The 57,671-nt window shown below is 64.6% G+C and carries 44 protein-coding genes and 1 tRNA gene (2 of these 45 cut by a window edge); 17 read left to right on the top strand and 28 right to left on the bottom strand.

The features are described 5' to 3' along the window. The 6 genes from dnaG to RIA72_RS16000 form a co-directional block, all read left to right on the top strand. Positions 1 to 1,752 carry the 3' portion of a DNA primase gene (gene dnaG, locus RIA72_RS16025; protein WP_350033065.1) on the top strand. The gene continues 126 nt to the left of window position 1, outside the view, so only the last 1,752 of its 1,878 coding nucleotides appear in the window; its start codon lies off the left edge, out of view; it ends in the stop codon at positions 1,750 to 1,752. Between the two features lie 33 nt (positions 1,753 to 1,785). Next, the gene (gene rpoD, locus RIA72_RS16020; RefSeq protein ID WP_350033064.1) at positions 1,786 to 3,798 is read left to right on the top strand and encodes an RNA polymerase sigma factor RpoD; all 2,013 of its coding nucleotides are present in this window, start codon (positions 1,786 to 1,788) and stop codon (positions 3,796 to 3,798) included. Positions 3,799 to 4,121: 323 nt separating this feature from the next. Continuing rightward, positions 4,122 to 4,424: a PspC domain-containing protein gene (locus RIA72_RS16015; RefSeq protein ID WP_350033063.1), complete on the top strand. Its 303-nt coding sequence runs from the start codon at positions 4,122 to 4,124 to the stop codon at positions 4,422 to 4,424. 248 nt (positions 4,425 to 4,672) lie between these two features. After that, on the top strand, positions 4,673 to 5,365 hold the full coding sequence (locus RIA72_RS16010; RefSeq protein ID WP_502957974.1) for a DUF6975 family protein: 693 nt from the start codon (positions 4,673 to 4,675) through the stop codon (positions 5,363 to 5,365). Between the two features lie 100 nt (positions 5,366 to 5,465). Then, a complete protein-coding gene (locus RIA72_RS16005) occupies positions 5,466 to 6,311 on the top strand; it encodes an AAA family ATPase (RefSeq protein ID WP_350033062.1) in 846 nt (281 codons plus the stop codon). Beyond that, complete coding sequence (locus RIA72_RS16000) at positions 6,311 to 6,739, top strand: GFA family protein (RefSeq protein ID WP_350033061.1); 429 nt, start codon at positions 6,311 to 6,313, stop codon at positions 6,737 to 6,739. The genes RIA72_RS16005 and RIA72_RS16000 overlap by 1 nt, the downstream gene beginning before the upstream one ends. Here the strand turns inward: RIA72_RS16000 and RIA72_RS15995 are convergent. Continuing rightward, on the bottom strand, positions 6,727 to 8,124 hold the full coding sequence (locus RIA72_RS15995; RefSeq protein ID WP_350033060.1) for a methyl-accepting chemotaxis protein: 1,398 nt from the start codon (positions 8,122 to 8,124) through the stop codon (positions 6,727 to 6,729). The genes RIA72_RS16000 and RIA72_RS15995 overlap by 13 nt on opposite strands. 219 nt (positions 8,125 to 8,343) lie before the next feature. On the opposite strand from RIA72_RS15995, the gene RIA72_RS15990 reads away from it, so the two are divergent. From RIA72_RS15990 to RIA72_RS15980, 3 genes are all read left to right on the top strand, one after another. After that, entirely contained in the window at positions 8,344 to 9,522 is a 1,179-nt protein-coding gene (locus RIA72_RS15990) for a vWA domain-containing protein (protein WP_350033059.1), read from the top strand. Positions 9,523 to 9,646: 124 nt separating this feature from the next. Beyond that, the gene (locus RIA72_RS15985; RefSeq protein ID WP_350033058.1) at positions 9,647 to 10,453 is read left to right on the top strand and encodes a lipid II flippase Amj family protein; all 807 of its coding nucleotides are present in this window, start codon (positions 9,647 to 9,649) and stop codon (positions 10,451 to 10,453) included. Continuing rightward, on the top strand, positions 10,446 to 11,315 hold the full coding sequence (locus RIA72_RS15980; protein ID WP_350033057.1) for a DUF817 domain-containing protein: 870 nt from the start codon (positions 10,446 to 10,448) through the stop codon (positions 11,313 to 11,315). The genes RIA72_RS15985 and RIA72_RS15980 overlap by 8 nt, the downstream gene beginning before the upstream one ends. Before the next feature lie 68 nt (positions 11,316 to 11,383). Here the strand turns inward: RIA72_RS15980 and RIA72_RS15975 are convergent, their stop codons facing one another. The 3 genes from RIA72_RS15975 to RIA72_RS15965 are packed head-to-tail and all read right to left on the bottom strand — an operon-like array spanning position 11,384 to position 14,393. After that, a complete protein-coding gene (locus RIA72_RS15975; RefSeq protein ID WP_350033056.1) occupies positions 11,384 to 12,628 on the bottom strand; it encodes a M24 family metallopeptidase in 1,245 nt (414 codons plus the stop codon). A 14-nt stretch (positions 12,629 to 12,642) separates the two neighbouring features. Then, positions 12,643 to 13,842 carry an exo-beta-N-acetylmuramidase NamZ family protein gene (locus RIA72_RS15970; protein WP_350033210.1) on the bottom strand — a complete coding sequence of 400 codons (1,200 nt, stop codon included), beginning with the start codon at positions 13,840 to 13,842 and terminating at the stop codon, positions 12,643 to 12,645. A 2-nt stretch (positions 13,843 to 13,844) separates the two neighbouring features. Continuing rightward, entirely contained in the window at positions 13,845 to 14,393 is a 549-nt protein-coding gene (locus tag RIA72_RS15965; RefSeq protein WP_350033209.1) for a DOMON-like domain-containing protein, read from the bottom strand. 41 nt (positions 14,394 to 14,434) lie between these two features. Here RIA72_RS15965 and tyrS point away from each other — a divergent pair, with 41 nt between their 5' ends. Further along, on the top strand, positions 14,435 to 15,661 hold the full coding sequence (gene tyrS / locus RIA72_RS15960) for a tyrosine--tRNA ligase (RefSeq protein ID WP_350033055.1): 1,227 nt from the start codon (positions 14,435 to 14,437) through the stop codon (positions 15,659 to 15,661). 73 nt (positions 15,662 to 15,734) lie between these two features. Continuing rightward, positions 15,735 to 16,076 (top strand): PilZ domain-containing protein, encoded by a 342-nt coding sequence (locus RIA72_RS15955; protein WP_350033054.1) that lies wholly within the window; start codon positions 15,735 to 15,737, stop codon positions 16,074 to 16,076. A gap of 108 nt (positions 16,077 to 16,184) precedes the next feature. On the opposite strand, the gene recG is transcribed toward RIA72_RS15955, so the two are convergent. Continuing rightward, entirely contained in the window at positions 16,185 to 18,251 is a 2,067-nt protein-coding gene (gene recG, locus RIA72_RS15950) for an ATP-dependent DNA helicase RecG (RefSeq protein WP_350033053.1), read from the bottom strand. 173 nt (positions 18,252 to 18,424) lie between these two features. Between recG and RIA72_RS15945 the strand changes: the two genes are divergently transcribed. Both RIA72_RS15945 and mfd read left to right on the top strand, forming a co-directional pair. Continuing rightward, positions 18,425 to 18,685 (top strand): FAD assembly factor SdhE, encoded by a 261-nt coding sequence (locus RIA72_RS15945; protein ID WP_350033052.1) that lies wholly within the window; start codon positions 18,425 to 18,427, stop codon positions 18,683 to 18,685. Further along, positions 18,682 to 22,266 carry a transcription-repair coupling factor gene (mfd, locus tag RIA72_RS15940; protein ID WP_350033051.1) on the top strand — a complete coding sequence of 1,195 codons (3,585 nt, stop codon included), beginning with the start codon at positions 18,682 to 18,684 and terminating at the stop codon, positions 22,264 to 22,266. Before RIA72_RS15945 ends, mfd begins: the two co-directional genes overlap by 4 nt. A gap of 41 nt (positions 22,267 to 22,307) precedes the next feature. On the opposite strand, the gene RIA72_RS15935 is transcribed toward mfd, so the two are convergent. Continuing rightward, positions 22,308 to 23,504 carry a GGDEF domain-containing phosphodiesterase gene (locus RIA72_RS15935; RefSeq protein WP_350033050.1) on the bottom strand — a complete coding sequence of 399 codons (1,197 nt, stop codon included), beginning with the start codon at positions 23,502 to 23,504 and terminating at the stop codon, positions 22,308 to 22,310. A gap of 59 nt (positions 23,505 to 23,563) precedes the next feature. Between RIA72_RS15935 and moaA the strand changes: the two genes are divergently transcribed. The 3 genes from moaA to RIA72_RS15920 all read left to right on the top strand — a co-directional run bounded on the left by moaA (position 23,564) and on the right by RIA72_RS15920 (position 25,539). Beyond that, complete coding sequence (gene moaA / locus RIA72_RS15930) at positions 23,564 to 24,580, top strand: GTP 3',8-cyclase MoaA (protein ID WP_350033049.1); 1,017 nt, start codon at positions 23,564 to 23,566, stop codon at positions 24,578 to 24,580. Positions 24,581 to 24,611: 31 nt separating this feature from the next. After that, a complete protein-coding gene (locus tag RIA72_RS15925; protein ID WP_350033048.1) occupies positions 24,612 to 25,382 on the top strand; it encodes an NAD kinase in 771 nt (256 codons plus the stop codon). An 82-nt stretch (positions 25,383 to 25,464) separates the two neighbouring features. Continuing rightward, positions 25,465 to 25,539: transfer RNA gene (locus RIA72_RS15920), tRNA-Asn, on the top strand. A 134-nt stretch (positions 25,540 to 25,673) separates the two neighbouring features. Here RIA72_RS15920 and RIA72_RS15915 read toward each other — a convergent pair. From RIA72_RS15915 to RIA72_RS15895, 5 genes are all read right to left on the bottom strand, one after another. Next, positions 25,674 to 26,942 (bottom strand): NAD(P)/FAD-dependent oxidoreductase, encoded by a 1,269-nt coding sequence (locus RIA72_RS15915; protein WP_350033047.1) that lies wholly within the window; start codon positions 26,940 to 26,942, stop codon positions 25,674 to 25,676. Positions 26,943 to 26,949: 7 nt separating this feature from the next. Next, positions 26,950 to 27,384: an SRPBCC family protein gene (locus tag RIA72_RS15910; RefSeq protein WP_350033046.1), complete on the bottom strand. Its 435-nt coding sequence runs from the start codon at positions 27,382 to 27,384 to the stop codon at positions 26,950 to 26,952. 10 nt (positions 27,385 to 27,394) lie between these two features. After that, complete coding sequence (locus RIA72_RS15905) at positions 27,395 to 28,447, bottom strand: Rieske 2Fe-2S domain-containing protein (protein ID WP_350033045.1); 1,053 nt, start codon at positions 28,445 to 28,447, stop codon at positions 27,395 to 27,397. 10 nt (positions 28,448 to 28,457) lie between these two features. Continuing rightward, positions 28,458 to 30,536, bottom strand: coding sequence for a TonB-dependent receptor (locus RIA72_RS15900; protein ID WP_350033044.1), 2,079 nt, complete (start codon positions 30,534 to 30,536; stop codon positions 28,458 to 28,460). 110 nt (positions 30,537 to 30,646) lie between these two features. Continuing rightward, positions 30,647 to 33,307 (bottom strand): winged helix-turn-helix domain-containing protein, encoded by a 2,661-nt coding sequence (locus tag RIA72_RS15895; protein ID WP_350033043.1) that lies wholly within the window; start codon positions 33,305 to 33,307, stop codon positions 30,647 to 30,649. A 110-nt stretch (positions 33,308 to 33,417) separates the two neighbouring features. Between RIA72_RS15895 and RIA72_RS15890 the strand changes: the two genes are divergently transcribed. Beyond that, positions 33,418 to 34,113: a type 1 glutamine amidotransferase domain-containing protein gene (locus RIA72_RS15890; RefSeq protein ID WP_350033042.1), complete on the top strand. Its 696-nt coding sequence runs from the start codon at positions 33,418 to 33,420 to the stop codon at positions 34,111 to 34,113. A gap of 45 nt (positions 34,114 to 34,158) precedes the next feature. Here the strand turns inward: RIA72_RS15890 and cobA are convergent, their stop codons facing one another. The 17 genes from cobA to RIA72_RS15805 all read right to left on the bottom strand — a co-directional run. Then, positions 34,159 to 34,941 (bottom strand): uroporphyrinogen-III C-methyltransferase, encoded by a 783-nt coding sequence (cobA, locus tag RIA72_RS15885; RefSeq protein ID WP_350033041.1) that lies wholly within the window; start codon positions 34,939 to 34,941, stop codon positions 34,159 to 34,161. Continuing rightward, a complete protein-coding gene (locus RIA72_RS15880) occupies positions 34,931 to 37,522 on the bottom strand; it encodes a molybdopterin-dependent oxidoreductase (RefSeq protein WP_350033040.1) in 2,592 nt (863 codons plus the stop codon). Before RIA72_RS15880 ends, cobA begins: the two co-directional genes overlap by 11 nt. Before the next feature lie 115 nt (positions 37,523 to 37,637). Continuing rightward, positions 37,638 to 37,982: a nitrite reductase small subunit NirD gene (gene nirD / locus RIA72_RS15875; RefSeq protein ID WP_350033039.1), complete on the bottom strand. Its 345-nt coding sequence runs from the start codon at positions 37,980 to 37,982 to the stop codon at positions 37,638 to 37,640. Beyond that, positions 37,979 to 40,456 carry a nitrite reductase large subunit NirB gene (nirB, locus tag RIA72_RS15870; protein WP_350033038.1) on the bottom strand — a complete coding sequence of 826 codons (2,478 nt, stop codon included), beginning with the start codon at positions 40,454 to 40,456 and terminating at the stop codon, positions 37,979 to 37,981. The genes nirD and nirB overlap by 4 nt, the downstream gene beginning before the upstream one ends. After that, positions 40,456 to 41,658, bottom strand: coding sequence for a hypothetical protein (locus RIA72_RS15865; RefSeq protein ID WP_350033037.1), 1,203 nt, complete (start codon positions 41,656 to 41,658; stop codon positions 40,456 to 40,458). Before RIA72_RS15865 ends, nirB begins: the two co-directional genes overlap by 1 nt. Before the next feature lie 2 nt (positions 41,659 to 41,660). After that, positions 41,661 to 42,896 (bottom strand): nitrate/nitrite transporter, encoded by a 1,236-nt coding sequence (locus RIA72_RS15860; protein ID WP_350033036.1) that lies wholly within the window; start codon positions 42,894 to 42,896, stop codon positions 41,661 to 41,663. A gap of 261 nt (positions 42,897 to 43,157) precedes the next feature. After that, positions 43,158 to 44,369, bottom strand: coding sequence for a CmpA/NrtA family ABC transporter substrate-binding protein (locus tag RIA72_RS15855; RefSeq protein WP_350033035.1), 1,212 nt, complete (start codon positions 44,367 to 44,369; stop codon positions 43,158 to 43,160). Continuing rightward, complete coding sequence (locus RIA72_RS15850; protein WP_350033034.1) at positions 44,366 to 44,947, bottom strand: ANTAR domain-containing response regulator; 582 nt, start codon at positions 44,945 to 44,947, stop codon at positions 44,366 to 44,368. Before RIA72_RS15850 ends, RIA72_RS15855 begins: the two co-directional genes overlap by 4 nt. A gap of 101 nt (positions 44,948 to 45,048) precedes the next feature. Beyond that, positions 45,049 to 46,107, bottom strand: a complete 1,059-nt coding sequence (locus RIA72_RS15845; RefSeq protein ID WP_350033033.1) for a formylglycine-generating enzyme family protein — start codon at positions 46,105 to 46,107, stop codon at positions 45,049 to 45,051. A 31-nt stretch (positions 46,108 to 46,138) separates the two neighbouring features. Then, positions 46,139 to 47,044, bottom strand: coding sequence for a LysR family transcriptional regulator (locus RIA72_RS15840; protein WP_350033032.1), 906 nt, complete (start codon positions 47,042 to 47,044; stop codon positions 46,139 to 46,141). Positions 47,045 to 47,169: 125 nt separating this feature from the next. Next, the gene (locus tag RIA72_RS15835; RefSeq protein WP_350033031.1) at positions 47,170 to 48,393 is read right to left on the bottom strand and encodes an FAD-dependent oxidoreductase; all 1,224 of its coding nucleotides are present in this window, start codon (positions 48,391 to 48,393) and stop codon (positions 47,170 to 47,172) included. A 115-nt stretch (positions 48,394 to 48,508) separates the two neighbouring features. Continuing rightward, on the bottom strand, positions 48,509 to 49,807 hold the full coding sequence (locus RIA72_RS15830; RefSeq protein ID WP_350033030.1) for a dicarboxylate/amino acid:cation symporter: 1,299 nt from the start codon (positions 49,805 to 49,807) through the stop codon (positions 48,509 to 48,511). Further along, the gene (locus RIA72_RS15825; protein ID WP_350033029.1) at positions 49,804 to 51,405 is read right to left on the bottom strand and encodes an N-acyl-D-amino-acid deacylase family protein; all 1,602 of its coding nucleotides are present in this window, start codon (positions 51,403 to 51,405) and stop codon (positions 49,804 to 49,806) included. Before RIA72_RS15825 ends, RIA72_RS15830 begins: the two co-directional genes overlap by 4 nt. Beyond that, positions 51,402 to 52,784, bottom strand: a complete 1,383-nt coding sequence (locus RIA72_RS15820; RefSeq protein ID WP_350033028.1) for a serine hydrolase domain-containing protein — start codon at positions 52,782 to 52,784, stop codon at positions 51,402 to 51,404. The genes RIA72_RS15825 and RIA72_RS15820 overlap by 4 nt, the downstream gene beginning before the upstream one ends. A gap of 95 nt (positions 52,785 to 52,879) precedes the next feature. Further along, entirely contained in the window at positions 52,880 to 55,672 is a 2,793-nt protein-coding gene (locus tag RIA72_RS15815; protein ID WP_350033027.1) for a TonB-dependent receptor, read from the bottom strand. Positions 55,673 to 55,928: 256 nt separating this feature from the next. Beyond that, positions 55,929 to 56,609 carry a histidine utilization transcriptional repressor HutC gene (gene hutC / locus RIA72_RS15810; protein WP_350033026.1) on the bottom strand — a complete coding sequence of 227 codons (681 nt, stop codon included), beginning with the start codon at positions 56,607 to 56,609 and terminating at the stop codon, positions 55,929 to 55,931. Continuing rightward, positions 56,606 to 57,671: the 3' portion of a formimidoylglutamate deiminase gene (locus RIA72_RS15805; protein ID WP_350033025.1), read on the bottom strand. The gene runs 284 nt beyond the window's last position; the window shows 1,066 of its 1,350 coding nt (coding positions 285-1,350); its start codon lies off the right edge, out of view; it ends in the stop codon at positions 56,606 to 56,608. The genes hutC and RIA72_RS15805 overlap by 4 nt, the downstream gene beginning before the upstream one ends.

Raw genomic sequence — 57,671 nt, 5'->3', positions numbered from 1 at the left:
GAAAAGACGCCCAGCTTCACGATCAACGACGAAAAGGGCTTCTACCATTGCTTCGGCTGCGGCGCGCATGGCGACGCGATCCGCTGGATGACCGAGCAGCGCGGCCTCAGCTTTATGGATGCGGTGAAGGAACTCGCCGCCGAAGCCGGCATGGACGTCCCCGCCCCCGACCCGCGGGCCGCCAAAAAGGCCGAGGCGCAGGCGAGCCTTCGCGACGTGACGCAGGCCGCCGCCGACTGGTTCGCGCAGCAGCTCGAAAGCAGCAACGGTGCGCCCGCGCGCGACTATCTGGCACGGCGCGGCATTTCGGATGCGACGCGCAAGGCGTTCGGCTTCGGCCTGGCCCCCGACAGCCGCAGCGCGCTGAAGGACGCGCTCAAGAAATTCTCGACTGCAATGCTCGTCGAGGCGGGAATGCTCATCGCCGTCGACGACAAGGACCCGTACGATCGCTTCCGCGGCCGCCTGATGATCCCGATCCGCGACGCGCGCGGACGGGTTATCGCGTTCGGGGGACGCATTTTGGGCGACGGCGAGCCCAAATATCTGAACTCCCCCGACACGCCGCTCTTCGACAAGGGGCGCACGCTCTATAATCTCGACAAGGCGAGCCCCGCATCGCGGCGGACAAACAGGATCATAGTCGTCGAAGGTTATATGGACGTCATCGCGCTCGCCGAAGCAGGGATCGCCGACGCCGTCGCGCCGCTCGGCACCGCGCTCACCGAGAGTCAGCTCGAGATGATCTGGCGGATGGTTCCGGTGCCCCTACTCTGTTTCGATGGCGACAGCGCGGGGCAGAAAGCGGCGATGCGCGCCGCGGCGCGCGCGCTTCCGCTGCTCCGCCCCGGCTTCAGCCTGGCCTTTGCGACCCTGCCCCCCGGTCAGGACCCCGACGACCTTGTCCGGGCGCGCGGCGCCGAAGGGTTCGGCGCGATCCTCGAAGACGCGCAGCCGCTGGTCGAGCGCCTGTGGGCGCACGAGGTTGCCGCGGGTCCTCTCGCCACCCCCGAAGACCGCGCGGCATTGAAGACGCGGTTGCTCGCGCATGCCGACGCGATCCAGGATGCCGATGTCCGCCACCATTATCGCGAGGCGTTCCGCGAAAAACTCGACGCGCTGTTCACGAGGGCGCGCCCCGACCGCGGCCCGCGGGTGCCCTGGGCGCCGCAGCCGGCACGGGGCGGCGGCCGCTTCGCCCCCGATCCGCGGCTGCAGCCGCCCGGCGAGGAAACGCGCGCACTGGGGCAGGCGGGGATTGCCGGGCCGCTCGCCGCCGCGTTGCTGGGTGGGCTGCTCCGCTATCCGGAGGCGATCCGTCGCAATGAGGAGGCGCTGATCCGGCTCGCGATCCCCGATTCCGGCGACGCCGAGCTGCTCGGCGCGATGCTTGACATCGCAAATGCCCGCGAAGGGCTTGATTGCGAGGGGTTGCTTGCCATATTGGAGCCCATGAAAGTGTATAATAGGGCGATGAGATTGCTCAGAGCCGATGGAATGCACTTCTCGTTCAATCGACGGCTCGAAGGCGAAGAGGCCGATGCGGCGCGCGAAACCGCGCTGCGCGACCTTGACGAATATATCGGCGTGCTCGTGACGCAGCCCGAAATCCGTGCCCGGCTTGCCGAGGCGACCGCGGATTACATGCGCACGATGGACGACGAAGGCCATGCTCGGCAGCAAAAGCTGCGCGCGATGGACGAGGATTTGACCCGCCGCCTGGCCGCGCTGTCCGACAGCCGCAGCCAGTAGCGACCCAATTGCCCTTTCAGGCAGGAAGATGTGATGGCCACCAAGAACGAAGCCGATACCGACGCCCCGCTGATCGACCTTAACGAGGCCGACGTCAAAAAGCTGATCGCGCGCGGCAAAAAGCGCGGTTATCTGACCTATGACGAATTGAACGAAGCGCTGCCGCAGGACCAGATGTCGTCCGAGCAGATCGAGGACATCATGTCGGCGATTTCCGACATGGGCATCAATATCGTCGAAAGCGACGAGGATGTGCAGGAAGAAGCCGAACAGGAGGTCGACGACGAGGTCGACGTTTCCGCCGGCACGGGTTCGGTATCGAATCCCGCCATAGAAAAGAAGAAGGAAACGGTCGATCGCACCGACGATCCCGTTCGCATGTACCTGCGCGAAATGGGCGCGGTCGAACTTTTGAGCCGCGAAGGCGAAATCGCGATCGCGAAGCGCATCGAGGCGGGCCGCGACACGATGATCCTTGGCCTGTGCGAAAGTCCCCTGACCTTCAACGCGATCATCGAATGGTCGAACGCGCTCAACAATGGCGACATGCAGCTGCGCGAGATCGTCGACCTCGAAGCGATGCTGTCGAAAGATCCGGCGCCCGAAAACCTCGACGACGAGGGCGCCGAGGATGACGGCGAGATCAGCGAAAAGACCGCAGGCGTCTCGTTCAAGGACGAAGATGAGGTCGAGGAAGAACCCTCCGCCGACGGCGACGACGAAGATGGCGAAGGGTCGTCGGGCAAGCGCGAAAACTTTGAAGAGGATGACGAGGACAATACGCTGAGCCTCGCGGCGATGGAAGAGCTGCTGAAACCCGACGCGCTCGAAAAATTCGCCAATATCACCAAGAGCTTCAAGGCCTTTTCGAAGCTGCAGGAAGCGCGCCTCGAAGCGCTGTCGAGCGGCGAGGAATTTCCGGCGGCGTCGGAAAAGAAATATCACAAGCTGCGCGAGGAACTCACCGCGCAGGTCGAAAGTGTGCAGTTTCACGGCACCAAGATCGAATATCTGGTCGACCAGCTTTACAGCTATAACCGCCGCCTGACCGCGCTCGGCGGCCAGATGCTGCGCCTTGCCGAGCGCCACAAGGTGCCGCGCAAGTCGTTCCTCGACAATTATGTCGGGCGCGAGCTTGAGGAAAACTGGCTCGATCAGGTCGCCGGCATCGACAAGAAATGGGCGGCGTTTGCCGAGAATGAAGCCGCCGCGGTCGATCGGATTCGCATCGAAATTTCGGAAATCGCGCAAGCTGCGGGCATGAGCCTGACCGAATTCCGGCGTGTCGTGAACATGGTCCAGAAAGGCGAACGCGAAGCGCGCATCGCCAAGAAGGAAATGGTCGAGGCGAACCTGCGCCTCGTCATCTCGATCGCCAAGAAATATACGAACCGCGGATTGCAGTTCCTCGACCTTATCCAGGAAGGCAATATCGGTTTGATGAAGGCGGTCGACAAATTCGAATATCGCCGCGGTTACAAGTTCAGCACCTATGCGACCTGGTGGATCCGGCAGGCGATCACCCGCTCGATCGCCGACCAGGCGCGCACGATCCGCATCCCGGTCCATATGATCGAAACGATCAACAAGCTGGTGCGCTGCAGCCGCCAGTTCCTCCACGAAAGCGGCCGCGAGCCGACGCCGGAGGAAATGGCCGAACGGCTTTCGATGCCGCTCGAAAAGGTCCGCAAGGTGATGAAGATCGCCAAGGAACCGATCAGCCTTGAAACGCCGATCGGCGACGAGGAAGACAGCCACCTCGGCGATTTCATCGAGGACAAGAATGCCGTGATCCCGGTCGATGCCGCGGTGCAGTCGAACCTCAAGGAAACGGTGACGCGCGTGCTCGCATCGCTGACCCCGCGCGAGGAACGCGTGCTGCGTATGCGCTTCGGCATCGGCATGAACACCGACCATACGCTCGAAGAAGTCGGCCAGCAGTTCAGCGTGACGCGCGAACGCATCCGCCAGATCGAGGCGAAGGCGCTGCGCAAACTGAAGCACCCGTCGCGCTCGCGCAAGATGCGGTCCTTCCTCGATCAATAGGCGCCGTCTGTAACCCACTGACGACGTTCATCGAATTTTCACGGCGGCCGGTCTAACCGGCCGCCGTTTTTCGTACGCAGCTTGTAGAGCGATGCCTGCCGCCCATATCGGCGGCGCTCTCCCCGAGTTTACGCCATGAAAACAATGCAGGTCGATGGTGCCATTTCCCGATCGTTAGGATATTTTCCCGTGCAAAATGTGGCAGTCGCTGCGCCACCGGGACCGAAACGGTCGGAAATCCACGCATCCCAATAATTGGCACGCCCCTTGCGATGCCTGGGGCACGAGCACGGGACAGAGCCCGCAGCCAAAGGAAAGACAAAATGCGACACGAAACCACCAATCTCTTCCGCCGCCGCGACACCTTCTTCGGTATCTGCGAGGCCGTGGGCCAGGATTTCGGCTTCAATCCGCTGTATCTGCGCCTTGCATTCATCGCGCCGCTCTTTTTCTTCCCCGTCCAGAGCTTCGCCGCCTATTTCGGGCTCGGCCTTCTTGTTCTGGCCTCCCGCCTGCTTTTCCCCGCCAAGGTCGAGGCACGCGTCGCCCCGGCACTCCGCGCGACCGGCGGCGAAGCCGACAAGGCGCCCGAAACGAAGAACGCGGAGCTTGCTCTCGCAGCTTGATCCGAATCGGCCGGGTTCTCTCCCCTCTCCCCGAATCCGCCGCTTCGCTCCGATGACGCTTCGGACGTTATGAAAGGGACCGTCGAGCTTCCCCCGAGGCTCGCCGGTCCCTTTGCCGTTCGGCTTGCCCTGCACACTGTCCCTTGCTGAAACAGTCGCGTCATAAATCCATCTCGACTTATAAACCCGTCGTTTACGACGTTCGCCTATGACGGATCGCCAGCCATTCCATCGGCTTGGCCCAAGCCATGCCCAGAGAGGATCTCGCGTTGAGCCAGTCGCCGCAACCCCGGATACCGACACGCAGCGCCGCCGAGCTTCTCGACGATCTTGTCGCGCGCGAAGGCACCGGCGCGCATCCGCATATCCGGTCGGGCGCGCTGTCGAGCGGCCCCGATGCCATGCGCAACCTTGCCGATGCGGTCCATTTCCTATGCCTGCTCCACGGGCGCTACCCCGGCGTGATCGACAATGCGGCGCGCAAGGCGGTCGATCCCGCGGCGCGCGCCTGGATGGATCAGGCGGCCACCGCTTTCGCCGACGAGCGCGCCTTCCTTTCGAAAATCGCATCGGCGGCCGGCCCGGTGCCGAGCACCCAGGGTCAGGCGCAATGCGAGGCCGCGGTCGCCGCTCAGTGCAAGGCGCTCGACATGCTCGCCGAATCGGATCGTCACGGCTGCGCGCTCGGCGCAGCGATCGCACTCTCGCTCGACTGGCGCACGATTCGTGTACTGCTCGACATCAGTGCGCAACGCCTCGACCTCGCACCGCCGACCTGCTCGCTCCCCGATCTTCCGGGCACCGCACGCCTCGCTGCCAGCACGGCCGACACCCCCGCCGTCGAACGTGCAATGGCGTTCGGCGCGCAGCAGCTCATCGCCCAGCATAGCGGCCTGTGGGATCTTATGGCGGCACGCGCCGCGAGCCGCGCCTTCCCATAAGAACCTGTCCGCCTGCCCGGCGGTGCCTGCCGACTTGCACCCGCTTCCCACGCCCGCTATGCCCGCTTGACGTTCACGTTAAGGGAAAGGCCGCGAGCCGATGCGTTTCGAAGGTACCAGCGCCTATATCGCCACCGACGACCTGAAGGTCGCCGTCAACGCCGCGACGATGCTTCGCCGCCCGCTGCTGGTGAAGGGCGAACCCGGCACCGGCAAGACCGTGCTGGCCGAGGAAATCGCCAAGGCGTTCGATGCGCCGCTGATCACCTGGAACATCAAATCGACCACGAAGGCGCAGCAGGGCCTGTACGAATATGATGCGGTTGCACGCCTGCGCGATGGCCAGCTCGGCGAAGAGCGCGTCCACGACATTCGCAACTATATTAAGAAGGGCAAGCTGTGGGAGGCGTTCACCTCCCCAAAGCTCCCCGTCCTCTTGATCGACGAGATCGACAAGGCCGACATCGAATTTCCGAACGACCTGCTTCAGGAACTCGATCGCATGGCGTTTCACGTCTATGAAACCGACGAGACGATCAGCGCAAAGGAACGGCCGATCGTCGTCATCACCTCGAACAATGAAAAGGAACTGCCCGACGCATTCCTGCGCCGCTGTTTCTTCCACTATATCAAATTCCCCGATCGCGACACGATGGCCGAGATCGTCGAGGTTCACTTCCCTGGCATCCAGAAGACGCTGGTGAGCCGCGCTATGGACATTTTCTATGATGTGCGCGACGTACCCGGGCTCAAGAAAAAGCCCTCGACGAGCGAGCTGATCGACTGGCTCAAACTGCTGCTCGCTGAGGATATGCCATTGGAAGTGCTGCAGAACCGCGATGTCGGAAAAGCGATCCCGCCGCTCCATGGCGCATTGCTCAAAAATGAGCAGGATGTGATGCTGTTCGAAAAGCTCGCCTTCATGGCCCGGCGGCAAGGGGCCTGATGCCCTACGCCGGGCGCTGTTCGTGCGGCGCCATCGCCGTGCGCATTGACGGCGATCCGATCGCCGTGCGCCAGTGCTGGTGCCGCCGCTGCCAGAAGATCGCCGCGGGCGGGCCGACGCATAACGCCATTTTCCGCACGGGCGAGATCGCCGTCGAAGGCGCAATGGCGTCGGACAACTATGTCGCCGACAGCGGCAACGTGCTGACGCGGTGGCACTGTCCGCAATGCGCCACGCCGATGCTCGCAGGCTCATCGGCGCGGCCGGAGATGCGCGTCGTACGCCTCGGCATCCTCGACGCGCCGCATGGGTTGAAGCCGACCATGGCCATCTGGACAAGCGAAGCGCCCGACTGGGCGATCATCGATCCTGCAATGCAAGCGTTCCCGGCACAGCCGCCGGCGCCACCGGCTCCTCAGAGCTGGTAGGCGACCTCGACGTCGCCCCACCGGCGGCCGTTTATGATCGCTGGCATATAGACATTGCGGACGGTCAGATAATTGATGCCGTCGCCTTCCTGCCGATAGACCGTCATGAAAAAGGGCGCAGCGCTGCGTTTTGCCGCAGCGTCGGTCTCGTCGTAAAGGATGCGCCCGTTGCGGCAATGCGCGGTGTCATGTTCGAGGTCGCCGGTCGGCGCGCGCGAACAGTCGGTGATATGCGTGGGCAGAAAGCCGTTCATGTCGCCGGCGGACGACATCTTGATCTCGGGATGCTCGGCGACGATGCGGTCGAACAGCGGGCGCCAGTTGGCGTCGGCCCAGTCACACAGCGTCGTGCGGAACCGTTCGGGGTTCGAGTTCGGCACGCGCACATAATCGGTGTCGAAAAGCTGCTCCATCGTGAGCTCGCCGCGCGCGATCGCCCTTTCGGCAAGACCGACGAACTCGTCGCGCACCTTTGCCGCCAGCTCGACAATTGCCGAATCCTGAGGGCTGACTCCCGCGGAGATCACGGCGTTGAACATGCGGTTCGACACATGCTCCATCGTCAGGATCGATGCGCGCGTGCCCTCCAACGTCGCGCTATTGTCGCGCACAGAAGCGACAACGTGGTCGAGCGCTTCGCGCACCCTCGCGCCATTGGCATGCACCATCGCACTCGACTGCGCGATCCGGTCGCTCTGGTCGTCGAGCAAGGCGACAAGATGCGTCGCGTCGTGGAGCGCGTCGGTGATCGTTTCGAACTGCGCCTCGGCGCGGCTCGACTGTTCGACCCCGCCCTGGATTTCGGCGACGAGCCCGCTCGCTTCGGCGGCGAGGCTGCCGATCGTGCGGCGGATTTCGTCGGTCGCGCCGCGCGTGTTCTGCGCAAGCTTCTTCACCTCGGCGGCGACGACGGCAAAGGTGCGCCCGGCGTCCCCGGCACGCTCGGCCTCGATAGCGGCATTGAGCGCGAGCATATTGGTGGTCTTGGCGATCGCCTCGATCGACTGGCTGACCTGCTGCACCTGCTCCATCACCGCCGCGAAATTGGTGACGTGCGTTCCCAGCCGCGCGACGAGGTCGATGACCGAACGAAATTCGCTGACCGCCGTATTGACGCGCTCGGCGCCGGCGTCGAGCTGTTCGCACGCGCGCGCCGAAAGCAGTTTCGCCTCGTCGGTCGAATCGGCAATCTGGCGCTGATCGGCTTCCAGGCTGACAACATAGTCCTCGAGCCGGCCAAGCTCGGCAATCTGGCGGTCCATCTGGTCGGTCGCGCGCTTGATCCGCCCCGCCGCATCGCTGCATCCGACGGCCAGTTCGCCACAATCGCTCGCGACCGACTGGTCGAGCACCGGCTGGACCGGCGAGATCGATTCATGCTTCATTGCGCCACCCACTCATGTGATCGCGATGCTATGGCGGAGATTGGTTAACGGGGCGTCAATGCGTGAATACAGGCCGGGGGGCGGTTTTGGAGTGGTTTCCAGACCTTCCCTAATTCCGTTCGTGGTTCCCTATGACGACAATCGGTCGCAACCAGCCCGGCACTTTCCGTTTACGTAAAGTGATTGCGCCGCATCGCCGAACACGATACGCCTCTCCCCATGTTTTTCGGCTTTCTCGACGAGCTTCGCGCGGCGGGCATTCCCGCCAGCCTGAAAGAGCATCTGATGTTGCTGGAGGCGCTCGACCGCGAGGTGATCGATCGCAGCCCCGAACAATTCTATTATCTCAGCCGCGCCATCTATGTGAAGGACGAAGGCCTGCTGGACCGTTTCGATCAGGTGTTCAACAAGGTCTTCAAGGGCCTGCTCACCGACTATGGCCAGAACCCCGTCGACATTCCCGAAGAATGGCTGAAAGCCGTCGCCGAAAAATATCTGACGCCCGAGGAGATGGAGGCGATCAAGTCGCTCGGCGACTGGGACGAGATCATGGAGACGCTGAAAAAGCGGCTCGAGGAACAGCAGAAGCGTCACCAGGGCGGCAATAAATGGATCGGCACCGGCGGCACCTCGCCCTTCGGCAACTCGGGCTATAATCCCGAAGGCGTGCGCATCGGCGGCGAAAGCAAGCACAAGCGTGCGCTGAAGGTCTGGGAAAAACGCGAGTTCCAGAATCTCGACAACACGAAGGAACTCGGCACCCGCAACATCAAGATCGCGCTGCGCCGCTTGCGCAAATTCGCGCGCGAGGGGGCAGCGGACGAGCTCGACATTTCTGGCACGATCGACGGCACCGCGCGGCAGGGCTGGCTCGACATCAGAATGCGCCCCGAACGGCGCAATGCGGTCAAGCTGCTGCTCTTCCTCGACGTCGGCGGATCGATGGACCCCTTTATCAAGCTGTGCGAGGAATTGTTCAGCGCCGCGACGAGCGAGTTCAAGAACCTCGAATTCTTCTATTTCCACAACTGCCCCTATGAAGGGGTGTGGAAAGATAATAAGCGCCGCTGGTCCGAACGCACGGCGATGTGGGACATCCTCCACAAATATGGCCATGATTACAAAGTGATCTTCGTCGGCGACGCGTCGATGAGCGCTTACGAGATCACCCATCCTGGCGGCAGTGTCGAACATTTCAACGAGGAATCGGGCGCGGCGTGGATGCAGCGCATCACGCATGTCTATCCCGCCGCCGTGTGGCTGAATCCGGTGCCCGAGGCGCATTGGGGCTACACCCAGTCGGTGAAGCTGATCAAACAGCTGATGAACGACCGCATGTATCCCTTGACCCTCGCGGGGCTCGACGATGCGATGCGCGAGCTGACACGGAAACATTGATCCACATTGTCGTCATCCCGGCGAAGGCCGGGACTTCACCGGTTCGTCGATGTGCGAGGGCGAGATCCCGGCCTTCGCCGGGATGACGATTCCTATTGCCGCGATCCTGCGCTAAGGCGCGCCCATGATCGATCTCCCCCTCGTCACGATCCTGCTGCTCACCGGGTTCATCAACCTGATCGGCGCGCTTGCCTATGCGGCGCGGATCGCGGGGGTGCGGACGCGGCGGATTGCGATGTCGTTCGCGCTCTTCAACATTCTTGTGCTTTTCTCGCGCACCTCGAACAGCTTCCTTGGTCCCTTCCTCGCCAAGCGGATTGAAACGCGCATCCACGACGGCAGCGGCGGGCATCTTTTCCTCGACATGCAGCTGGTGCTCGCCGCGGCGAGCGTCGCGACCTTGATCGGCATAGTGCTCGTGCCCACCGGACAACGCATGTTTGCCGCCGCGATCGGCTGGTATCAGGACAATCGTTCGACGACAAAACTGGCGCTGAAAGCAGTGAGCCCACGCGGTCTCAGGACATTGGGCCGGTCGCTGACCGTGCCCAGCCTGTCACACCTGAAAAGCTGGAAGATGCCAAGGGGCATCGGCTGGGGGGTGCTGATCGCCAACTGCCTTGCGCAATCTTTGCTTGCCGTCGGCGTCGTCGCCTCGCTCTATGCGGGCTATCTCGCCCCCGAATTCCGCGTCACCGCGTCGCAGCTTTCGGCGCTGATCAACGGCTTTGCAACGATTCTGCTGTTTGCCTTCATCGACCCGCAACTGTCGGTGATGACCGACGACGCGGCCGAGGGAAAGGTCGACGAGGCGGATTTCCGCCGCGCGATCACCCTTATCTCGCTGAGCCGTCTGACCGGGACCATCCTGGCGCAGGCCTTGCTGCTGCCCGCTGCCATGCTGATAGCGTGGGTCGCCGTCCATGTCTGACGCCGATCGCAACGATATGGATATGCACAGCCGGTTTCACGCGGTCCGCACGCGGCTGGAGGCGATGGCGGTCGAGCCGGGACCGCGCGGATGGTGCCTGGAATTCCTGGTTTTCGGGTTCAAGCAGGGGTGGGCATGCCTGTTCGGCGGATTGATGCTGGGCCTGCTGCTCGCCACGCATTTCCTTTGGCCCGACGATGCACCCGTCCACCGCTATGACGCAATCACGATCGGCGCGATATTGATCCAGCTCGGCATGCTCGCCTTTCGGCTCGAAACCCCGAAGGAAGCGCTGGTCATCCTGATCTTCCACATCGTTGGCACGGTGATGGAGTTGTTCAAGACCGCCGCGGGGTCGTGGCAATATCCCGAGGCGAGCCTGCTTCACATCGGCGCGGTGCCGCTCTTCTCGGGCTTCATGTACGCCGCGGTCGGCAGCTATATCGCCCGCGTCTGGCGCATCTTCGACTTCCGCTACACCGGCTATCCGCCTGTCTGGACGAGCTACGCCCTCGCCGCCGCGATCTACGTCAATTTCTTCGCGCACCACTGGACCTATGACGTCCGCTGGTTTCTGTTCGCGGCGACTGCTTTCCTGTTCTGGCGCTGTCAGGTGTGGTTCCGGCCGCTGCACGTCCATCGGCGGATGCCGCTACTCGTTGGCTGGGGCCTCGTCGCGCTGTTCATCTGGTTCGCCGAGAATATCGGGACCTTTGCGCGTGCATGGACCTATCCGAACCAGGGCAATGGGTGGCAGATGGTCGGCATTGAAAAGCTTGGCAGCTGGTATCTGCTGATGATCATCTCGTTCGTGCTGGTCAGCCTGGTGCAGCGGCCTAGGAAGCCTGACGCCGCCGCCTGATCATTTCGCTATTTTCATCATCCCGGCGAAGGCCGGGATAACGGTGGAACTTAAAAGGTCTTTGGCCCCTAACCAAAAGGCCGGTCGATCGACGGCGGCGGTTCGCTGAACCATTTCGGGCCGCTGTCGGTCATGTGGAAGCAGTCCTCGAGCCTTATGCCGAACTCGCCGGGGATATAGATGCCGGGTTCGTTGGAGAAGCACATGCCGGGCGCGAGCCTCGTCGTTTCACCGTGTACCAGGTTGATTGGCTCGTGCCCGTCGAGCCCGATACCGTGGCCGGTGCGGTGCGACGTGCCGGGAAGCTTGTAGCCGGGGCCCCAGCCGAGGCTCTCGTAATAGGCGCGCACCGCATCATCGACCTTGCCCGCGGGCGTGCCAACCTTGGCTGCTGCGAAGGCGACGTCCTGCCCCTTGCGCATCTGGTCCCACACCTGACGCTGGCGCGGCGTCGCCTTGCCGTAAACGAAGCTGCGCGAAATGTCAGACTGATAGCCGTGGACGGTCGCGCCGCAATCCATCAGCACGACCTCGCCTTCCTTCACCGCCTGCGGCTTGCCCGATCCGTGCGGATAGGCGCTCGCCTCGCCGAGCAGGATCAACTCGAACTCGCTGCGTCCGCCGAGCGCAATGGTCGCCGCCTTCATAATGGCGGCGATTTCGGCCGGGGACATCCCCGCTTCCACCCGCGGCGCGGTGTGGCGATAGGCAGCGAGCGTGATGTCGGCGGCGATCTGCATCAGCGCGATTTCGGCGGGTGATTTATGCATCCGGCACCCACGCACGACAGGCGCGCCATTCACCACGGTCGCGCCCGGCATCGCCTTTTCGAGCCCGTCGACGGCGAAATAGCGCACCGTTTCCTCGACGCCGATGCGCCCCTTGGCCAGACCGCGCTTGCCCAGCCACGCCGCCACAGCGGCGAGCGGGTTGTCGTCCTCGTTCCACGTCAGCACCTCGGCGTCGACGCCCAGGCTTTCGCGCACCGAGGGTTCCTCGAAGAAAGGCGTGACCACCGCCACTTCGCCCTCGCGCGTCAGCACCGCAGCGGTCAGCCGCTCGCTGCGCGACCAGCGTACGCCGGTGAAATAGATGAGGCTCGACCCCGGCTCGATCAGCAGCGCGCCGATGTCGTTCGCGGCCATGAGTTCCTTCGCCTTGGCGATCCGCGCCATGCGTTCGGGCTTGCCGATGGGGACCGCCCTGGCGGCAAGATTGGGGAGGCCCGCAGTGTCGGCAGCCAGCGCCGGTAGCGGCAGCGTTACCGCCAGCCCGCCGATTGCCGCCGTGCCAAGAAACTGCCTCCGGTGCATTCGTATCCCTTTCGTCAATAAATAAGCAGATCAGCGGTTTCCTCGCGCCACCCCGCCTCGTCGGGCAGCGCCAACGCGTCGAGATCGCCCGGCGTCGCGGCCGCATCGTCGACCCACTCGCGTAGCTCCGGGCCGCCGTTGATCACGTCGATCGCGAGCATGTCCTCGGTATATTCATATTTGAAATCGGTGCCGCGCCAGAGCGGATAGTCGGGATAAAGCGAGTGGATCGCCTTGAACCCCAGCGCCTGCACGCGCCACGGGCGGAACGCCGCATGGTCGTACCAGCCGCCCTCGGCGTGGATATGGATGCCGCTGTTCAGCTCCTTCATATGTTTGTGAAAGGTCGGTTCGAACCAAATGTCGCGGAGCTTGCATCCGCCAAGCCATTCGGGCGCGAGGCGGTGCATTTCGGCGATCACTGCGCGCGCGTCGATGTCGGGGGCACCGAACAGTTCGAGCGGGCGCGTCGTGCCGCGTCCCTCGCTGAGCGTCGCGCCCTCTACCATCACCGTGCCGGCATAGGCGCGCGCCATGTTGACGTTCGCGGCGTTCGGGCTGGGGTTGATCCACACCCGATCGGTGGGCCAGCCGAAGCCCGGTCCGTCAGGCTGCCACCCCGCCATTTCGATCACGCGATAGTCGACATCGAGCCCGAAGCGGCGGATGAACCAGTGTCCCATCTCGCCCATCGTCAGCCCGTGGCGCATCACCATCGGCCCCGCGCCGACGAAGCTTTCCCAGCCGGCCCGAAGCCGGGTGCCCTCGACCGGTCGCCCCGCCGGATTCGGGCGATCGAGCACCCACACCGCCTTGCCATGCTGCGCCGCGGCTTCGAGTACATAGAGGAGGGTCGTTACATAGGTGTAGATGCGGCAGCCCAGATCCTGAAGGTCGACGAGCATCACGTCGAAGGTGTGCATCGACTGTCCCGACGGGCGCCGCACTTCGCCATAGAGGCTGAAAACGGGCACGCCATAGGTCGGGTCGGTGAAGTCTGGGGACTCCATCATATTGTCCTGAAGGTCGCCACGCACGCCGTGCTGCGGCCCGAAGACTGCGGTGACGTCGATTCCCGCCGCGACCAGCGCGTCGAGGCTGTGAACGAGGTCGGCAGTGACCGACGCAGGGTGCGCCAGCAACGCCACGCGCTTTCCCTGAAGCGGTTTGCGGAGCGCAGGGTCGGCGAGCAGGCGATCGATGCCGAATTGGATTGTCATGCCCGTCCGGGTGCCTCAAGCGTGAGCGCAAAGCAATCGGGATGATGGAAGTCGGGCTTGCCGGGCGGATGGGCGAGTGCCCAATAGCTTTTGGTGCCGTCGAGTTCCTCGATCACCGCCGACAACGCAAGCCTCGCGCCAAGTTCTGGAAAGATGCCCGGCTCGACGCGCAGCGCATAGCTTTGCTCGCCGCGTTCGGCGCGCATTTCCCACGGCGCAAGCTCGTCGGAGCGCAGAAACGAGCGATAATCGTCGAACTGATAACAGGCCCAGCGGCCATCGGGGCTGTAGTTGAACTCGGTATAGTCGGGCTGCCCCTCTTCGGTCAGAAAGGCTTCGAAACAGGTGCTTTCCCAGAGACCGTCGGTCGCGCTGTCGGCGATGACCAATTCGCCCTCGCCATGCGGCAGCACAAGGTCGGCGATCGCGCCGCCGACGATATAGCGCAGCGCAAAGCCGTCGTCGAACGACAGGCTGATTTCGACCGCAACCGATCGCACCGCCTTGCCCGGCGTATCGGGATGGCAGATCAGTTCCTTGCGCATGCTATCCAAATATCAAACCCCGTGCTAAGCGCCCGCCCGCTATGACCAGTTACCAATCCGACCTGCTGCGCCTTCTCGACGAGCGAGGCTATATCCATCAGATGACCGACGCGGAAGGGCTCGATGCTCTTGCGGCGAAACAGATCGTCCCCGGATATATCGGCTTCGACGCAACCGCGCCCAGCCTGCACGTCGGCAGCCTCGTCCAGATCATGATGCTGCGCCGCCTGCAACAGACGGGGCACAAGCCGATCGTGCTGATGGGCGGCGGCACGACGCGCATCGGCGACCCGACGGGACGCGACGAGAGCCGCAAGATGCTGTCGGACGCGACGATCGCGGCGAACATCGCCTCGATCTTCAGCATCTTTCAACGCTTCCTGACCTTTGGCGACGGTCCGACCGACGCGGTGATGGTCGACAATCAGGACTGGCTGGGCAAGCTCGGCTATATCGAGCTGCTGCAGGAAGTCGGCACGCATTTCACGATAAACCGCATGATGACCTTTGATTCGGTCAAGCTGCGGCTCGACCGCGAACAGCCGATGACCTTCCTCGAATTCAATTACATGATCCTGCAAGGTTATGATTTCCGCTACTTGTCGAAGGAACGCGGCGTGCGGCTCCAGATGGGCGGGTCGGACCAGTGGGGCAACATCGTCAACGGCATGGAACTCGGCCGCCGGATGGACGGCGCCGACCTCTATGGTCTCACGACTCCGCTGCTCACCACCGCCGCGGGAGCGAAAATGGGCAAGACCGCCGCCGGCGCCGTGTGGCTCAATCCCGAACAACTGTCCCATTTTGACTATTGGCAATATTGGCGCAATTGCGACGACCGCGACGTCGGCAAGTTTCTGCGGCTGTTCACCGACCTGCCGCTTGCCGAGGTCGCCCGGCTCGAAGCGCTTGCGGGCGCCGAGATCAACGAGGCGAAGAAGATCCTCGCGAACGAGGCGACGGCGATGTGCCGCGGCGCCGAGGCGGCAAGGGCCGCCGCCGAAACCGCCGCGCAAACCTTTGAAATGGGACAGATCGGCGGCGACCTTCCGCAAGTTGCGGCGCCTGCCGATGGCATCACCATCGTCGATGCGCTGCGCGAACTCGGCTTTGCCGCGTCGAACAAGGAAGCACGCCGCAAGCTCGACGAGGGGGCGGTAAAGGTCGACGGCGTCGTCGTTCGCGACCCGGCGCACCGGATCACGCCGGTCGACGGCGACATACCGCTGAGCCTCGGTTCAAAAAAACATGGCCTTGTGACGCGGTAGCGCGCAAAAAGCGTTTACCACTTCTTCAGCAATCCTGTGGATCGTCATGCCCAAATCAACAAGGTCCACAAAAATGCGCAAGATTGACACGAGCAAGGCCCATTATGTCGGCCTCGACCAGCGGATCGCGCCGCGGAGCGACGTTTATTGCCGCCTGCCCTTCGTCATGCCCGACGGGCGGCAGGAAATGTGCACCTGCGTCAACATCAGCGCCGACGGTCTGCTGATGCGGTTCGAGCGCGGGCTGGAGCCTGGCGACCTCGTCGTGTTCCGTATGCCGATCATCGGCCGCGCGGCTGCGAAAGTCGTCTGGTCGCTCGGCGGCAAGACGGGCGTGCAGTTCGAAAAGTCGATCACGGCCGAGGATTATCTGCCGATGATCCGCGCCATGGGCGCGCGCGGCGACGTCAACTAAGGCTCTCCGATAGCGTCGCCCCCGCGAAGGCGGGGGCCGCTGTCGGCCCGACTCTCCGTTGTTGCGTAAACTTCGAGCGGCCCCCGCCTTCGCGGGGGCGACGTTTATTCACCCACTCCGCAATAACGGCACCGCCGCGTCGCGTTCAAACATGTAGAGGCAGTTCCGCACTGCATCGCCGCGCGCACCCTCAATGCCGCCGTCGCGTTCGACGAACAGCCGCGCGTCGTCGTGCGCCACCGGGAGCAGTCGCACCAGCTGTTCGGGCGTCGCAAGCCGGTAATCGGCATCGCCCGATTGCTTGAGCCCGAGCAATTCGCCTCCACCGCGCAGTTCGAGATCCTTTTCGGCGATCACGAACCCGTCATTGGTGTCGCGCATCAATGCGAGCCGCTCGCGCGCGGTGTCGGAAAGGTTTTGCGACCGGAGAAGCAGACACACCGACTTGGCGGCGCCGCGGCCGACGCGGCCGCGGAGCTGGTGAAGCTGCGCGAGCCCGAAATTTTCGGCATGTTCGACGACCATCAGGCTGGCCGCGGGGACATCGACGCCGACCTCGATCACCGTCGTCGCGACGAGTACGCCGATCTCGCCCGCCTGAAAGCGCGCCATGACCTCATCCTTTTCGGGTCCCTTCATCCGGCCGTGGACGAGCCCGACGCGCGCGTCGCCCAGCCGCTCGCGCAACAGCGCGGCGCGGTCCTCGGCCGCCGAAAGCTCGCTGCCCTCGCTCTCGGCGACGAGCGGGCATACCCAATAAGCCTGCGCGCCGGTCGCGAGGTGACGGTCGAGCCCAACGATCACATCGTCGAGCCGGTCGAGCGAGATGACGCGCGTGTCGACGGGGGTGCGCCCCGGCGGCATCTCGTCGAGCCGCGACACGTCCATCTCGCCATGGTTGGCGAGCAAAAGCGTGCGCGGGATCGGGGTCGCGGTCATCACGAGCAGATGCGGCGGGCGCTGCCCCTTTGCCGTGAGCATCAACCGCTGCGCGACGCCGAAGCGATGCTGCTCGTCCACGACGACGAGCGCCAGGTCGCGGTAGCTCACCGCCTGCTGGAAAATCGCGTGCGTGCCGACCAGAATGTCGATGCTGCCATCGGCGAGACCCATCAGCGTCGATTCGCGCGCCTTGCCCTTGTCGCGGCCGGTCAGGATCGCGAGGTTGACGGACAACCCGCCGAGCATGGCCTGCAAGGTCGCATAATGCTGGCGCGCGAGGATTTCGGTGGGCGCGAGCAGCGCCGCCTGCGTCCCCGCCTCGACCGCCGCGAGCATGGCGCGCAGCGCCACCAGCGTCTTGCCCGACCCGACATCGCCCTGCAGCATCCGCAGCATCGGCTTGTCCTGCGCCATATCGTCCGCAATTTCCCGCCCCACCCGCTCCTGCGCGCCGGTAAGCCCGAAGGGCAGTCGCAGAGCGCCGGTCAACCGCCCGTCGCCGCGGATCGCCCGCCCCTTGCGCGCGCGCAGCCCCTCGCGGATCAGCATCAATGCGACCTGGCTGGCGAAAATCTCGTCATAGGCCAGCCGGTCGCGCGCCGCTTCCTCGCGCGGACTGGCGTGGGCGCGCTCCATCGCCGCTTTCCACGACGGCCAGCCACGGCTCTCGATCAACGGTGCGTCGATCCATTCGGCAAGATCGGGCCGCCGTTCGAGCGCGACCGCAGCGAGCTGCGACAGTCGCGCGTTGGTGAGCCCCTCGGTCAGCGGATAGACGGGCTCGTGCACCGCGATCGCCGCCTCGTCGCCGGGTTCGGCCACATGGTCGGGGTGCACGATCTGGCGCATGTCGCCATAAAGGTCGAGCCGCCCCGAGACGCGCCGTGTCTCGCCCAGCGGAAAGAGCTTGCGCGCGAGGCCCGATGTGCGGCCGAAATAGACGAGGCGGACATGGTCGCCCGCGCTGTCGAACGCCTCGACGCCGAAAGGCGCGCGAGGGGACCGGCCCGGACGGTAATCCTGCGCCGTCACCTCGACGATGATCGTCTGCCCGGCCTGCGCCTGATCGAGCCGATCGACGGGGACGCGGGAGATGAGGCCGGTGGGCAGGTGGAACAGCACATCGACCACGCGCTCCAGTCCCAGCCGCGCTAAAGGCTTGGCGAGCTGCGGCCCGACGCCCTTGAGGTCGGTGAGCGCAGCAAAGAGCGGGTTGAGGATATCGGGTCGCATCGCTAGGGCGTGTCTAGCCTCGAACCCTTCGCTTTGCCCAGCCCTCGTCTCCGTTCGCATCGAGCGAAGTCGAGATGCCCTGCGGTGTAGCGCGAGTTCGATGGGTGTCTCGACTTCGCTCGACACGAACGGACCGAGAGATTGCTCCTGATCGACAGTCCTGAAAGCCCGACATGCAAGACCGCCTGAAACGCCTGAAATTTCGCGCCTGGCATCGCGGCACGCGCGAGGCCGACTATATGATCGGCGGCTTTTTCGACCGCTATTCGCCCGAATGGAGTGAAACCGAAATCGCATGGTTCGAGGCGGTTTGCGAGGAAGATGACGTCGATATCATGGCATGGGCGCTCGGCACCGGCGCGCCGCCCGCACATCTCGACCGGCCCGACATGATCGCCGCGATGCGCCGGCTGGACTATATACCGCTGCCATGACCCGCAGTGCCGCCGACATTTTCGCCGCGATCGGGCAGGCGACCGCGCCGCTGACGCTGGCGCGCGCCGCCGACGGATTTCTGCCGCTGCTGCTCGCCGACCTGGCGCGGGCGAGCGCGCAGCGGCTGCTCTATGTCGCGACCGACGACGCGGCGATGCAGGCGATTGCCGATGCCGCGCCCTTTTTTGCGCCCGATTTGACCGTTCACCGTTTTCCCGCGTGGGACTGCCTGCCCTATGACCGGGCGGGGCCGTCGATGCGGGTCAGTGCCGACCGGCTGGCGACGCTGTCGGCGCTTCAGGCGCCGCCGAAGCGCGGCGAGCTGATCCTGACCACCGTGGCGGCGATCACCCAGCGGACGCTGACCCCCTTTCGCATTCGCCAGCTGGCGACGACGCTGGCGCCGGGGCAGCGGATCGATCGCGATTCGCTTGCCGAACTGCTCGTCGCCAATGGTTTCAGCCGGGTCGATACCGTCGCCGATCAGGGCGAATTTGCGGTGCGCGGCAGCCTTGTCGATCTTTATCCCGCGGGCGAGGAAGCGGGGCTGCGCATCGATTTTTTTGGCGACGAGATTGAAAGCATCCGCCGGTTCGACCCCGCCGACCAGCGCAGCCTGGGCCCCGCCAAGGCGCTGCAACTGCTGCCCGCCGCCGAAACCTTGCTCGACGAGGCGACGATCAAGCGTTTCCGGTCGAGCTATCGCGAGATTTTCGGGGCGCAGGCGACCGGCGATCCGCTCTATCAAGCGGTGAGCGAAGGGCGGCGACAGGCGGGGATGGACCATTGGCTGCCGCTGTTCGAGGAACGGCTGGCGACCTTGTTCGACCATATTGCGCCCGAAACCCCCGTGCTGCGCGGCCATCGCACCGATGCGACCGCCGAGACGCGTTTCGACGCTATCGCCGATTATCACGCCAACCGCGTCGCCGCCGAGCGCGAACAGGCGGGCAGCTATCGCCCGCTGGCGCCCGATGCGCTCTATCTGACGGTGGACGAATGGCAGGGCGCGGCGGCGGCGCGGCCCGTGCATATGGTCACGCCCTTTGATACGCCCGAAGCGCCGGGCGTGCTTGACCTTGCAACTTTCGCTGCGCGCGATTTCACCCCCGAACGCACCGCCGACCTGAATGTCTATGACAAGGTTGCCGATCATCTGTCGGACGAGCGGCGAAAGGGGCGGCGGACGATCATCGCCAGCTATTCGACCGGCGCGCGCGAGCGGCTGGCGGGGCTGCTGAAGGAACATGGGGTTTCGGGGCTGGCGCTGGCGGAGACTTGGCAGGAGGCGTTGGGTTCCAGTCTCCCCTCCCGCTTGCGGGAGGGGTCGGGGGAGGGCCTGTCTGCCAACGGACCAAACGCCGAAACAAGCCCTCCCCTAGCCCCTCCCGCAAGCGGGAGGGGGACAGGTAACGTCGCGCTGATCGTCCTGCCGCTTGATCATGGATTTGCCTCGGATGCGGTGAGTTTGCTCACCGAGCAGGATATTCTTGGCGAGCGGCTGGTGCGGCGGAACAAAAGGCGCAAGAGCGCCGATGCTTTCCTGGCCGAACTGGCGACGCTGAGTGTCGGCGATCTGGTCGTCCATCTTGACCATGGTATCGGGCGTTACGAGGGACTGACCTCGATTCCGGTGGGGAGCAGCCCGCACGACTGCGTCGCGCTCTCCTATGCGGGCGGCGACAAGCTGTACGTTCCGGTCGAAAATCTCGACGTGCTGTCGCGCTATGGCGGCGAGAGCGAGGGGGTTGCGCTCGATAAGCTGGGCGGCGAGGCGTGGCAGCGGCGCAAGGCGCGGATGAAGGAGCGCATCCGCGAGATTGCGGGCGAATTGCTTAGCACCGCGGCGCAGCGCGCGCTGCGCCCCGGCGAAGTGCTGGCGCAGGATGCCGCCTATCCCGCCTTTGCCGACCGCTTCCCCTATCAGGAAACCGACGATCAGGACCGCGCCATCGGCGACGTGCTGGAAGATATGGCGTCGGGGCGGCCGATGGATCGGCTGGTGTGCGGCGATGTGGGGTTCGGCAAAACGGAGGTTGCGCTGCGCGCCGCCTTTGTCGCCGCCATGGCGGGGGTGCAGGTTGCGGTGGTCGTGCCGACCACCCTGCTCGCGCGCCAGCATTTCACCAATTTCGCCGAACGCTTCAAAGGCTTTCCGATCAATATCGGCCGTCTGTCGCGCCTCGTCCCCGCCGCCGAAGCGACCAGAACCCGCGAAGGCCTTGCGAACGGGCAGATCGACATTGTCGTCGGCACCCATGCGGTGATCGCCAAATCGGTCGCGTTCAAAAATCTGGGTCTGGTCATCGTCGATGAGGAACAGCGTTTCGGGGTCGTCCACAAGGAACGGCTGAAACAGCTGAAAAGTGACGTCCATGTGCTGACGCTGACCGCCACCCCCATTCCGCGCACGCTGCAAATGGCGATGTCGGGACTTCGCGAATTGTCGGTTATCCAGACACCGCCGGTCGACCGTCTTGCCGTGCGGACTTATGTGGCGCCGTGGGACCCGGTCGTCATCCGCGAGGCCTTGCTGCGCGAGCATGATCGCGGCGGACAGAGCTTTTTCGTGACGCCGCGGATCAAGGACCTGCCCGACATCGAGGAATTTCTGCGGACCCGCGTTCCCGAGGTCAAATATGTCGTCGCGCATGGCCAGATGGCGCCGGGTGAGGTCGAGGAGCGGATGGGCGCCTTTTACGACCGCAAATATGATGTGCTGGTTTCGACCACTATCGTCGAAAGCGGGCTGGATATTCCGAGCGCCAATACGCTGATCATCCACCGCGCCGACCGTTTCGGCCTCGCGCAGCTTTACCAGCTTCGCGGGCGCGTCGGGCGGTCGAAGACGCGCGCCTATGCCTATCTGACCACCCCCGAAAGCGGCGGGATCACCGATACCGCCGAGAAGCGTCTGAAGCTGCTCGGCGATCTCGACACCCTCGGCGCTGGTTTCCAATTGGCGAGCCACGATCTCGACATTCGCGGCGCGGGCAATCTGGTCGGCGATGAACAATCGGGCCATATCCGCGAGGTCGGCTTCGAACTTTACCAGTCGATGCTGGAGGAAGCGATATTGGTTGCCAAGGCCGAGGGCGCCGGCGTCGCCCCGCCGCGCGAGGCGCTGTCGCCCGTCATCACCGTCGATGCGCCGATCCTGATTCCCGAAGATTATGTCCCCGACCTGCCGCTGCGCATGGCGCTCTATCGCCGGATCAACGAGGCGCAGGATCGCAAGGGCCTCGACGAATTTGCCGCCGAGATGATCGACCGTTTCGGCCCGCTGCCGCCCGAGACCGCCAACCTCATTCAATTGATGGAGATCAAGGCGAACGCCAAGGCGGCGGGTATTGCCAAGCTGGATGTCGGAACCAAGGGCGCGCTCGTCAGCTTCCACGGCGATGAATTTGCCAATGTCCCCGGCCTCATCGCCTATGTCGAGCGGCTGAAGGGCCGCGCGCGCATCCGGCCCGACAACAAGCTGTCGGTGAGCGGCGACTGGGCGAGCGCCGCCGCGCGGCTCAACGGCGCGCTGCAATTGTCGAAGGGATTGGGGAAGCTGGCACGGCAGGCGCGTTGATCGAGACCATCGTGGCCGATGGAGCAGGGCTATAACGACGCCTATGGCATCAGATCGATAAGCGCATCGCCCGGCACCGGTCCCGATTTCAAAAAGCCCTGCCACGTCGCCACGCCCAATTCGCCTAGGCGTTCCAGCTGGCGCTCATTCTCAATCCCTTCGGCGACCACCAACAGCCCAAGCGCGCGGGCCAGGTCGACGATCGCCCGTACGACGATGCGGTCGCGGTCGCTGCCGTCGATCGTGCGGGTGAAGCCGCTGTCGATCTTGAGATAATCGATCGGCAACCGCGCGAGCAGCGACAGGCTGGAATAGCCCGTGCCGAAATCGTCGATCGCGATCGCCGCGCCCAGTCCGCGGATCTGCACCAGCTGTTCGGCAGCGCTCGCGGGATCGCTGAGCATCGCCTGTTCGGTGAGTTCAAGCGTCAGGCGATCGGGATCGACCTTTGCCCCCTTCACCATCGCCGCGAAACGCGCGGCAAATTGGGGATCGCCAAGATCCGCGGCAGTGATGTTGAGCGAAACGCGCAGCCCTGCCAATTGCCGCGGCCAGCGCGCGACTTCAGCGAGCGCGACGCGGTGAGCGTGTTCGGTCAGTTCGCATTCGAGCCGCGCCGCGCGGGCCGCGGTCACCAGCGGCCCCGCGCCGAGCAGGCCGAGTTCGGGATGCTGCCAGCGCAGCAGCGCTTCCACGCCCGTCATCGCTCCCGTCACGACGTCATATTGCGGCTGGTAATGGATCACGACCTCATTCCGTGACAGCGCCGCGTGAACCATCACCCCATCGCGCGCCGACGCCGGCCGGGCGAGCTGCTCGCACGCCTGCAGCAACTGATCGGCCACCGATTCGCCCCGCGCGATCAGCGCCGTCGCAATTCGGATCGACAGGCGGCCGTTGGGATCGCCGACGATCGGTTCGGCAAGAGCGACGTGGAGCGCGCGTTCCTGCGCGCGCAGCGCGCCCAGCGCCAGCGGCGTCGCGGGAACGATCAAAAAACGTGGCCCGTCGAGCCGCTCGACCGACGATCCGTGACCGAATTCGTCACTCGCGAAATTTTCGAGCCGCCGGCCGATTTCGTCGAGCACCGCATCGCCGGTCGCCGTCCCGGCACTATTGTTGATCCGCGCCATCTGATCGACCTGGACCAGTATGACCCCGGCGTCCCGATCGTGACGCACATGCTGGCTTTCGATTTTCAGGACACAGGCGGAAAGGGATTCGGACAAGCGATTCATCGCATTCCCCTAGCAGGCTTTGCTTGCCAAACGCTTGCCTTTTGCATCACAAGACGCGTGTGGCTGTCACATTTTCCCAATCCGCCGTTCCAGCGGCGCCGTTGATCGACGGACATGGCCGCCGGATCAATTACTTGCGCCTGTCCGTGACCGACCGATGCGACCTGCGCTGCCGATATTGCATGGCCGAGGACATGCAGTTTTTGCCCAAGTCGGCAGTGCTCAGCATCGAGGAAATGGCCGAACTGGCCGAACGTTTTGTCGCGCGCGGTATTCGCCGCATCCGCCTGACCGGTGGCGAACCGCTCGTGCGGCGGGGGATCGACACGCTTGCGATACGGCTCGGCACGCTGATCGGAAACGGCCTCGACGAACTGACGCTCACGACCAACGCAATGCGGCTCGCCGAACATGCCCCGATGCTGGCCGCGGCCGGGGTGAGACGCGTCAACGTCAGCCTCGACACGCTCGACCGGCAAGGCTTTCGCCACATCACGCGCGTCGGCGACCTCGATGTCGCGCTCGCCGGGATCGCGGCCGCAAGGAGGGCGGGACTGGCGGTCAAGATCAACATGGTCGCGCTCGCCGGGCTCAACGAAGACCAGCTGCTGCCGATGCTCGATTGGTGCGCGGTCCATGGCTGCGACCTCACGCTCATCGAAACCATGCCGCTCGGCGAGGTCGAGGAAGATCGCAGCGATCATTATATCCCGCTTCACCAGTTCATCGCACCGCTTCGCGACGCGCACGCCCTTTATCCGCTCGACAGGCGTACCGGCGGTCCCGCACGCTATTTTGCGGTCGAGAACAGCCCGGTGACGCTCGGCCTCATCACGCCGCTCAGCGACAATTTCTGCGCGACGTGCAACCGAATTCGCCTGACGGTCGAAGGGCGCGTCTATATGTGCCTGGGGCAAGACGATCATGTCGACCTCCGCGCCGCGCTGCGCGACGGCGGCGACGTCGACGGCTTGATCGACCGCGCGCTCGCTGGCAAACCGCGCGCGCACGACTTTCATATCGAACCGCAGGCGAGGCCGGCGGTCACGCGCCATATGAGTGCAACGGGCGGCTGACTCGCCTGTCGCGAGGGGGGATCCGGACATCATGTTTCGCAAGATCGCGCTTGTCGCATCAAACGCGCCCGCGGCGATGGAGGCCGAGGCCGAGCTTCGGCCGCTCTACGATTTCGTCGACATGGCAGAGGCCGACCTGCTCATCGCGCTCGGCGGCGACGGCTTCCTGCTGCACATGCTGCATCAATTGCTCGACCAGCGCCGTAGCCTGCCCGTCTTTGGGATGAACCGCGGCACGATCGGTTTCCTGATGAACGAATTTCGCGTCGAAGGACTGCTCGACCGCGTCGCCGCCGCGCGCCCCTATCTGATCCACCCGCTGTCGGGCGACATCACCACGGTCAGCGGCGAACGCCACATCCTGCCCGCGATCAACGAGATTTCGCTGCTGCGCGAAACGCGGCAGGCGGCCAAGCTCGAGGTCATGATCAACGAACGGACGATGCTGGAAGAACTGGCCTGCGATGGCGTGCTTGTATCGACCCCCGCCGGATCGACGGCGTACAATCTGAGCGCGAATGGCCCGATCCTGCCGCTTGACTCGGCGATGTTGGCGCTGACGCCGATCAGCCCTTTTCGTCCCCGGCGGTGGCGCGGTGCGCTCGTGCCCGAATCGACAAGCATTCGCTTCAACGTCCGCGAAGCGGCCAAACGTCCGGTAAGCGCCGTCGCCGACCAGCGCGAAATCCGCGATGTGAAAACCGTTTTGGTGACAACCGACCGCAGCCGGCCGCTCACTTTGCTGTTCGACCCCGACCAGGGATTGGACGAACGCATCGCGATGGAACAATTTATCGTCTGAGAGCCACAAAAGGCGACAAAACCCCCTTGATAATTGTCCCGGTTGGCGGCAAAGGGTCCGCCTTGCCGCATCGGCGGCGTGTTCCTCGGTAGCTCAGCGGTAGAGCAATCGACTGTTAATCGATCGGTCGTAGGTTCGAATCCTACCCGGGGAGCCATTTTTCATCGTCGCTGTGTTAAAAAACAAAGAAAATCTTACCCTGAGATTTTCGCACCGGCGCTTATCGCCACAATATCGACGCTTCTTTCCGAGCCATCCCCCGCTCCAGGCGGTGGGAGGCCGCCATCGCATTCACGCAAAACGGCGAATAAAGGGTACAGCTCGTCTCACCAGTGCAGGGGCGATACGCGCCAGTCGGGACCGACGCGGGGATTCCAGCGCGAAACGCGGCGGCATGTCGGGTCGCCGAAGCGCAAGGCGGGCGAGGTCTTCACCGAGCAACAGGCCGGCGCACAGCCCATAGCCGTTACATCCCTGTCCCGCGAACAGGCCCGGCCCGAGTTCGAGCAGTTGCGGGAGTTTGTCGGATGTGATCAGGATATGCCCGCGATCAAGGCTGTTCCACTGCGGCAGCGCGATGCCGGGAAAGGTTCGCGTAAACTTGTCGGCATAAACCGACGCCGCTTCGGCAAGCGACGGCTGGCCAGGCCCCGGCAGCACGGTTGCGACGATTCGCCCGTCGGTCGTGAAGCTCCCCCCGAACACCGTGGCGTCGTCGAGGTCGGCAAAGGTCGACGCGCGCGGCAGGGCTTGCCGCTGCGCCTCTGTCAGCGGCGCCGAGCCGATCAATAGGCAATCGATCCGCCATCCAACGCGATCCAGCCCCCAACCGGTGCGTGCCCCGCCGTGAACAGCCATTACTACCGTCGCGGCGTCGATGCGCCCCGCGCCGCTCTCCACCGTCCAGCGTCCATTCGTCTGCCGCCGGATGCCGACGACGGGGCTCTTCTCGAAAACACGAACGCCCTGCCGCTCGCATTGCCGGGCGAGACCCCGCACATAGGCCCGCGGATTGAGCGTTCCCCCCGAAGCGAACAGCAGTCCTTCGACATAGCGGGGGCTTTGCACATGGTCGGCAAGCGCGGTACCGAGCAGCGCGACATCGGCCCCGGCCCGCCGCCATTGGTCGGCCAGGCCGACAAGCGAGGCAGCGGTCTCTTCCTTGGCCGCCAATGCAAGAAAGCCGCCACCATCGGCGCCGCAATCGGTGGGCATCGCCCGTGCCCGCTCGATCAGCGTGGTTCCCGCTACCGCAAGCGCGGCGTTCAGAATCGCGCCCCGCTCCTGGCCGAGCACAGCCTCGACGCCGTCCGGCGTCTGCGCCCCCCAGACCGGCGCCACCCCCGCAGCATTGGCGCCAGAAGCGCCCGAACCGACGACATCGGCCTCCACGAGCATGACCGACAGGCCGTGGCGGATCGCCACATCGGCCGCGGTCAGTCCGACAAGCCCTCCGCCAACGATGGCCAGGTCGCACGCCTCCTCCCCTTCCAGCGCGGGGCGTGCAGGCTCATCGGGAGCCGCCCACACTGCGGGGGGCGTTACCGCGTCGTCAAACATCGTCGGTTCAGACGCCGAGTGCGGCTTCTAGATTGGCGATATATTTTTCGATGTTGCCACGCGACAGGCCGCGCAGCTCATCGCCTCGATCGGGGTCGACCGGGACGAATTGGGTCCGGATATGGAACATGCAGGCATCCGAGCCAGCCGGAACCACCTGAATGCGCCCGCGATAACCGGCCCAGGGCAAGGGCCCATAATCGACCATGTCATATCCCATCACCCGCTCGACATTATCGAGTTCGATCAGCCGTTCGACGACCGCTCCCCCACCGATTGCCGGATCGAGATGATAGGTGCGCAGCGCGCCGACTCCGCGGCCCGCCGCCTCGACCCGTGCGACGTAGCCGCGCGTGAGCACATCGCCCGAAAAATCGCCGATATATTCCCACGCCTTGTCCGCAGGCGCCGCGATCCGGCGTGCAATTTCTACCGACAGCATAATGCCCTCTTTAGCGGATAAAGTCCGCGCCGGGATGGGCGCGCGGGAAGGTTTTCAGATAATCGACGAAGCGACCGAGCGCCTTGTCGCTGCGCGTGAACATGCCGCGCGTGAAGCGGATGCTATTCAGGATTTCGACGTCCTGATCGACCACGGCGATTTCGAGCGCCTGCGCGAAGTCGAGCGTCTCCTGCACGCGCTTGTCGTCTTCGGGCGTGCCGTCGGACTTTTGCGTCGCGATTACGAAATAGCTGCGGAGCGTTCCCGGCCGGTGAATACCGCACGGATAAAGAAAAGCGAACCAGCGCCCGTTCACGCTGCCCATCTGATAGAAGATGTTGTTGCCGTGGATGCCGACCTTATACTCGATCGCGGCGCCGGTTTCGCGAAAGCGCCCCTTCAGATCGTAACTATATCCATAGTCGTGCCAATCGATGTCACTGCTCGCATCGCCCTCGACCTCGATACCATGGACGATGTTGATATGGTTGAAATCGGTGGTGTTGCACATGAACACCCATGGGTCGGCGAGCAGGTCGAGATGCGGAATCTCGCTGTGAAAAGCGAGTTCGTCGTCGGGGAAGCCGAGGTCGGGGAGGTCGTAGAGTGCTTCCTCGCCATTGAACGCCCAGATCAAACCGAAGCGTTCCTGCACCGGATAGCGGAAAACGCGCATCGCGCCAGTCAGCGGGTCGTCGGTAGCGGTCCGGGCACATTTGCCGTCCATGCCGAATTCCCAGTGGTGGAAGGCGCAGACAAGCCGGTCGCCCGCGACCTTGCCGATGGACAGGTCGGCGCCATTGTGCGGGCAATAGGCGCTGACGACATTGGGAGTGCCGTCTTCGCTGCGATAGACGACCACCCGGCCATCGAGGAAATTGCGTCCCAGAACGCCGCCAGGCGCCACGTCGGTGGACCGGCACATCGGGTACCAGTTCTGCGAGAAGCGACCATCCTGCCCTTCATAAGTGACACCGCGGCCGTGGCGGCGACGGTCGAGCAGTTCGATCGCCGCCCGCTGGCCGTTGAACATATCTTCGAGATCGCGAACATGCGCTGTCATCATCCTGTCCTCAAAAATTGAAGGTGGCGGCGACACCGTAGCGACGCGGCTGGCCCGGGTAGCGGATGTCGGCGGCAGCGGCGGAAAACTCCTTGGCAAAAAATTCCTCGGTATAGCGTTCCTTGAACAGGTTGGTGACATACAGGCCGATCGAATAGCGCTTTGCGTCATAGGTCAGCCGCGCATTGACCAAATGCACCGCGTCCTGCCGGTCGGCGTTGTCGACGTGCCAGAAATTGCCCGACCGGCCCGAATAGTCGACGCGTGCGATCAGATCGGCATCGGGGCTGACTTCGGCCTTATACTGGCCGAACAGCATATAGGACCAGCGATAGGTCAGCGGCACCTTGTTGCCCCGGAACCGGGCGGTGCCATCGAAATCCTTGATCTTGGTATGGATGAAGCCAAGCGAGGCGCCGATCTGCAGGTTGCGCGACGGCCGCGCCTGCGCCTCGACCTCGAAACCGAAGATGTCGGTCTTTGCGACGTTGACGATGCCCTGATCGGCGACGTTGAGCACGAACAGCTGTTGGTCCTTATATTTCATGAAAAAGGTCGCGGCATTGAGGGTCAGCTTGCGGTCGGCGAAGCTGTTCTTGGTGCCGACTTCCAGCGTGTCGGCAACCTCGGGACGATATATTTCGGGAAACACGCCGGTCGGCGGATTGAAACCGCCGCTGCGGAAACCGCGAGCCGCGGTGACATAGATCATGTGATCGGGTGACAGGCTGTATTTGACCGACAGCTTCGGCTGCCATTCGTCGAAGCTCGTCTTGCGAACCGCCCCGCCGGCGAGCCGGTCGGTCTGGGTCCGGCGATCATGGTCATAGCGAAGCGCCGCGGTCAGTTCGAGCGCGTCGGTCGCATTATAATTGAGCTGGGCATAGAGGGCCTTGGTCAGAATATCCTCGTCGGCTCCGGCCACCGGAAGCGGCAGATAGGCAGATGGCGGCAGCCCGGTCGCCGTCGGATCGGGCGACAGCAGAATGGTGGTGTCGACGCTCTTTTTCGCGTCGAGCAGATAGGCGCCTGCGGTCCAGCGAAGTCGCTGCGACGACGGCGAGGAAAAACGGAACTCCTGGCTGAAGCTTTCATAACCGCGAATCTGACGCGCGCCGAGAAGCGATAATCGCGTCCAGTCCAGGTCCTCGATCAAGTCGATTTCGGTATCATTATAGGCACTGACCGACGAAACCGTGAACGGTTCGAATTCATAGTCGATCTTGAGCGAGGCGTCCCGGGTCTTGCGCGGGCTTTTTCCGAGAAAATCATTCTCAATCGGAAGGGCGGTGTTGTTCGCCTGTCCGTCGGGAAGCGGAATATACCAGGAGGCGCCGCCCTTGAGGTCGCCATAGGCGCCGCGCAGGTCGATCGTCAGGCGGTCGGTCGGCGTCAGGATCAGGCGCCCGCGCAGGTTCAGGTCTTCGGCGAAATCGACCTTGCGATCCAAGGTGACATTGTGGAGAACCCCGTCGAATTTGCGATAATCCGCTGCGATACGGAACAGCAGCAGGTCGGGGATCAATGCGCCGCTGAGCGCGGCGGACAGGCGGCGATCGTCGCCATTCGCATAATCGATCCCGATCCGGCCCTCGATCGTGTTGGTCGGACGACGGGTGGTTATGTTGATTGCGCCGCCGATCGCGTTGCGACCGTAGAGCGCGCCCTGCGGTCCCTTGAGCACCTCGATCTGGTCGAGGTCGAACAAGGCCTGCTTGATCATGTCCGCCGACGTCATCTGGACGCCGTCTATGACCAGCGCCACCGGGGCCTCGCCATTGCGGACCTGGCCGATGCCCCGGATGCTGATCGCGACCGTGCCCGCATCCTGCGCGTCGACGAGCGAGATGTTGGGCATGAGCGCGGTCACGTCGTCGATGCTGCGGATACCCGCCTCCTCGATCGCCTGCGCCGAGAAGGCCGTGATCGAGTCGGGAACCTGCTGCAGATTTTCGGAACGCTGGCGGGCAGTCACGACAATTTCATTGCTGTCACTGATCTCGCTGGCCTCCTGCGCCGTAGCAACGCCGCCGCCAAGTAGGCTGGCCGAACCGAGCAGGCTGCCCAGCAAAGAGCTTCGAAACGTCATCCTGTCATCCCCTTGTGCATTATGCCGGCCGGGCTTTTGCCCGTTCACTGGAGCCCGAATCCTATGGCGGGGACGGCTGCGCTGTATATCAGGAGAAAAGGTGGAGCCGGTCAGATGAGGCGCAGTTTGCGCGCGGCCGCAATCGCGCGCGAACGCGTGGCGACGTCGAGCTTGCGATAGATGTTGATGCGGTGCGTCTTGATCGTGCTTTCCGCAACCCCCAGGCTACGTGCCATTTCCTTGCTCGACATTCCGTCGGCAAGCGCCCGCAACACCTCTATTTCGCGGGGCGTGACGATGACGTCGCTGGCCGCGGGCGGCATGGCCACCAACCCCCGACGTGCATGCGGACTATTCTGGCGCAGCCGTGCGACCACGCTTCGCTGCGCCGGTTCGAAAAGGTGGAGAGCCTCTTCGCAGGCCTCAAGAGCCAGGGGCAACAGCGCGCCAAACTGCGAAACGATCCCGATGAGCCCCTCGCTCTCCGCCGTTTCGAGCGCCAGTCGAAAGACACGCGCCGCTTCGGCCCGCCGCCCGGCGACTGCGAGGACGGCGGCGCGCAGAATGTTCATTTCCATGTCGAGCACTACCGACCCGGCCTCCGCCACGTCAGCGGCCAGCGGCGCCATGTCGACGTCATCGTACTGCCCGGCCTGTAACGCACAGGCCAGAGCGGCGATGCGATGATCGCACGCCAGCCGGCGGTCACGGTCGCAAAAGCCGTCTTGCGGCGGCCCGATTGCATCCAGCAGATGCGCCGCCTGTTCGACCTGCCCCAGGCTGAGCAGCATCCGCACGCGGATCAACGCGAGTTGATAACGCAGCCGCGGAAGGTTGCGGCGCTCCGCCGTTTCACGGCCGCGGTGGATAATCTGCTCGGCCTGCACCAGATTACCCGTTCGCACCGCGAACCACGCCTGCGTCGCATAGGCGGCAACGAACACGTCATGCCAGCCCTCGGTCGCCTCGATCACCGGCAGGGCCGATTCGAGCAGATCGGTCGCAGTCGAAAGATTGCCCGACAGATAGAGCGTGTAGGCGAGCAAGGCGATCGCCACCGCGACCTGCGGGCTGCCTTCGCCGAAATGCCGCGTCGCCTGTTCCAGACTGCGCCGGAAGAAAAGCTCGGCCTCGCGCCGACGCCCCGATCGCATCTGCGACAGGCCAAGATATTGATAGGCATAGACTTCGAGCAGCGGCAGTTGGTGGACCCGCGCGAGCTTGCACGCCTTTTCGCCGTGGACACGGCACCACAGGTCGTCGCCGCGATCGAAACTGGCGAGGCTTGACAGGTGATGGAGCAGGACACGCAAGGTCGGATCGTGCCCTTCGAAGGCAAGCTGGCGTTCGAGGATCGGCAGGCATTCAGGTGGAAAGCTGCGATCCTCGTAAATGAGCGTGACGAGATCATTGCAAAGCATCTCGCATGCGAGTGCAGGGTCGGTTCGTTCGACCTCGGCGATCGGTTTCGCGGCAAACAGTCCATCGAGCAAAGACCGCGCCTCGACCAGTCGGCCGTGCTGAGCGGCATAATAGGCCTGCCCCAACGTCACACGCGGGAAATTCCCCGGTGTCACGGGGTCAAGATCGTCGAGATGGCGCAGCAGCGACAGCCCACCGCGGATCGCCATGCGCCATCCACCCGCTTGCTCAATGATCGCGAGCGTTGCCGCCTGATCGGACACGAGTGCGGTATGAGCGAGCGCCTCGGGCAGCAGGTTTTCGGCCGCCAGCCAGGTCGCAGCGCGCAGATGAAGTTCGTCGAGACGGGACGGCTTCCCGCGCGATAGCGCGTCGTACAGATATTCGCGCAGCAAGGGGTGAAAGCGATACCAGATTCCCTCGTCGTCGAGGGGGACAATGAGGAGATTCTGGCGGCGCATCCGGTCGAGCATCGACGCACTGTCGGCGCGGCCCGTAATGGCATCGCCGAGCCCCGTGCAGATTCGCTGAGCAACCGAGGTTTCGAGCAGAAATTGCTGAATGCCAGGCTCCAGTCCCGAAACGACCTGCTCGGCCAGATAGTCGGCGAGGTCGGTCGAGCGCCGGGTCAGATGATCGAGCCTGCCCGCATGATCGCGCCCCGCGAGCCACAGCCGCAACAGTTGCAGCGCGGCGGGCCAGCCCTCGGTCCGGTCGATCAGCTCGGCCCATTCGACCTTGCTCGACTGGTCTCCGATAAAGGCGCGTGCCTCATTGTCCGAAAAGCGGATGTCGCTCTGTTCGAGTTGGAGAAGCTGGCCGCTGACCCGCAGGCCCGACAACGCAAATTCGGGCTGGCCGCGCTGCGCAACGATGATCGCGGCGTGCGACGGCATCCGTTCGATCACATATTCGAGAAAGCGGTTGGTCCCGGGCGACGCGATGCGATGGTAATCGTCGATGATCAGGCGCACCGGCTCTTCGCTGGCATCGAGCGCAAGGACGATCGCCCGCGCGGCGGACTCGGCGGCCAGCCCCGGCAGGCCGGCATCGATGGCCTCTTGCGAATAGGGCAATGGCAGACCAGCGCGGTGCAACGCCCCCATCAGATAGGCGAAAAACTGGTCGGCCTCGAATTTGGAATCGTCCGCGCTGTACCAGGCGACGGCGACATCCTCGCCACGCCATTGAGCATAGCATTGGCTGAGAAGGGTCGTCTTGCCGTAACCCGCCGGTGCCGACACGACTGTCAGATGCTTCGTCGACCGGGTGATCCGGTCAACCAGCGCCTCACGCCATAAAAGGTCGATCGACCTGTTCGGGGGAGCCAGTTTGGTACGGATCAGCATCGGCCGACCATGCCACAATCCCGCGACTCTTCTATCCACCTTCTTGGTGGATTGTTCGGGGCCGCGGCGCCGCGCAGGAGAAAGGCGGGATTTCGAAAGGGGCATAATCCATGACCAAGACCTTGTTATTCGTTCTGACCGGCCATGGCGAGTTGGGCGACACGGGTGCGCGAACGGGTGTCTGGCTTGAAGAACTGGCCACGCCCTATCAACTGCTGACCGGCGCAGGGTTCGACATTCTGTTCGCGACGCCGGGCGGCCAACCCGCGCCGCTCGACCCTGCCAGCCTTGAGGAGCCCTGGCTGCTTCCCGCCGGCCACTGGTTCCTCGACCAGAAGGAAGCCGTCGCCCAGTTGGAAGCTCCGCTCGACGTTTCGGATGTCGATGCGTCGCGGCTTGATGCCATCTTTCTGGTCGGCGGCACCGGTACCTTGTGGGATTTTCCCGCCAGCAAGGCGCTCGGCGCCCTCGTCACGGCGCTGGATCGGCGGGAAAAGATCATCGCCGCCATCTGCCACGGCGTTGTCGGACTTATGACCGCGAGGGCCGACGACGGAACGCCCTTTGTCAAGGGTCGGCCGCTGACCTGTTTCAGCAACGAAGAAGAAGCGATGCTCGAATATGACAAGATCGTTCCTCTGCTTGCCGAGACTGCGCTGGTCAGCCAGGGCGCAATCTACAGCCGCGCCGCGCCGTTCGAGGAGCAAGTCGTCGAGGACGGCCGCCTGATTACCGGTCAGAACCCCGCCAGCGCCGAACGGCTTGCACGGACGCTGATCCGCCACCTCGGCACTGCGCCAGGCTGATCGGCACCCGCTCTGCCGACGCGCTCGCCGTTCGGCTTTGTGCCCCTAACCCTGCGCGATTCGGGTGCGGTGGGAGGCCGCGGCCCCACTGCCCGCCGCCTCCACCGCCTCACCCACCAGAATGAGCGTCGGTGCGGTGGCGGCGAGCGATCGGGTCGCGAGGCCGAGCAGATCGAGGCGGGTCGACAGCAGGGTCTGGTGCGGCAAGCTGACGTTACAAGCGATGAGTACCGGTGTGTGGGAAGGCATGCCGTGCGCGATCAGCCGCCGCGAAATTTCCGGGGCGGCGTCGCGCCCCATATAGATGGCGAGCGTCGTGCCCGGCCGCGCAAGGTCGTGCCAGTCGAGGTCGAGCATCGCGCCGCGGCGGCTGTGCGCGGTGATGAACCGCACTTCGCGCGCGACGCCACGCAGCGACAGCGATATACGTGCGGCTGCCGCCGCCGCGCTCGCCGTGGTGACACCGGGACAGACATGGACCGCGCATCGCGCCGCGACGAGAGCCTTCAGTTCCTCGTTTGAACGCCCGAACAGCGAGGGGTCGCCCCCCTTGAGCCGCACAACGCGCCGCCCTGCGGTCGCGGCGGCGACGAGCATCGCGTCGATCGTCGGCTGATCCTTCGAATGGCGGCCCGACCGTTTGCCCACCGGGACACGCTCCGCCGCGGCGGGAATAAGGTTCAGAATCTCGGCCCCGACGAGCGCGTCGTAAAAGACAATGTCGGCGCGTTCGATCAATCGTACCGCCTTCATCGTCAGCAGTTCGGGGTCGCCGGGGCCCGCGCCGACGAGCCAGACCGTACCGGGCGCAAAATCGTCAGGCGGCATCGCTGGTCTCCTCGGTCAAAATACGCGAAAGGGCCGGGCGGCACGAGCCGCAGTTCGTGCCGGCGCCGATCGCGCCGCCGATGGCGGCGACGTCGACAAGATTACGGTCGCGGATCGCGGCGACGATGGTTTTCAATCCGATGTCGAAGCAGACACAGACGATGGGGCCGCGATCGGCCTGCACCCCCGGCGCGCGGCCCGCGAGCAGCGTCGGTGCCACCGCGGGCGCCGACAATTGTGCGATCAGCCAGTCGCGCGGCGGCAGCTCGCCGCTTACCGTGACGAACAGCGCCCCGACGAGGCGGCCGTTGGCGGCGATCGCGATACGTTTTGTCCCGCGCGCGGCGTCCTGCGCCTCAATGCGTTCGCCCTTCGGCAACAAGGCCTCGATAGCCTTGAGGTCGCCATTGCCGGCAAGTTCCCACATCACGCCCGCCGGCACCGCGACGCGCGTTGCCCAAAGGCAGCGCGGCGTTTCGGCGAGTTCGTGCGCAAGGAGCAGGAAGCCGTGCCATTCGGGCGCAACCGCGGCAATCGACGCCGGGGTACGCTTGAACCCTGGCTGGCCCGATACCGGATCGACGAGCGGACGGGGGAGCAGGCCGGTGCGCCCGCCGCTCGACGTGCGGTCGGTCCAGTGGATCGGTACAAAGAGTTCGCCCCCGCGCTGTCCGGCGTGGAAGGCAACGCGGTAGAGGCTGTCGCCCTGCGGCGTCGCGACGCGCGCGAGCCCGCCATCGGTCAGGCCGAACCGCGCGGCGTCGTCCGGGTGAACCTCGACGAGCGGCTCTTCGCGATGGCGTGCGAGCTTGGGCGCAAGTCCGGTGCGCGTCATCGTGTGCCATTGGTCGCGATAGCGGCCGGTGTTGAGCGTGAGCGGCCATTGTTCGAGCGGTTCGGGAAGCGGCTTTTGCACAACGGGTACAAGCCGCGCCCGGCCATCCTCGGTGGGAAATCGCCCGTCGCCGAACAGCCGCGCGCCACCCCAGCGAAAAGGCTCCATCGCCTCATAAGCGGCGTTGCCGCCCTGCGCCGCACCGGGGAGCGCAAAGACACGGGCGCCGTCATTCTCATAGGTCGAAAGGCGGCAATGTTCGCGCCAGATGTCGGCGGGGCGATCATAGGTGAAGGCGTTTTTCCACCCCATGCGCCGCGCGACTTCCTTGACGATCCACCAGTCGGGCATCGCCTCTCCCGGGAGCGGGAAAAGCGCGCGCTGGCGGCTCACCGTGCGATCGCTGTTCGTGACCGTTCCATCCTTTTCGCCCCAGGCGGCGGCGGGCAGGCGGACATGCGCAAAAGCGCCGGTGTCGGTTTTCTCCATCACATCGCTGACGACGACGAAAGGACAGCTCGCCAGCGCCTCGCGCACGCGGCCCGCGTCGGGCATCGATACGGCGGGATTGGTCGCCATCACCCACAGCGCCTTGATGCGCCCCTCGCCGATGCTGCGAAACAGGTCGACCGCCTTCAGCCCAGCCTTTTCCGCGACGGCAGGTGCCGCCCAGAAGCGGGCGACGCGCGCGCGGTTTTCGGGCGCGAAATCCATATGCGCGGCAAGCGTCGAGGCGAGCCCGCCGACCTCGCGCCCGCCCATCGCATTGGGCTGGCCGGTGATCGAAAAGGGCGCGGCGCCGGGTTTGCCGATGCGTCCCGTCGCGAGATGCAGGTTCAGAATGGCATTGCCTTGATCGGTGCCCGCGGTCGACTGGTTCACCCCCTGGCTGAACAAGGTGACGGTGCGCGGCGTGGCGGCGAACAGCTCATAGAAATGCCTGAGGTCGGCCGGGTCCACATCGCAAATGCGCGCGGCCGACCACAGGTCATTCCCCTCTCCAAGCCGATCCCAGAAATCCTGCGGCACCACGACATGCGCGGCGAGAAAGGCGTCGTCGACCACCCCCGCCCCACGGCAATGCTGCAGCAGCCCGTTCATCAACGCGACGTCGCTGCCGGGGCGGATCGCCAGATGCAGATCGGCCTCGTCGGCGGTTTCGGTGCGGCGCGGATCGATGACGACGAGTTTGGCACCCGCATCACAGCGGGTGCGGATGCGCTGATAGACGATCGGGTGGCACCAGGCGGTGTTGCTGCCGACAAGGACGATCAGGTCGGCGGCGTCCAGATCGTCATAGCTCGCCGGAACCAGATCCTCGCCAAAGCCGCGCATATGCGCCGCAACCGCGCTCGACATGCACAGGCGCGAATTGGTGTCGATGTTCGCCGAACCGATGAAGCCCTTCATCAGCTTGTTGGCGACATAATAATCTTCGGTCAGCAACTGCCCCGACACGTAAAAGGCGACACTGTTCGGGCCGTGGCGCGCAATGGTATCCTTGAATTTACGCGCCACAAGGTCGAGCGCCTTGTCCCAGCTTGCGCGCTTCTTGCCGATCATCGGATGGAGCAAGCGGCCTTCGAGTCCGACCGTCTCACCGAGATGCGTGCCCTTCGAGCAGAGGCGGCCGCGGTTGGCGGGATGGTCGGGGTCGCCCGCGATTTCGACCGAGCGCTCGCCCGTCACCGTCGCGCGGATGCCGCAGCCGACGCCGCAATAGGCGCAGGTGGTGCGGACTTCCACTAGCCCCTCCCCTTCAGGGGAGGGGTTGGGGTGGGGTTTGCAGGAGTCGTGCAAGGTCGCAGGCCCCCGCCCCCAACCCCTCCCCTGAAGGGGAGGGGATTTGGAAGCGACCGCTTCACGCCGCCGCCTTCAATGTGCTGGCGCGGCAAATCAGCACGCGCCCGCCGTCGATTTTGACCGGCACCGTCGGCGTGCAGCCCTTGTCCTCGCCCAGCGCCTCGCCAGTCGACAGGCTGATCCGCCAATTGTGCAAGGGACAGGCGACCGCGCCGCCGTGGACGATGCCTTGCGACAAGCGGCCATGCTTGTGCGGGCAGCGGTCGAGCAGCGCGAAAATCTTGCCCTCGGCGGTGCGGAATACCGCGATGTCGTCGCCGCCCTCGACCTGCACCGTGCGACTGCCGCGCACGGGGATCTGGTCGACCCAGCCGATGTCGAGCCATTCTGCGGTCGTCGTCATGCGATTTCCTTTTGCGGGGTAAAGCGCGCCATCGGCGCATGATGTTCGGCCTCGGCGCCTTCGGCGCGCTGCGCCCACGGATCGTCCTGGCTGAAGCTTTGCGAGTAGAGGAAGCGCGCGCGCAACGCTTCGCGACCCGGCGCATCATCGACGATGCGCGCCTTGATATGTTCGAGCCCGACGCGCTCGATCCACGGCGCGGTGCGTTCGAGATAGCGCGCTTCTTCGCGGTAGAGTTGAATGAAGGCGGCGCAATAATCCATCGCCTCCTGCTCGGTCGCGACCTTGCAGAGGAGGTCGGTCGCGCGGACGTGGATGCCGCCATTGCCGCCGACGTGCAGCTCGTATCCGCTGTCCACGCACACGACGCCGAAGTCCTTGATCGTCGCTTCGGCACAGTTGCGCGGGCAGCCCGATACTGCGATCTTGAACTTGTGCGGCATCCAGCTGCCCCAGCTCATCCGTTCGAGCTTGACGCCGAGTCCGGTCGAATCCTGCGTGCCAAAGCGGCACCATTCGGACCCGACGCAGGTTTTCACCGTGCGCAGCGCCTTGCCATAGGCGTGGCCCGACACCATGCCGGCGGCATTGAGGTCGGCCCAGACCGCGGGCAAATCCTCCTTCTTGATCCCGAAGATGTCGAGCCGCTGGCCGCCCGTGACCTTGACCATCGGCGCATTATATTTCTCGACGACATCGGCGATTGCGCGAAGCTCCCTAGGGTTGGTGAGCCCGCCCCACATTCGCGGGACGACCGAGTAGGTGCCGTCCTTCTGGATATTGGCGTGGAGCCGCTCGTTCACGAAGCGACTTTGCTGATCGTCGACATATTCGCCGGGCAGCGCGCAGAGCAGATAGTAATTGAGCGCGGGACGACACGAAGAGCAGCCGTCGGGGGTCAACCAGTGCAGCTTCTGCATCACCTCGGGGATCGATTTCATCCCCTGCGCGACAATCTCGCGGCGCACATCGTCGTGGCCGAAGCTGGTGCATTTGCACATCGTCTTTGGGCCGCTCTGCACATCGTCGCCCAGCGTCAGCGCGAGCAGATTTTCGACAAGCCCCGTGCAACTTCCGCAGCTTGCCGACGCTTTGCAGGTCCCGCGCACGGCGTCGAGGCTGTGCGCGCCCTTGGCGATGCACGAGACAACCTGACCCTTGGTGACGCCGTTGCAGCCGCATATTTCCGCATCATCGGAAAGCGCCGCAACGGCCGCCTTAGGGTCCGCCTGCCCACCCCCGGAGGCAAAGGCCTGGCCAAAGATCAGCACGTCGCGCAGGTCGGACACGTCCTCCTGCTTCTTCAAAAGGTCGAAATACCAATTGCCGTCGGCGGTATCGCCATAAAGCACTGCGCCGACGATGCGGTCGTCCTTGACGATCACGCGCTTGTAGACGCCGCGGCTGGCGTCGCGCAGGACAATATCCTCACACCCGTCGCCGCCCGAAAAATCGCCCGCCGAAAACACGTCGATGCCCGACACCTTGAGCTTGGTCGATGTCACCGATCCGCGATAGCCCGACGGCTGTTCGACCAGCCCGTCGGCGAGGCTGCGGCACATGTCCCACAAGGGCGCGACGAGGCCGTAAACCTGCCCGTCATGCTCGACGCATTCGCCGACTGCGAGAACATCGGGATCGCTCGTCACCATATGGTCGTCGACCTGGATGCCGCGTCCGACCGCGAGGCCGGCGTCGCGCGCGAGCGCAGTCGACGGGCGGATGCCGACCGCCATGACGACGAGATCGGCGGGGATCAGCGTCCCGTCCTTGAGCCTCACGCCCTCGACTTTGCCGTCGCCAACGATTTCGGCGGTGTCGGCGCCGGTCAGGATCGTCTGGCCGCGTGCTTCGAGCGCCTGTTTGAGCAGCCAGCCCGCCGCCTCATCGAGCTGGCGTTCCATCAAGGTCGGCATCAGGTGCAGGACGGTGACTTTCATGCCGCGCAAGGACAAGCCATGCGCGGCTTCGAGTCCCAGCAGCCCGCCGCCGATCACCACCGCGCTGCCACCCCTTTCGGCGGCGTCCAGCATCGTGCCGACATCGTCCATGTCGCGAAAGGCAATAACGCCGGGCAAATCCTTGCCCGGAACCGGGATGATGAAAGGATCGCTGCCCGTTGCGATCAGCAGCTTGTCATAGCTTTCGCAGACCCCGCCGCGCGTCGTCACCGTCTTCGCGGCGCGGTCGATCGCGACCACCGGGTCGCCCGCGATCAGCGCTATGCCGTTCGTCGCATACCAGTCGGCATCGTTGATCACGATGTCGTCGAAGCTCTTCTCGCCCGCGAGCACGGGGGAGAGCATGATGCGGTTATAGTTGACGCGCGGTTCGGCGCCGAAAATCGTCACGCGGTAGCGGGTGGGATCGCGCGCTAGCAGTTCCTCGACCGCGCGGCACCCGGCCATGCCGTTGCCGATCACCACGAGATGCTCGCGCGTGTCGCTTTCCGCCTTGATCGGGCGATGTTCCATCAGAGTGTCCAGTCCAGTTGCAGCCAGAATTTATCGGTATCGGTGGCGAAATTGTCGGCGTCATAATGCGCGTAGCGCGCCGCCGCGGTGAATTTGCCCAGCTTTGCGCTCGCGAGCAGATTGACCTCGTCGCCATAGGCACGGCTGGCGCGATCGCTGCGATACTTGTGGTACGCGGCCTGTAGCGTCAGGGCCTTGAGCGCGCCGATCGCCTTCCAACCCCAACCAGCGCTGGCATAAAGGTCGCGCACGCCGTCGGGCGGGGTGACAAGAAATTTGTCGGCCCAGCCCTGGAATTTGAACCCCGTCGCCAGCGGAGTCTGGAAGCCTGTGAAAGCAGCCCCATTGTCGGCGCCGAGTATTTCGTACCCGGCGCCGACCCGGGGGCCGCCAAAGTCGACCGCGACATCGGCGAGCCAATAGTCGGCGGAATAATCATTGGGGTTGCGGTGCCAGTCGGACTGGCGCGCATAGCTGAGCTGATAGGCGAGCTTGGCCTTGCCGAGCGGTTGGCTGCCGTCGAGCCGCAGGCCATAGCTTTGGCTCGACAGGCGAAAACCCTGAACCGCCGCTTCGTCTTGATCGATCAGATAGGCAAAGGCAGCGACTCTTCCGGCGGGCGTCTGTGTGTTCACATTGGCAAGGACATTATCGCCCGACACCGCCTGCTGCCGTGCGCCCGCGCCGTCGATGCCCCAGATGGTGCGCACGCTCCACGCATAGGCGACGTCGACTTTCACGCCCTTCGCCGGCATGATTTCGGCGCGCACTGCGTCGAAGCTCTGGCCGTTCTGGCGAAAGCCGACGCCGCCGACGAAGCGTTCGTCGTCGAAGCCGAGCCTTTGCCGCCCGGCGGTGATCGCAAAGGCGGGCGTGGCGTAGCGAAGCTGCGCGCGGGTGAGGGCGATATTCTGGGGATCGGCGACCAGCGGCTCGGTCGCCGGGCCGTGGAGGCCATGGAAATAATCGTCGACGATGGCGAGATTGCCCTGCCCTTCGACCAGTGCCGACCAGCGCCCCGCCTTCGCCTCGACCCCGGCGCGGACGCGCAGGGTCAGGGCATCGGCTTCGGCGGCGATCCCGTCCTGATCGACCTGTTCATAGCGGAGCCGGGCTTCGCCGAGGGGCTTCAGCACCACCTCCTCCGCGTGAGCGGCCCCGGCCGGCGCGAGCGCCAGCAGCAGAATGAGCGTGCGGTCCATGTTCAGATCCGCACGCCTTCGGCGGCGCCCCAGGTGGCGCGCCATTGGCCCTTCACGAACATCAGCGCGACCAGCGCCACGACGGCGAGCCCCGCGAAGATATAGAAACCGGGCGCGAAACTTCCGCTCCATTGTTTGGCGAGGCCCAGCGAGGAGGCGAGATAGAAACCGCCGACGCCGCCCGCCATGCCGACGAGCCCCGTCATCACGCCGATCTCTGCCGAAAAGCGCTGCGGAACGAGCTGGAACACCGAGCCATTGCCGACGCCCAGGGCGAGCATCGCGATCACGAACAATCCCAACGCCGCGGGCAGCGCATCGGCCTGCGGCACGCCGGCAAGGGCGAGCGCCGCGACAACGAATACGATCATCAGCGCCTTGATCCCGCCGATGCGGTCGGCGAGCGCGCCGCCAAGCGGCCGCACCAGCGATCCGGCGAACACGCAGCCCGCCGTGCAATAGCCTGCGATCACCGGCGTCAGGCCGAACTGGTCGGTGAAATAGATAGGCAACGACGCGGCAAGCCCGACAAATCCGCCGAAGGTTACCGAATAAAAGGCCATCAGCCACCACGCGTCGGCGGTTTTGAGCGGCTGGAAATAATCGGCCAGTCGTTTCGGCGCGGGCGCGTTCGGTGCATCCTTCGCCATGAAAAGATAGAGGATGAACACCAGGGTCAGAGGGATACAGGCCAGGCCGAGCACGGCGTTCCATCCGAACATCACCGCCAGTCCCGGCGCGAACAGTGCGGCGAGCACCGTGCCCGAATTGCCCATTCCGGCCAGCCCCATCGCCTTGCCCTGATGTTCGGGAGGGTACCAGCGGCTCGCGAGCGGCAGCGCGATTGCAAAGCTGGCACCGGCGAATCCCAGCACCACGCCGAGCGCCAGCGTGCCGGCAAAGCTTGTAACACCCGTGATCCATGCCAGGAAAAGGCCGACGATCACGATCACTTGGCTGATCGCGCCCGCGCGCTTCGGCCCGATGCGGTCGACGAGCAGGCCGTTGACGACGCGCAGCAGCGCGCCGGCGAGCGTCGGCACCGCGACCATCAATCCCTTCTGCGCCGGGTTTAAGCCCAGATCGGCCGAAATCGCCGGCGCCAGCGGCCCCAGGATCACCCACACCATGAAGGCGAGGTCGAAATAAAGAAATGCGGCAACCAGCGTCGGCCAGTGGCCGCTCGCCCAGAAACTCGACTTATGGGCCGTGCCGGCCCCTCCGCTTGCAGTCGTCATCGTCCGTCCCCTTGTGTGACGGGCAATAAAAAAGCCGCCAGGACGGCGGCCGCGCGGGCGCATCCTGACGGCTTCATTGCCTGTGGGATTGCCGGGGAAAAGGCTCCCCGTCCGCCTGCGGTTCGGCCCCCTCGTTGGAACCGTCGCCGCCTTGTCCTGCCCCGGCAGCCTTGCCGAGTGCGCTTAAATTGCCTGATTCGCAGGCAGGCGACAAGTGTTTATTTCGCAGGTGCAGCAAAAAGAACCGGAAGCGGGATAAACTCAGGGTAGTTCAGCAAGATAGGACTCGATGTCGTCGGGATCGAAGGCGCGACCATCGAAAAAGCGGTCGCTGCCAAGCGTCAAGCGGCCCTGCGTCGACCCCGCGCCGATCGGTTCGGCGAGTCCCCCTTCAAGCTTCGAGCTCGCGCCGGGCAGCGGGGCGCCCGACCCCGCAAGCGCGCTCCGGTAGACGTCGGGGCGGAACACTTGTCCCGCCGTGGCCGCCTGCGCCGGGTCGAATGTCATATAGTCCCAGCGGACCATCTGCGAATAGAGCCACGCTGCCTGGCTGCGCCAGGGGAAGTTGGCGGCCTCGCGATACTGGAACATGAAATCCGGATAGTGCATTGGCTCGCCGCCGGGGGCGAGGCGGATCCGGTCGGTGATCGCGCGCAGCACGGCATCGCGCGGCGCGTCCAGATATTCGGGCCGCGCCAATATCTCGGCGCTCGCCTCGACCGTGTCGGGCTCGACAAAATGCGCCGCGGCGGCGTGCAGCGCTCGCACGAGCGCCTCGACCACATCGCGCCGCTCGTCGAGGGTCGCCGCGCGCATCGCGAGCACTTTCTCCACTCCGCGCCGCCAGATCTGCGCCGTTGCAAGCGCGATATGGCCAACCCCCCGATCGACAGCGATCGAGTTCCACGGCTCTCCCACACAGATGCCGTCGACCTCGCCCGCCGCGAGCGCGTCGGCGGCAAAGGGCGGGCTGGTCACGACGATCTCGACATCGTCGTCGGGGAGGATACCGACGCCCGCGAGCCAGTAGCGCAGCATATAATTGTGACTCGAATAGCGATGCACGACGCCAAAGCGCAGCGGCTTGCCCGCCGCCTTGCGCGCCGCCGCAATCGTTCGCAGCGCCGCCCCCACTGCCTGCGGGTCGCCCAGCGTGTCGCCCAGTCCGACCGCGTCGGAAAGGCTGGTCGAAAAGGTCACGGCATTGCCGTTGAGTCCCAGCACGAACGGCACGGCCAGCGGAACTGCCGGCCGGTCGCGGCCGAGCGCCGTAGCGATCGCCAGCGGCGCGATCATATGCGCGGCGTCGGTGTGGTCATAGAGCAGGCGGTCGCGCACCGTCGCCCAGGTCATGTCGCGCACCAGTTCGATATGCAGCCCCTCGCGTTCGGCAAAGCCGAGTTCATGCGCGAGGATCGGCAGAGCGGCGTCGACAAGCGGCAAGAAACCGATACGGAAGCGCTCGCCGGTCATTCGATTTCTCCCATCAGCGCGTCGCTGGTGACAATCGCCTCGGCAATCTCCGAGATACGGCGATTGGTGCGCATCGCTTGCCCGCGCAGCAGCGCATAGGCCTCCGGCTCTGCGATCTGGCGCCGTTTCATCAGAATCGCCTTCGCCTTGTCGATCACCGCACGTTCGGCGAGCGCGTTCTTCGCATCGTCGAGTTCGCGCTGGAGCCGCGAAAAGGCCTGAAATCGCCGTACCGCCAGTTCGACGACGGGCTTGATCCGCTGCTTTGACAGGCCATCGACGACATAGGCGGATACGCCGGCATCGATCGCTGCGCCGGTCGCCTCGGCGTCGCTCTGGTCAACGAACATCGCAATCGGACGAGCGAGCGCGCGCGACATGGCAAAAAAATCCTCGAGCAGGTCGCGGCTCGGGTTCTCCAGATTGATGAGAACGACTTCGGGGCTGGTGGACTCGATTTGCGCGACGAGGGGCCCGCTCGGGTCGATGATGACCAGATCGTCGAGACCGGCTTCGCGCAAACCATCGGAAATGATGGCGGCGCGCGTCGTACTGGTGTCAATGATCGCGATCCTCATAGGGGCGCCTCTACGCTGCGGCGCACAAATCGACCAGCCGGTTTTTCATCAAAGTGGCTTGGCGCGCTCCGAGGACCGAAAATTTGTAATTTTCTTGCGTCTTATGGTGCGGGGCGCGGGGCAATCCGCGCGTCCGGCGATGTCGGCGAACTGCCCGTCCATTTATCATAAACCAGTCGAAAGCCGACATTGCTTGTTCCCAGTCCCGGATCGCGTCCCTGCCGCGAGGCGGGGCGATAGCGCTGGCAATAATTGGGGGCGCACAAATAGCTGCCGCCCTTTACCGTCCGCGATGCCATGCCGGGATTATAGGGGTCGTAGGCCGCATTTTCGCTCGGCCCCTTCGGATTGTCGCGGTCGTCGGGGTCGTGGCCGGGACGGAAGAAATCGGCCGTTACCTCCCAGACATTACCGACCATGTCGTAAAGACCATAAGCGTTGGGCCGGTAGCATCCAACGGGAGCGATGCCTTTGAAACCGTCGCTTTGGGCATTATAATTGGGAAAGGCGCCCTGCCAGCTGTTCGCTTCTTCCGGCTGGATATTTTTCGATCTTTCGCCCGCGCTCGCCGCATATTCCCATTCGGCTTCGGTCGGGATGCGCCCGCCCGCCCATTTGGCGTAAGCGACCATATCGTCCCACGCCAGATGAACGACCGGCTCGTTCGGAACCGCGCCGGGCCCCGTGGGACCATAGGGCTTTTTCCAGTTCGCTCCCGGCACATATTTCCACCAGTCGGCATAATTGTTCGACGGGAAATCGGGCGGCGTGAACACCGCCGACCCCGCCTTCAGCATATCGGGCGGAATCCGGTCGGCGGGCAGCTGAAACTGTTTGGGATCGACGGGTTTTTCGGCGACGGTGACATGGCCCGTCGCCTCGACGAACGCGGCGAACTGGCGGTTCGTCACCTCGTGCGGATCGATCCAGAAGCCCGCCACGGTCGTTTCGCGGACGGGGCCCTCCTCGGCATAGACATCCTCCTCGCCCATCGCGAACGTGCCGCCCGGCAGCCGGACCGGCGTGTCGTCGATCGCCGGGCATGTGCGCGGGGCGGCCGCCGCTTGCTTGCCATCGCCGGGCTTCGCCGGGTCATCGCACCCCGCCAGCGTGGCGGCCATCGCCGAAAGGCCAAGCAGGAGAAAGGTCGGACGAATCATAATGGTCTCCAAGGCAGCATGGGAGGCAGCGTCAGGCGGCCGGCATCTGCGATCGTTCCGCCGCCACCGTCTGCTTGAATATCGAAATGAATTTCTGGGCGATCACCGACAGGGGGCGGTCCTCCAGGAAAACGCAGGCGACGTCGAAGGTGACGGGCGGAACCAGTGGGCGATAGTGCATTCCGGGCGCCATGCCGGCCCTTGCTGTAAATTCGTCGACGATCGTGATGCCGCTGCCGTGGCGAACGAGCGCTGCGGCGATGTAGAAGGTCTGCGCCGAAATCACTTCGCGAATGGCGATGTTCTGACGATCGAGTTCGGCCTCGAGCAGTTCGCCGAGCGGTCCTGCGCTCGCGAGACCGATGACGTTGCGCCCCTCCAGTCGATGCAGGGGAAAGCCCCGCCCCGAAACGTCCAGATCTTCGCCGCGATAGAGAAGCGCGAGTTCGGCGCGCGTGATGTGGTGTTGCTCCAGCCGCGGATGGTCCGGCGGACTATAGACCATGGCGAGATCGCATTCGCGTTCATACAACGTGCGGAACAGGTCGTCGTGATGCAGGGTCCGGACATCGAAGGTCACGTCGGGATGCGATTCCCGAAAGCGCGATATGGCGCGCGGGGCGATGCTGAGCCCCAGCGAAGGAACCACCCCGATGCGAAGATGCCCGCCGCCGTTCGCCTTGATGTTCTTGACCACCTGGTGCAGCGATCGCAACTGTTCGAACGTCTCGCTGATCTCGCGAAACAAGGCATGGGCCTCGTCGGTCGCCACCAGCCGTCCGCGCGACAAGGCAAAGAGTTTGAACCCGATCTGATCCTCCGTATGACGAAGAACCTTGCTGACCGACGGCTGCGACACATTCAGGCTACGGGCCGCGGCACTGATCGACCCGCTGACATAGACGGCGTGGAAAACCTCAATCTGCCGAACGCGCATCTATCGGGACTTCCCTCATCTTCGGCGACCGCCCTGCCGACCCCGTTGGGCGTTATTCGATCGGGGCCGCGGCTTCAATCATCGCCGCTCCCACCGCCGCGCCCGATGGATCGAAACGCGCTCCATCATGTCCGAAAATCGGGACGAAGCAAGTTGGCGGCGCGTTCGGCCGCGCCCATCGCAAAGGTCCAGCCCAACATGCCATGCCCGACATTGATCAACAGGTCGGGCCGCGGCCGCGCGATGACCGGCAAGGATCGGGGCGTCATCGGCCGCAAGCCCGCCCAAGGCCTGCTCGCCTGATCATAGAGCGCGGCGTCCGGGAGCGCGTGTTGCGCTGTATCGACCAGCCGCGCCCATTGCGCCGGGTCGACGTCGCCGTTCCAATTGCCGAGCTCTGCGATACCCGCGACGCGGATGGAACCGTTCAACCGGCAAAAGACGATCTTGCGCGCGGTGTCGGTGATGCTGATCCGCGGCGCGGCGGCGCCGGGCGGGGCGGTGAATGAATAACCCTTCATCGGCCAGATCGGCACGCGAATGCCCATCTGCCTTAGAAAATGTGGCGCGGCGGCACCCAAACAGACGGCGATATGGTCCGCCCGGATCACATCGCCCTGCGCGCTACGCAGAAATATCTGCCCGTCGCGCCGCCGGGCCGCAGCGGCGTCGAAGCCGAAATGGGTTTCCACGCCATATTCGTCGGCTAGAATTTTCAGCAAGGCCGCGCTGAATCGATGCGGATCGCCCACCGCGTCATCGGGCGAATAGATGGCACCGACCAGTCCCTTTGCCGACGCCAGCGACGGTTCGACCGCAAAGGCATCGTCACGGGTCAATCGATGCTGCGTCACGCCCGCCTGCGCCTTGATCCCAAGAACCTCCGCCGCCGCCGAAAAGGCACTGCGATCATAATAAAGATGAAGCTTGCCTGCGACCTCGTGCGCGAAGTCGATGGGGTGGCGCGCCATCAGCGCGGCCATCGCGCGCCGCGATTCCATCGCCAGCTCCAGCGCCGCCAGCGTATTCGCCGAAAACCGGCCGGCGGTGCAATTGCGCAGGAAACGCAGGCCCCATTCGAGGAAAGCGGGATCTGCCGACAGCTTCAAATCGAAAGCGGGGTCGCCGCCCGTCACCATGAAAGGCAGTTTGCGCAGAAGGCCGGGGCTGGCCAGCGCATCGGAATAGGCATAGCTGAGCTGGCCGCCATTGGCGTAGGATGTTTCCAGCGCCGGTCCCGCCCGCCGATCGACGATCGCAACGCTGAGGCCGCGCCGGGCCAGCGCATAGGCCATGGTCACGCCGACCACCCCCGCCCCCAGAACGACAACGTCCAATGCGCGCGTCATTGTCTGTTTTCCGCGCGCGCGTTCCCGCACGCACCATGGCGAATGCCCATGATAACCTCGTTCAAACTCATTTGTCGGTCGATGCGGGGCGACGTTCCCGGATGCCTTTATCTGCTCATTCGACAGGCGCCGCCTTGTACAGATCGACGTCGATCTCATTTTCCCACCGCGCCACCACGGTTGCCACCGACAGGTCGCTGGTCACGTTCGGGATCGTGCGGATCATGTCGAGCGGGCGATCGAAGGGCAGAATGAACCCGACCAGCAACGCCGCCTGTTCAGGACTGATTCCCACCCCGGTCAGCACGGCGGTCAGCAGGAACAGCGACGATGACGGGATCGGCGCGGTGCCCATCGCCACCGTCACCGTGGTGATGCCCAGCAGCACATAATCGGCGGGGGTCAGCACAACGCCAAAGGCCTGGACCGCGAACATCGACAATATCGCCATATACATGGCGGTACCGTCCATGCTCATCGTCGCGCCGAGCGGCAGCACGGTTGAGACGATCGGCGGCTTGATCCCCAGATTCTTCTCGGCAACCGACATCGCCACGGGCAAGGTCGCCGAGCTGGACGAGGTCGAAAAACCGACCAGAATGGCGTCGGTCGACCCACGAAAAAAGGGCAGCACGGGCAGCCATGCCCCGAACCGTACGAGCGAGCCGTGGACGATCAGGGTCTGGATCGCCGACCCGATCAGTACGCACAGCCCCAGCCAGAAAATGCTGGTAAAGGCGCCCAGCCCGTTGGCGCCGATCGCCGACGCGATCAACGCACAGACGCCAAAGGGGGCGAGTTCCATCACGAACTGCACGAGGCGCAGCATCACGGCCGTCGCGCCTTCGAAAAAGGCCGTCACCGGCGCGGCCTTTGGTCCTGCGGCAATGATACCGGTGCCGAACAGCAGGGCAAAGAAGATAATCGACAGCATCTCGCCCTCGGCCAGCGACTTCACCGGATTGGCGGGCACGATCGCCATCAGTTGCTCGCCAAAAGGTTTGGCCTGCTGCAGCGTCGCGGCCGTCGCATTGCCGAGCGAGACGTGCTGGCCGGGCTCGAACAGCGTCCCCAGCGTCAGGCCCAACGTGACGCCGATCGCGGTGGTCAGGACGTAGAGTAACAGCGTTTTGACGCCGATCGATCCCAGCCGCCGCGGATCGCCCAGCGCGGCGATACCCGACACGATGATGACGAACACCAGCGGCGCCACGAGCATCCGGATCAAACGGATGAAGAGATCGCCGATCCAGCGGATATGCTCGGCACCTTCGCCCCACAGGGAGCCGATGACGACACCGATCAGCAGGGCACCAAGAATGCGTTTCCAAAGCTTCACGCCCAGCCAATAGGTCCGGACAAAGGACGTGATCGGGCCGGGTGCTACATCGCGATGATCGGCCTGTCCGGTCATCGGGCACAGCTTTCGGCAGGCGGAACATGGCGCAGCGCCCGTCCCGCCGCCACACCCGTCGGCTGGCCGTCGGACACGACGATCCGCCCGTTGACGACCAGCGTTCGGACCCCGGTGGTCAGGCGTTCGGGTTCGATATAGTCGGCGACCGGCGTATAGCCGTCGGGGTCGAACACCACCACATCGGCATAATAGCCCGGTCGGATATGGCCCCGGCGGTCGAGCTTGAAGATGTCGGCGGTCCGCCCCGTGCTGGAGTTGATGAAGGTCGCCAGGTCGATGACCTTCTTGGCGCGGACATATTGCGCATATTTTTGCGGAAAGGTCGCATACATGCGCGGATGACCGTGCGATCCGTCCGAACTGGTGACGACCCACGGACGCTGCATGAAAGCGCGAATGTCGGTTTCGGCCATGTTGAACGACACCAGCGATGTGCCCGCCGCGTCCTGCGATATGATCCGCAGTGCAGCCTCGACCGGCGCGACGTTCCATTCGGCCGCGACTTCGCTCAGCCGCTTCGCCGTCCATGGGCGATCGCGCGCGGTGAGCAACAGCGATTGCGCGCCGCCTCGTCGCCGCAGATTTTCGGCCATCGCCGCCTTGATCCGTGCCAGTTCATTGGGCTTGGCGAAGCGCGCGAGCATCGCATCGCGTCCGCCATCGACCGCCCAGCGGGGCAGCAGCGCCGCCTCCAGCCCCGTACCCGACGCCTCCCACGGATATTGATCGGCAGTCACCGCCTGCCCTTCGGCGCGAGCGGCTTCGATGATCGCGATCAGTTCGTCGGCCTTGCCATGAACGTCGACGCCCAGCGTCTTGATATGCGCGAAATGAACCGGCATGTCCGCTGCCTTGCCGATCGCAATGGCTTCGCGGACCGAATCGGCCACCCCGATCGAATAGGTCGATTCGTCGCGCTGGTGCGTGTCATACACCCCGCCCCGCACCGCCGCTTCGCGCGCGAGAGCGATGACCTCTTCGGTTTTGGCAAAACTTTGCGGCGCATAGAAGAGCCCGGTCGAAAGCCCCAGCGCGCCGTCGCACATACCCTGTGCGACAAGGCTTTTCATCCATCCCAGTTCGGCCTCTGTCGGCGCCCGGCCATCGTCGCCCAGCACCGCGCGCCGCACCGGCCCGAATCCGATATAAGCGGCGACATTGCTGCCGAAACCGCGGGTTTCGACGTCGCGGAAGAATCCGCCCACATCGGTCTGTCCGCCGCCGTCGACTCCCGCAAAGATTGTCGTGACGCCCTGCATCATCCACGGCAGGTTCAGCCGCTCAGTGGCGTCGCTGCTGTCCAGGAAACGGCCCGCATGGGTATGCGGATCGATAAACCCCGGCGCGACGATCAGCCCGCGCGCGTCGATCGTCCGCGCGGTGACTGGATAGGGGGTCGGCATTGTCGGGCCGATATAGACGATCTTGTCCCCGGCGATTGCGACATCGCCAACGACCGGCGCGACGGACGATCCGTCATAGATCGTCCCTCCCTTGATCACGATGTCGATCGTGGCCGCATCTTGCCCCACGGCCGGCATCGCGATGGCGAGACTGCACAGCGCCGCGATCGGCGTCAGCATTCGCACGTTCATTTCGCCGCCCCTTCGTCGACGCGCACAAAGCGGATCGCGGTGATCCGCCCGGTGCCGAGGGTGAAGCCATTGCCGTCGTCGTCAAAGACGATCCGCGTCCCCCCGGCGCTATAGCTGCCATCGCCCTGCTTTTCATATTCTCCCGTGGCGGCCGCCGGTCCGGCGAGCGCCGACGAAATCGTCGCCACCAGTTTCTGGCCCTGCATTGCCAGGTCATAATGCGCGCCGAGATCGACCGAAAAGAAGCGTCCGGTGCGCGGCGGCCCGGCCCGGCCAGCCTTGGTCAAGATCGGACCTTCGACCGCTTCGATCACGGCGTCGGCCTTGTCGCCCGCATTCCAGTCACCGCGATTGCAGAGCACGACGACCCCGAGCCGCCGTTCGGGGAGGCGCGCATACATATTTTTGAATGCTTCGGCCGATCCGCCATGCTGGACGAAATATTGCCCCTTGCGCTGCCCGACATGCAGCCCGCCCGCATAGGTCATACCCGTCCGGACATCGACCACCGGATCGCCATTGGTAAAGCTGGCGGGGGTCAGGAGCATCTTGGCAACCGCGGGAGTCCAGATTTTGCGCCCCACCTCTATATCGCGGTCATAACGCGCCAGATCGTTGATCGACGTCATCAACCCGCCCGACCCGCTGAACGTCGGATAGGTATCGCGGATCGCAAAACCGTCCTTTTGGGGAACATAGCCATGCGCGACATTCGCCGCGGCCGGCGGCGCGTCGTTCATGAAAAAGCTGCGCTTCATCCCCAGCGGCTTCAATATGTGGCGCTGGGCATAATCGGCAAAGGCCATGCCCGACACGCGTTCGACGATTTCGGCGAGCAGCAAATAGCCGCCGTTCGAATAGCTATATTGCGTCCCCGGCGTGAAATTCGTGTCGCGCTGCGCCAGCAACAACCGCAGCGCGCTATCCTTGTCGGTCGCGCTCGCGCGCGGGAAACCCGCGAGTCGCAGCAGTTCCAGCGAATCGCGGATGCCCGCGCTGTGGTGCATCAGCATCGCCACCGTCACCGGCACTTTCGACGGCGGCATTTCGGGGAAATAGACCCGGATGTCGTCGTCCAGCCCGATTTTTCCGGCCTCGACCAGCTGGGCCACCGCCAGCGCCGTGAACTGTTTCGAGACCGACGCGGCATAAAAGAGCGTATCGGCGTCGATCGCGCGTCCGCCCGCAATATCCGCTGCGCCCGCCGCCGTTACCAGTACGGGCTTGCCCGCGCGAAACACGCCTACGGCGCAACCGGGTGCGGCCAATCCACGGGGGTCCGAAACAATGCCCCGCACCGCCGCCTCCTGTATCGCAGATGCCGGATGGGGCATCGCGGCGATCGCGGCCAGCAAGCAAAGGCGAAGCGGTTTCTTCATATCAACATCCCCATTTCGGATCGACCCCAGGGTTTGAAGCGGCGTACCGGAATGGTGCTGGCGGCGTTGCCGCCGCCAGCACCGGCGATTCCGCGTCAGAAACGGAAGCGCACACCCGCAGTATAGGTCCGGCCGACAACGTCATAGAGCGAACGCACGGTAGCGAACCCGCCCGTTCCGGTGATCGGCGGATCCTTGTCGAGCAGATTGTTGACCGTCGCGAACAGCGAAACCTTGCGGTCGCCATTGTCGATCAGGTCATAGGCCGCCGAGAGGTCCAGATAGAGCCGTCCCTCGTGGGTCAGCTTGTTCAGATCCTTGAACGTATATTCGTTGTTGATGTTGCCGCCGCCAATGTACCGGCCGGTCAGGCTGACCCGCGCCGGGCCGGCTTCATAGGTGGTGCTGACATTGGCGCGCCAGTGCGGCTGGCCGCCGATGCTTGCGATCGTCGGCTGTTCGGTGCTGCCCGCCAGATCGACGACGGTGATGCCATCGTCGAGCCGAATGCGGTCGACATAGGTAATCAGGCCGCGCAGCGACAGGCGGTCGGCGCCGATGTCGATGCGATAGGCCAGTTCCATATCAACGCCCCGCGTCTGCACTTCCTGCAGATTTTGCGGGGTCGCCGCGACCTGGGTGATTTCTCCATTGGCGCCGCGTGTGATGGAATCGCAAAGCTGCGGCTGGTTCAGGTAACAACGCTCGACCGTCGATGCCGCCGAGATGGTCAGGATCGCGCCCTTCAGCTTGATGTCGTAATAATCGACCGACAGGCGAAGGTTCGGAACGAACGACGGGCTGAGCACGACGCCGGCGGTGAAGGTATCGGCCTTCTCCGGCTTCAGATTGATATTCCCGCTGGTCAGCGACTGGACGCTATAGCTGCGGCCGAGCTCGGGATCGAGCACGGTGAATTGTGCGGTGGTCGATCCGCCGAACAGTTCGGCGAGCGCAGGCGCACGAATGTCGCGGGACCGTGTGGCGCGGAACCGGATGTCGGGGGTGACGTCCCAGGTGCCGCCGACTTTCCACGTCGTGACCGTTCCCGAGGTGCTGTAATCGGTGAGGCGGGCGGCGATGTTCAGTTCCAGCGAGTCCGCCCAGCTTTGATCGCGTGCGAACGGCACGACGAGTTCACCGAATGCTTCCTTGACCGTCACCTCGCCATCCCACGGCACGGTGTTACCCGTTGCGAAGGACCCCGCGGCCGACAGCGCGTCGGCGGTCACCACGGCCGATTCCTTGCGCCACTCGACCCCCGTGGCCAACGACACCGGGCCAGCCCAGGTAGCGAAGGGTTCGCCGCGCAGCGTCGCCGCGGCGGCATCCTGGCGGATGTCCCATTTACGCCACGACTGACCCATCACATAGGCGAGCGATTGCGGCGAAGGCGACCCGACACCGAACAGGTTGAGCGGAACGCAACCCGCGGCGCGTGCCGCAGCATCGCGGCAGACTGCGGCCCCCGTTGCCGGATCGATCACCGCGTCGATGGCGTAATTGTAATTCGACGTGATGCGGGAATTGGTATTGCGGTGCTTGTTCCTGGTTTCGCCGTGGGTGTAATAGGCATCCCACGTCCATCCGCCGCCCAGTTCGCCCTGCAGGCCGATGACGCCGCGCATCGTTTCGGCCCGGATCTCGTTGAACCCGCGTGCATAATCGCGGCTGTAACGCCCCATGGTAAAGCTGGTGATATTGTTGGCGTCCATCGCCGCGCCGATCGATTCCGGCAGAAACGCATTGTCCCGGCGGATACGAATGGCGGTGTCGGTGCGCGTCAGCCCCGGATTGTCGGTGCTCGTCTTCGCCCACGACCCTTCGACATAGGCGGTGATCGTATCGCTGAGGTCATAGGACAGCCGCCCATAGCCGCTGTAGCGTTCGAGCGGCACCGACAGCATCAGCTCGTCCGAGCCGCTGGCCCCGTCGCCACCGACCATGTTCGACGCGCTGACCAAAGTGCCATAGTTGAACGGCAGCGGCTGGCCGCCCGGCCCGAACTGGATGCCCTTCAGCGGTCCCGAATTAATCAAACCGCCAAAAGTCATGTTCGACGAGGTCGCATTGGCGACAAGCAGGCGTCGCGGCTCGTCATTGGTTGCCGTATAGGCCGGGTTGGCGATGATGCCCCAACCCTTCGCGCCCCAGTCGCGATCGGCGAGCCGCTCGATCCCGTCCGTTTCAGCAATTTCACCGGCGACCAGCAATTTGCCGCGCCCGTCGGCGAAACTTTTGCCGAATGCTAGCGAAGCCTGGAAATTGCGGTTGTCGTTGTGGTCGCTGATTCCGGCCTGCGCGCTGCCCTTGAACCCTTCCAGCTTGTGATCGAATTTGAAGTTCACGACACCGGCCACGGCGTCGGACCCCCATGCCGCCGACGCGCCGCCGGTGACGATGTCGACGCTGCCGATCAGCGCCTGCGGGATCACGTTGACGTCAACGGGTCCCTGAATCTGCGACGAGACGAAACGCTTGCCATCCACCAGCACGAGCGTGCGGTTATAGCCGAACCCGCGCAGGTCGAGATAATTGCCGCCCGCGAACTGCGAATTGTTCGTCGAACTCGACGGCGTCAGCGACGGACGCACCGACGGCATCTGGTTGACCAGATCGGCGATATTCGGCGCGGCGACGCGCTCGATTTCGGCAAGGCCCAACACCGTCGTCGGCGTCGGCGCTTCGAACCCGCCGCGCGCGACGCGCGACCCCGTGACGACGATGTCCGCAAGATCGTCCTGCCCCCCGGCAAACGCCGCTTCGGCCGGGGCCGGAACCGGCTCAGCCGTCTGGGCAAAAGCAGGCGCGGCGACGAAGGCCGCCAAATTCACCCCGGCGAGCAGCGCGAGCCTCAGCGGGACGGGCGAAGTGGACGATCTGAACAATGTGTAAACTCCCCAAAATTATTGGCCCCATCGCGCCCCCCGGCCGTTCGATCGACCTGACCCGAAACCAGCTCAAAAGCCCCCGCCGTCACCCCCGAAGGGGGCCACGCGCAAGCCATGTGAACGGGTTCCTTGAACGGATGCTCGCCCGGATCGGCGCGATCCGGCTGTCGCGGAAACGCCCGGTATCAACAGTCGGAAATGGTGATCGGCACAAGAGAAATTTGTTGTCCTGTCCATAGCCATAACGCATGGATCAGGCGCCAGCGCGAAACTCCGCGATCAGGTCGAAACGATCGCCGCGGAACAATTGCCGCACATGCGTCACAACCCGTCCCGCGCGCCAGGTCGTACGATCGAGCTCCAGGCAGGCCGCGCGCGCGGCGACCTTCAGACGCGCCGCCTCGCCCCGCGCCGGAGTCACCGCGCGAATGACATGCCGCGCCTCGGTCCACGGAATATGGCCCAGCAGCCAGGTCCCCGGCGCTTCCACGGCAAAGTCGGCGGCCGCGGCGCCAGGCACTTCGCCAAGCGCGATGAAACGCGTTTCCAGCGCGAAGGGCTCCCCGGCGGCAAAATGAACCCCCTCGATCCGCAAAGCAGGCGGAGGGCACGGTGCTTCCCGCGTTCGTTCGACCTTGGTGGAGTTCAATACCCAGTCATAGGTCTCGCCCCGCGCGGCGATCAGCTCGGCGAGGTCGGGAACCGCCATCACCGCCGAATGGACCGGCGGATGCGCGACAAAGGTGCCCGCCTTACGGCGACGCTCGACCAATCCCGCCGCCGCGAGTTCGCCGAGCGCCTTGCTGACGGTTGCGCGGGCGCAGCCGTAGCGCTGCGCCAATTCCTGCTCGGTCGGCACCCGGTCGCCGGGGCGCCATTCGCCCGAGCGGATCGCCGCGGTGATCTCCTCGCGGATACGCCGCGCGGGATTCATGCGAGCAGCCGGTCGAGGCACGCGCGATAGGCGGCGGTGATGGCGTCGGCGGCCACATGTCGTCCCTTTTCGACGCGTTTCACGCCCGCGCGCCAGACCGAGTCGATCGCCCCGCTCCGCGCGGCGAAAAGCCAGCGGTCGAGCAAGGTCGCATCGTCGGCCCCGGCAAAAGCGGGATGATCGAGATCGAGCGTGACAATGTCCGCCGCATGACCGGCGGCGATACCCGCGGGCACGCCAAGCGCCTGCGCTCCTCCCGCAACGGCGCGCGCGAAAAGATTGGCCCCGACAAAGGGCGACTCGTCGTTCGCCAGCAACGCCCGCGCCCGGTGCGCAAGCCGCTGCGAATATTCGAGCGCGCGCAGTTCGCCCGCTGCGTCGATCAATATATTGCTGTCGGTTCCGACACCGAAGCGACCGCCGCCGGCCAGATAGTCGACCGCCGGAAAAATGCCGTCGCCGAGATTGGCCTCGGTGATTGGACAAAGCCCGGCGACCGCCCCGCTCGCGGCGAGCCCGGGCACTTCGCGTTCGTCGAGATGCGTCGAATGGATGAGGCACCAGCGTTCGTCGACGCCGGCCGTATCGAGCAGCCACTCGACGGGTCGCGCGCCGCTCCATGCCACGCAATCGGCGACCTCCTTCGCCTGTTCGGCCGCGTGAATATGCACCGGTCCCGTTGGCGACATTTCGAGCAGTGCCCCGAGCTCGCAGGGCGCTACCGCGCGGAGCGAATGTGGCGCAATGCCGATATTGGCGTCGCCCGCGAGCTTCGACCGCGACGCGTCCAGCAGGGTCGCAAAGCCGTCAATGTCGTTCAGAAACCGCCGCTGCCCTGCGCTCGGCGGCGCGGCATCGAAATTGCCGTGCGCGTAAAAAACGGGAAGCAGCGTCAGCCCGACGCCCGTTGCCGCGCTGGCCCGGGCAATCGCCCCCGCCATTTCGGCCACGTCGGCATAGGGCGCGCCCGACGCATCGTGATGCAGATAGTGAAACTCGCCGACGCGCGTGAAGCCCGTCTCGAGCATCTCGGCATAGGCCTGCGCAGTGATCGCGGCGACG

Origin of the sequence: Sphingopyxis sp. (genome assembly GCF_040216815.1) — a bacterium.
In the GTDB taxonomy this organism is placed as follows: domain Bacteria; phylum Pseudomonadota; class Alphaproteobacteria; order Sphingomonadales; family Sphingomonadaceae; genus Sphingopyxis.
This window is presented reverse-complemented; position numbering and strand designations above follow the sequence as displayed.

Coding starts and splice junctions, on each gene's coding strand:
- RIA72_RS15845 (WP_350033033.1), bottom strand. CDS start 46,107: ATGATTCGTCCGACCTTTCTCCTGCTTGGCCTTTCGGCGATGGCCGCC.
- RIA72_RS15990 (WP_350033059.1), top strand. CDS start 8,344: ATGTTTTTCGGCTTTCTCGACGAGCTTCGCGCGGCGGGCATTCCCGCC.
- RIA72_RS15910 (WP_350033046.1), bottom strand. CDS start 27,384: ATGCTGTCGGTAGAAATTGCACGCCGGATCGCGGCGCCTGCGGACAAG.
- RIA72_RS15975 (WP_350033056.1), bottom strand. CDS start 12,628: ATGCACCGGAGGCAGTTTCTTGGCACGGCGGCAATCGGCGGGCTGGCG.
- RIA72_RS15980 (WP_350033057.1), top strand. CDS start 10,446: ATGTCTGACGCCGATCGCAACGATATGGATATGCACAGCCGGTTTCAC.
- RIA72_RS16015 (WP_350033063.1), top strand. CDS start 4,122: ATGCGACACGAAACCACCAATCTCTTCCGCCGCCGCGACACCTTCTTC.
- RIA72_RS15935 (WP_350033050.1), bottom strand. CDS start 23,504: ATGAATCGCTTGTCCGAATCCCTTTCCGCCTGTGTCCTGAAAATCGAA.
- RIA72_RS15850 (WP_350033034.1), bottom strand. CDS start 44,947: ATGAGGATCGCGATCATTGACACCAGTACGACGCGCGCCGCCATCATT.
- RIA72_RS15965 (WP_350033209.1), bottom strand. CDS start 14,393: ATGCGCAAGGAACTGATCTGCCATCCCGATACGCCGGGCAAGGCGGTG.
- tyrS (WP_350033055.1), top strand. CDS start 14,435: ATGACCAGTTACCAATCCGACCTGCTGCGCCTTCTCGACGAGCGAGGC.
- RIA72_RS15820 (WP_350033028.1), bottom strand. CDS start 52,784: ATGAAGAAACCGCTTCGCCTTTGCTTGCTGGCCGCGATCGCCGCGATG.
- RIA72_RS15900 (WP_350033044.1), bottom strand. CDS start 30,536: ATGACGTTTCGAAGCTCTTTGCTGGGCAGCCTGCTCGGTTCGGCCAGC.
- RIA72_RS15855 (WP_350033035.1), bottom strand. CDS start 44,369: ATGACCGGCGAGCGCTTCCGTATCGGTTTCTTGCCGCTTGTCGACGCC.
- RIA72_RS15825 (WP_350033029.1), bottom strand. CDS start 51,405: ATGAACGTGCGAATGCTGACGCCGATCGCGGCGCTGTGCAGTCTCGCC.
- recG (WP_350033053.1), bottom strand. CDS start 18,251: ATGCGACCCGATATCCTCAACCCGCTCTTTGCTGCGCTCACCGACCTC.
- RIA72_RS16010 (WP_502957974.1), top strand. CDS start 4,673: ATGCCCAGAGAGGATCTCGCGTTGAGCCAGTCGCCGCAACCCCGGATA.
- RIA72_RS15945 (WP_350033052.1), top strand. CDS start 18,425: ATGCAAGACCGCCTGAAACGCCTGAAATTTCGCGCCTGGCATCGCGGC.
- RIA72_RS16005 (WP_350033062.1), top strand. CDS start 5,466: ATGCGTTTCGAAGGTACCAGCGCCTATATCGCCACCGACGACCTGAAG.
- RIA72_RS15840 (WP_350033032.1), bottom strand. CDS start 47,044: ATGCGCGTTCGGCAGATTGAGGTTTTCCACGCCGTCTATGTCAGCGGG.
- RIA72_RS15830 (WP_350033030.1), bottom strand. CDS start 49,807: ATGACCGGACAGGCCGATCATCGCGATGTAGCACCCGGCCCGATCACG.
- RIA72_RS15915 (WP_350033047.1), bottom strand. CDS start 26,942: ATGTTTGACGACGCGGTAACGCCCCCCGCAGTGTGGGCGGCTCCCGAT.
- RIA72_RS15865 (WP_350033037.1), bottom strand. CDS start 41,658: ATGGACCGCACGCTCATTCTGCTGCTGGCGCTCGCGCCGGCCGGGGCC.
- RIA72_RS15895 (WP_350033043.1), bottom strand. CDS start 33,307: ATGCTGATCCGTACCAAACTGGCTCCCCCGAACAGGTCGATCGACCTT.
- hutC (WP_350033026.1), bottom strand. CDS start 56,609: ATGAATCCCGCGCGGCGTATCCGCGAGGAGATCACCGCGGCGATCCGC.
- RIA72_RS15925 (WP_350033048.1), top strand. CDS start 24,612: ATGTTTCGCAAGATCGCGCTTGTCGCATCAAACGCGCCCGCGGCGATG.
- mfd (WP_350033051.1), top strand. CDS start 18,682: ATGACCCGCAGTGCCGCCGACATTTTCGCCGCGATCGGGCAGGCGACC.
- RIA72_RS15905 (WP_350033045.1), bottom strand. CDS start 28,447: ATGACAGCGCATGTTCGCGATCTCGAAGATATGTTCAACGGCCAGCGG.
- RIA72_RS15890 (WP_350033042.1), top strand. CDS start 33,418: ATGACCAAGACCTTGTTATTCGTTCTGACCGGCCATGGCGAGTTGGGC.
- nirB (WP_350033038.1), bottom strand. CDS start 40,456: ATGGAACATCGCCCGATCAAGGCGGAAAGCGACACGCGCGAGCATCTC.
- nirD (WP_350033039.1), bottom strand. CDS start 37,982: ATGACGACGACCGCAGAATGGCTCGACATCGGCTGGGTCGACCAGATC.
- RIA72_RS15835 (WP_350033031.1), bottom strand. CDS start 48,393: ATGACGCGCGCATTGGACGTTGTCGTTCTGGGGGCGGGGGTGGTCGGC.
- RIA72_RS15860 (WP_350033036.1), bottom strand. CDS start 42,896: ATGACGACTGCAAGCGGAGGGGCCGGCACGGCCCATAAGTCGAGTTTC.
- rpoD (WP_350033064.1), top strand. CDS start 1,786: ATGGCCACCAAGAACGAAGCCGATACCGACGCCCCGCTGATCGACCTT.
- cobA (WP_350033041.1), bottom strand. CDS start 34,941: ATGCCGCCTGACGATTTTGCGCCCGGTACGGTCTGGCTCGTCGGCGCG.
- RIA72_RS15985 (WP_350033058.1), top strand. CDS start 9,647: ATGATCGATCTCCCCCTCGTCACGATCCTGCTGCTCACCGGGTTCATC.
- RIA72_RS15995 (WP_350033060.1), bottom strand. CDS start 8,124: ATGAAGCATGAATCGATCTCGCCGGTCCAGCCGGTGCTCGACCAGTCG.
- RIA72_RS15955 (WP_350033054.1), top strand. CDS start 15,735: ATGCGCAAGATTGACACGAGCAAGGCCCATTATGTCGGCCTCGACCAG.
- RIA72_RS16000 (WP_350033061.1), top strand. CDS start 6,311: ATGCCCTACGCCGGGCGCTGTTCGTGCGGCGCCATCGCCGTGCGCATT.